We start from the raw sequence: 56,182 nt of genomic DNA, 5'->3' as shown, positions 1-56,182 counted from the left end.
CCATGACTGGCCTCCCCGATCAGCACGAACCGCGCCTCGCCGACAAGGCTGAACAACTCTTCGTCGGGGATCACGCCTCCGGGCGCCGGGCGCGCCTCCCGCCGGATCGCCGCAGTAGCGTCATCTCCCCGAGCGGCCGGCTGCGCGTCAGTGGTCGCGGTCGCCAACAGGTGGCGCACCTCGTCGTCGCTGGTCTGGTCGAAGTCCCAATACGCCGCGCCGACAGCCGTGAACCGCTTGGGGGTGATCGCGCAGACGACCTCGTCAGCGAGGCGCTGCAACTCCTCGCAGGTGTCCTGCGGCGCGACCGGCACCGCGACCACCACCCGGGCCGGCGACAGGGCGCGGATTCCCTGCAGCGCGGCCTGCATGGTGGCGCCGGTGGCCAGCCCGTCATCGACCACCACCGCGATCTTGCCGGCAATCTCCGCTGCCGGCCGCGCGCCCCGGTAGGCCTGCTCCCGTCGGGCCAACTCCTGCCGTTCCGCACGGGCGATCTCTTCGAGGTCCTCGGCACCGACCCGGTGGGCACGGATCACGTCGTCGTTGGTCACCACTACCCCGCCGCCGGCGATCGCCCCTAACGCCAGCTCTGGGAATCCGGGCGCACCGAGCTTGCGGACGACGAAAACGTCCAGGGGGGCCTGAAGTTCCCGGGCTACCTCGAACGCGACCGGAACGCCACCGCGCGGAAGGGCAAGTACCACCACTTCGGAATGCCCTCGGTAGTGGCTGAGCCGCCCGGCCAGTACCTGGCCGGCCTCGCGACGGTTCCGGAAGGACCCCATGCCATCGCAACTACCCGGTCAATCCGGCGCGGAAACGGCCGGGTACCGCCGTGGGACGGGATTTCACGTGACCGAAGTGCAGAAATGCCTCGCGGATTCGCCCCGCGTGTCAGAACACGGCGAGCAGGGTCACCAAATCGGCCCCCAGCAAGGCCCAGCCGCAGGCCCAGACCGCGATCCCGCGGCGGTGGGTGGTCGCGAAGAAGAACGCGAGAAATAGCGTCACCGCCGCGACACCGGCCGCTCCGTGATACAGCAGGCCGAACAGCGCGCCGTTCACCCGCAGCTCCGGACAGGCTGCGCTGTTGCACCGAGCGGTGCCGGCCACCCTGGACAGCGCGAAGGTCATCAATAACACCGCGGCCGGCGCGGTCAGCAGCGACAATGCCCAGTTGAGCCACGTCCAGTCGCGCGGTGGCGCTTCCAGCGGCAACTCACCCCGCGGAGCCGGGGTCACATCGGCGAAAATCGGCCGGGCCGCCCGCGCCCGGTGGTCCACAATGGTCATCCCGGCTCCCCCTGTCACCCCTGCCACGGGTGGCCGATTACCCGGCGACGGCGGGCGCAAAACCGCACACCTCGGCAGCGCGCCCGCGAAGTTGGCACCATGGCTGGGTGAGCCGAGATTCCGCTACCGCGCTGGCCCGGTTCTCGGCGCTGACCCGGGACTGGTTCACCGGCACCTTCACCGCGCCCACCACCGCCCAGGAGCAGGCCTGGTCGGCGATCGCCGACGGACACAACACGCTGGTCGTCGCGCCCACCGGGTCCGGCAAGACCCTGGCGGCATTCCTGTGGGCCATCGACCGGCTGACCGCAGCGCCGAGCGGGCCATCGGGCACCCGGGTGCTGTACGTCTCACCGCTCAAGGCCCTGGCGGTCGACGTCGAGCGCAACCTGCGCACCCCGCTGGCCGGTATCGGCCGCATCGCGGCGCATCGCGGCCTGCCCGCGCCGGCCATCACGGTCGGGGTCCGCTCCGGCGACACCTCCGCGGCGCGGCGCCGCGAACTGGTCGCCAAGCCCCCCGACATCTTGATCACCACCCCCGAGTCGCTGTTTTTGATGCTGACGTCGGCGGCGCGGGAAGCCCTGACCGGGGTGCAGACAGTGATCGTCGACGAAGTACACGCGGTGGCCGGGACCAAGCGCGGCAGCCACCTGGCGTTGTCGCTGGAGCGTCTCGATGCGATGTTGGCCCGCCCGGCCCAGCGGATCGGGCTCAGCGCCACCGTGCGTCCCGCCGAAGAGGTCGCCCGGTTCCTGTCCGGCCAGTCCCCGACCCGGATCGTGGCGCCGCCGGCGGCCAAGACGTTCGACCTGACGGTGCAGGTGCCGGTACCGGACATGGCCAGCCCCGCCGAGGGCACCATCTGGCCACAGGTGGAGGAGCGCATCGTCGATCTGATCGAGGCGCACCGCTCCTCGATCGTGTTCGCCAACTCGCGCCGGCTGGCCGAACGACTGACCGCGCGGCTCAACGAGATCCACGCCGAGCGCCGCGACGACCCGGCCGCACCGGTGGCGATCGCACGTGCGGCCGAGCCGGGCGCAGCGGGTCCCCACGCACTAGCACCGCTGGCGCGGGCCCACCACGGGTCGGTGTCCAAGGAGACCCGCGCCGTCGTCGAGGAAGACCTCAAAAGCGGGCGGCTGCGGGCGGTGGTCGCGACCTCGAGCCTGGAGTTGGGCATCGACATGGGCGCGGTCGATCTGGTCATCCAGATCGAGGCGCCACCGTCGGTGGCCAGCGGGCTGCAGCGGATCGGGCGGGCCGGGCACCACGTCGGCGAGATCTCCCGCGGTGTACTGATTCCCAAGCACCGCACCGACCTGATCGGTTGCGCGAACTCGGTCCAGCGGATGCTGGCCGGTCAGATCGAGACGTTGACGGTGCCGGCCAATCCGCTCGACATCCTGGCCCAGCACACGGTGGCCGCGGCCGCGCTGGAGCCACTGGACGCCGAGGCGTGGTTCGACACGGTGCGGCGCAGCGCCCCGTTCGCGACGTTGCCGCGCAGTGTGTTCGAGGCGACGCTGGACCTGCTCTCCGGTAAATACCCGTCGACCGAATTCGCCGAGCTGCGGCCCCGGCTGGTCTACGACCGCGACACCGGCACCTTGACCGGCCGGCCCGGCGCGCAGCGGCTGGCGGTCACCTCCGGTGGCGCCATCCCGGACCGGGGACTGTTCGCGGTGTACCTCGCCGGAACGCAGAAGCCGTCGCGGGTAGGCGAACTCGACGAGGAGATGGTCTACGAATCGCGGCCCGGCGATGTGATCTCGCTGGGCGCCACCAGCTGGCGCATCACCGAGATCACCCATGACCGGGTGCTGGTGGCCCCGGCGCCCGGCCAGCCTGCCCGGCTGCCGTTCTGGCACGGCGACGGAGTCGGACGCCCGGCCGAACTCGGCGCCGCCCTCGGGCAGTTCACCGGTGAGCTGGCCGGCCTCGACCGAACCGCTTTGGACAAACGCTGCGCCGATTTGGGTTTCGATGACTACGCCGCCGACAATCTGTGGCGGCTGCTCGACGACCAGCGCACCGCCACCGGGACCGTTCCCACCGACACCACGCTGCTGGTGGAGCGGTTCCGCGACGAGCTCGGCGACTGGCGGGTGGTGCTGCACTCCCCCTACGGGTTGCGGGTGCACGGACCGCTGGCACTGGCGGTGGGCCGCCGGCTGCAGGAACGCTACGGCATCGACGAGAAACCGACCGCCTCCGACGACGGCATTGTGGTGCGGCTGCCCGACACCCTGGAGACCGAGGCACCCGGCGCGGACCTGTTCGTCTTCGACGCCGACGAAATCGAGCCGATCGTCACCGCCGAGGTCGGCGGTTCGGCGTTGTTCGCCAGCCGGTTTCGGGAATGCGCGGCGCGGGCGCTGCTGTTGCCGCGCCGGCACCCGGGCCGCCGCACACCGTTGTGGCAGCAACGCCAGCGGGCCGCCCAATTGCTGGACGTGGCACGCCGGTATCCCGCGTTTCCGATCGTCTTGGAGACCGTGCGGGAATGCCTGCAAGACGTCTACGACGTGCCGGCCCTGACCGATCTGATGGCGCGGATCGCGCAGCGCCGGGTGCGGGTGGTCCAAGTCGAGACCGCCACCCCGTCGCCGTTCGCGGCGTCGTTGTTGTTCGGCTACGTCGGGGCGTTCATGTACGAGGGCGACAGCCCGCTGGCCGAGCGTCGCGCGGCGGCCCTGTCGCTGGATCCGACCCTGCTGGCGCAGTTGCTGGGTCGGGTGGAGCTGCGCGAGTTGCTCGACCCCGAGGTCATCGATGCCACCGCCCGCCAGTTGCAGCACCTGACCCCGGAGAAGGCCGCCCGCGACGCCGAAGCGGTGGCGGATCTGCTGCGGCTGCTGGGCCCGCTCACCGGCGAGGAGGTCAGCGCCCGGGCCGCGGGCGTGGATGTGGGCGGTTGGCTGGAGCATCTGCTGGCCACCCGGCGGGTGCTGACGGTGTCGTTCGCCGGGCGCAGCTGGTGGATTGCCATCGAGGACACCGGCCGGCTGCGCGACGGCATCGGGGTGGCGGTGCCGCCCGGGGTGCCGGCCGGGTTCACCGAGCCGGTCGCCGACCCGCTGGGTGAACTGCTGGGCCGCTTCGCCCGCACCCACGGACCGTTCACCACCGGGCAGGCCGCCGAGCGGTTCGGGCTGGGCGCCCGGGTGGCCGCCGATGCGCTGGGCCGGCTGGCCGCCGACGGCCGGGTGGTGCGCGGGGAGTTCGCCGACTTCCCGGACGCCACCGGTGAACAATGGTGCGACGCGGAGGTGTTGCGGATTCTGCGACGCCGGTCGCTGGCCGCGCTGCGCTCGGCGATCGAACCGGTGTCGCCGGCCGCCTACGCGCGTTTCCTGCCGGCCTGGCAGCAGCTGGGCGCCCGGGGCACCGCGTCCGGTCTGGACGGGCTGGCCGGGGTGATCGAGCAGCTGGCGGGTGTGCCGTTGCCGGCGTCGGCGGTCGAGCCGCTGGTACTGGGTTCGCGGGTGCGCGACTACGCCCCGGCCATGCTCGACGAGCTGCTGACCTCCGGGGAGGTGCTGTGGTCAGGCGCCGGTGCCCCGGCCGGCAACGCGCCCGCCGCCGACGGGTGGGTGGTGTTCCACACCGCGGATTCGGCGCCGCTGACGTTGACCCCTGGCGCACCGCTCGAGTTCGGCGACGCGCACCGGCAGATCCTGGATGCGCTCGACGGCGGCGGTGCGTTCTTCTTCCGCCAGCTTGGCGGTGGCGCGAGCGAGGTGGAGCTCAAAGCCGCACTGTGGGAGCTGATCTGGGCGGGCTGGGTCACCGGTGACACGTTCGCCCCGATGCGGGCGGTGCTGGCCGGCACCCGGCGCGCCACCCCGGCCCACCGCACGAAGCGCCCGCCGCGGCTGAGCCGCTACAGCGTCGCGCACGCCGCCACTCGTTCCGCCGACCCGGCCGTGGCCGGGCGGTGGTCGCGATTGCCTGCGCCGGAACAGGATTCCACGGTGCGCGCCCACCACACCGCCGAGCTGCTGCTGCACCGCTACGGGGTGCTGACCCGCGGCGCGGTGGCCGCCGAGGCGGTGCCCGGCGGGTTCGCCACCCTCTACAAGGTGCTGAGCGCATTCGAGGAAGCCGGGCGCTGCCAACGCGGTTACTTCATTGAATCGCTGGGCGCGGCACAGTTCGCCCTCGCCTCGACCGTGGACCGGCTGCGCGGCTACCTCGACGGGGTCGACCCGGCCGCACCGGCGTACCACGCGGTGGCGATGGCCGCCGCCGACCCGGCCAACCCGTATGGGGCGGCGTTGGGTTGGCCGGCGCATCCGGGCACCGCTCGTCCGGGCCGCAAGGCGGGCGCGCTGGTGGTGCTGGTCGACGGCGACCTGGTGTGGTTCGTCGAGCGCGGCGGCCGGTCGCTGCTGAACTTCGCCACTGGCGAAGACGCCGCCGAGGTGCAGCGGGCCGCCGCCGGTGCGCTGGCCGGGCTGATCGCCGAGCGCCGGGTCGACGGGATCCTGGTCGAGCGGGTGGACGGCACGGCGGTGCTGGAGATTCGCGACTCGCCGACGACGTCGGCGCTGGCCGAGGCCGGATTCTCCCGCACCCCGCGGGGATTGCGGCTGCGCTGATGCCCGAGGGCGACACCGTCTACCACACCGCCGCCGTGCTCGATGACGCCCTGACCGGAAAGACATTGACCCGCTGCGACATCCGGGTTCCCCGCTACGCCGGCGTCGACCTCACCGGGCAGCGGGTGGACGAGGTGATCAGCCGGGGCAAGCACCTGTTCATCCGGGTCGGGCAAGCCAGCATCCACTCGCATCTGAAGATGGAGGGCAGCTGGCGGGTCGCCCGCGCGCCGCTCGACCATCGGGTGCGAATCATCCTGGAGGCCGGACCCGTTCGCGCTCTCGGTATCGACCTGGGCGTGCTGGAGGTGCTCGAGCGTGACCGCGACGGCGAGGCTGTCGCGCACCTGGGTCCGGATCTGCTCGGCGCCGACTGGGATCCCGACACCGCCGTGGCCAACCTGATGGCCGACCCGCACCGTCCACTGGCGGCGGCCCTGCTGGATCAAACTGTGCTGGCCGGCATCGGCAACGTCTACTGCAACGAATTGTGCTTCGTCGTCGGCCGGTTGCCGACCGCCCCGGTTGCTGCGCTGGCCGATCCGGCCCGCCTGGTGGCGCGCGCCCATGAGATGTTGTGGGCGAATCGGCTGCGATGGTCGCGCTGCACCACCGGCGACACCCGGCCGGGCCGGCAGCTGTGGGTCTATGGCCGGGCCGGGAAGCCGTGCCGGCGCTGCGGGACCTGCGTGCAATGCGATAGCAGCGGCAGCCGCATCAGTTTCTGGTGCCCGTCATGTCAGCGGTGACGTCTGTCCCGGTGAGCGGCGATTGGCCGCCGGTGGTTTCGCTGCTCGGGGAAGCCGGGTACCCGCCTTGATGTCCGAAGCAATCGAGCTAAGGAACGGAAAATGGTGAACAACAGACACGCGCTGATCGGCGTGAGCGTGGCCGGGCTGGCAGCCGGCGGGATCGCCGCCGCCGTGGGCCTTTCGCCTATTGCGGGCGCAACGCAGCCCGGCGGCGCCACGCACGTTTCGGCCTTCGTGCCCCAAGCGCCGCCGCCGCCGGGACCTCCTGGGCCTCCTGGGCCCCCGGGGCCGCCGGGACCTCCCGGTAACGTCGGGCCTCCTGGCGGGCCGGGCGCCGTCGGACCTCCTGGGGCGCCGGGCGCCGTCGGGCCTCCGGGCGGACCGGGTGCCGTTGGGCCTCCGGGCGGACCGGGTGCACCGGGACCGATCGGGCCTCCGGGCGGACCGGGTGCACCGGGACCGATCGGGCCTCCGGGTGGACCGGTTGGGCCTCCGGGCGCTCCCGGCCCCGTCGGACCCGCCGGCCCGCCGGGACCTCCCGGGCACTGACCGGTAACCGAAGTCGGCCAGCCCTGCCGCTGGCCGGCTTTCGGCTGTCCTCGTCCTCGCTGGCTGGCCCGTCGAGCTGCCGGCCTCGGCAGCCGGCAGCGACATGATTGCGACATGATTCCGGCCGAATCCCTGCCCTTGATGACATCGACCACGGCTGGGATCGGGGAGAGCCGACGCGGTTCGGGTGGTTCCCGACGAACATGAACTCGCAGCGAGGTAGTCACCGCGCTGGCCGACGACACCCCGAACGGCAGCGATGCCGCCTTGCCCGAACCCGCCATAACGGGGGGGGGCGAGCATCCAGCGGGCTTCCGGGCGCCGCGGCGGCGCCCTGGTCGGTCCTGGTCAGTCTCGCCGAGTCGCTCGGCCTGTCGGGTTAACGCCTCAGCGACGTCGGCCGATCACGCGGCCGATCACGGCCACCCGCCGCAGCCCACACCGGGCAGGCAGCCACCGCCACCGCCGGGTCCGCCCCAGCCGGTGGGTCCGCCCGGGATCTGACCGCCGCCACCGCCGGGCCCGCCACCACCGGTCGGGCCGCCCGGGATCTGGCCGCCACCGCCGCCGGGGCCACCGCCACCGGTGGGGCCACCGGGAATCTCGCCGCCGCCACCACCGGGCCCGCCGCCACCGGTCGGGCCGCCGGGCTCGCCCGGGTGCTCCCCGGGAACGCCGGGGGCGGGCTCCATCGGCGTGGTCTCCGTCGTGGTGATGGTGGTCTCGGTTGTGGTGGTAGTGGTGCTGGTCGGGGCTTCTTCCTTGGTGCCGCTACAACCGGCTGCCACCAGCGCCGCTGCGCTGCCGAGCACCGCGATCGCCATCTTGCCGTGTGCCTTCATCAGAATCAGACTCCCCTCTGCTCTGTCGTGCCTTCCTGTACCCGGGACACTCACAGCGCAAACGCGCGCCCGCTGACGAAGCGGCGCAGCCGCCCGGTGAACGGGTCCTCGAACTCGAGCCGGTGGGCCAGCAGCTGCAGCGGGGTGGAGAAGTCGTCAGGAGCAACCTCGACGATCTGGGGGTACAGCGGATCACCGTCGATGGGCAGACCGAGTGAGGCCAGATGCACCCGCAACTGGTGGGTGCGCCCCGTGCGCGGGGTCAGCCGGTAGCTGCCGTTGCCGAGCGCTTCGACCAGCGTCTCGGCGTTGGGCTCGCCGGGTTCCTCGCGAGCCTGCAGCCAGCCGCGCCGTTTGACGATCCGGCTGCGCACCAGCCGGGGAAACGTGCCCACCGGCGGCGCCGACGAGCGCGCCAGGTACTGCTTCCGCACGACGCCGCGGGCGAACAGCGTCTGATACGGCCCGCGCAGCTCGCGGCGGGTGGTGAACAGCAGGACCCCGGCAGTGAGCCGGTCCAGCCGATGCGCCGGGCTCAGCTCGGGAAGCCCCAGCTCACGACGCAGCCGCACCAGCGCGGTCTGCGCCACGTGCCGCCCGCGGGGCATGGTCGCCAGAAAGTGCGGCTTGTCGACGACCACCAGGTCGTCGTCGCGGTGCAGCACCGGGATGTCGAAGGGCACCGGCACCTCGTCGGGCAACTCCCGGTACCAGAAGATGTGGGCTCCGGCCGGTAGCGCCGTCGTCTCGTCGACCACCGCCCCGTCGGCGGTCAACACCTCCCCGGCGGCCACTTTCGCTGCGGCGGCCGCCCCGAACCGGTCGCGCAGCTCGGCGGCGACCGGCCCGCCGCGGAGCCGCAGCCGGGCCGGGCCCAGTCCGTCACGCACCGGCAGCGGGGCGCGACGTCGACGGGAGGCCATAGCGCCAAGTATGGCCAGCTGAAAAAAGCACATCGGCCACAACCGTCGGGGGTTGTGGCCGATGCGCCCCTACTCGGGTGCCGACTACTCCGTTCAGCCCAGGCCGAGCATGCTGAAGATGCCCAGGTCGCCCAGGAAATCGGTCAGCGTGGTGGTGTCGGTCACCGGGTCACTGCCGGTCGGCAGCAGGCTCGTCAGCAGAGCGCCCAGCGTCTCGCCGCCCAGGGTCCCGGTGCCGTCCGGGTCACTCAGGGTCCCGCCGAGCGTGATGCCGCTGATGACCTCGTTCCAAGGGGCACTCGGGTCGATGCCCAGCAGGCTCGCGATAGTTGCGTCCCCCAGTCCGTTGTCGGTCAACAGGTCGTTCAGCGAGGTGGTGGCCCCGATTCCCAGCATCTCGTTCAGCACGGAGGCGAGCGTGTCGGACGGGGACAAGCCGAGGAACGGCAGATCCAGCAGGCCGGCGTACTGGCCCAGTCCGAAGAGGCCCAGCAGGTCACCGATGCTGGTATTGGCGCCGTCGCCGCCGATGAAGCCACCGAGCAAGGTGTCGATCGGTACGTCACCCAGGCCTACGCCGCCAACCTGCACATCGTTCAGCACCGCGGTGAGATCCGCCGAGAGCAGGCCACCGGTGATCGTGTCCAGCGACGTGCCATCGGGGTTCAGTGCGGCCAGGAGGGTGCTGAGATCCGAACTTGTGTTGATGGGGTTGGCTTCCGTGCCGAACAGACCCAGCACCTGCCCCATGTTGCCGTAGCCCAGGGTGTCCAGCAGGCTCTGCAGGCTCTGCTCGAAGGTCGGGAAGGGGTCGGCGGTCAGCACGTAATCGTGCTGCACCGACCCGGCAAGGCCGGCAGCAACCGTCGGAGCAACGGTCACGCCGCCGAATAGCGCCGCGCCGGCTAATGCGGTTCCGGCGGCGAGTGCGCCGGCTTTTGCCATGAAGCCGTGCGACTCCGTCGGCGCTGCAATGGAAAGAGTTGACATGTATCAGGCCCCCTTCAGGGATCGAACAAATTGGCGTCGCGATTTCCGCAACGAACGTTAACTTAAGTTGTCCTCAGTGTCGTGTCAACTATTTTTCCATTTCCTTTCGCTCGCGTCAGCAACCGGCATCGGCAGTAAATTACCAGCTCACCTGCCCCATTCGCGACGCTGCGCAACAGACATTCCAGCGGTAACATCGCTGCCGCAAACTCGTGGGCGATAACGGCTCACTCAGCATTCTCTAGGCATTCCGGACCTGCGGACAGCTGGCCCACACCAGCAATACCGTCCCAGCGTTAACTTGAGCCATTAACCGTCAAACGGTATGAAATTATCGGCCGAGAAATACCGGCCAATGCGGACTGAGGGGCGAAATGCGCACCCAAACCGCTAGCAAATGACAGCAAAGCAAGCGCGACTGCTTTACGGCGCTGCCCTGGATATAAACCGCACCCGGCCGAGTGGCCGGGTGCGGTTGAGCTGAGAGGGGTTTTCGGCTACCAGTTCAGCAGGCCGAAGGCCTCCAGGATGTCGGTGATCGGAGTGTCACCGGTGATCGTCAGGGTGCTGCTGTCGGGCAGGAAGCTGCTCAACAAGGCGCCGAGGGTCTGCTCCCCCCAGGTTTCGCCGGACGGGTCCAACAGCGTCCCGCCGAACGGCAGGTTGCTGAGGTACTGATCCCAGGTCTGGTTGGGGGTCAGGTGAAGTAGCAGGCCCAGGGTCGCGTTGTCCATGGTGGTGCTGTTGGTGTCGCTCACCGGGAGGGTGTGCAGGTATTCGCCCAGCGTGGTGGCGGTGTCCGGCACTGTCGTAGTAGAGCCGAGGCCCGAAAACGTGTGCTGGATGACGTCGACGGTCGGCTTTCCGAGGATTCCGCTCAACCAGTCGTTCAATGAGCTATTGAGGGTAAGACCGGGATGGCTGGTGATATTGCCGAGAGCGCCGCACGTCAAGGTGCAGTTCTCGACGTTCATGTTGTCCAAGCCCAGTCCGTCGATCAGGCTCCCGTACTGACTCAGCATCGACCCCAGTCCCACCGCGTTGGCCAGGTCGGTCAGCGAATGCGCGCCGGCGCCCGCGCCGAGAAAGGCATCGAGCACCCCGCCGGTGCCGCCGAGGTCGAGGTCGCCGATCGGCACGCCACCCACCAGCCACGCGCTGCCGTGACCGAGCAGCGAGTCGACCGTCGAACTGTAGAGCGGCTCGGTCAACGAGATCCCGAACAGATTGGTGACCCCGTTCAAGGTGAGGCCGTCGGGGTTCAACGAGGCCAGGAAGGACGAGACCGGCGAGTCCACGGTGAAGGCACCGAAGCCTCCCAGCACCTCGTTGAGGTCGCCCATGCCGATGGCGTCGAGCAGGCTCTGCAGGCTCTCGGCGAAGGTCGGGAAAGCCACCAGTTCCACGTTGCGCTGCGCGGCGGCCGGCGGCGCACCGGGGGACTCCGGCCCAACCGCCACGACGCCGAGAAGACCGGCGCCGGCAAGAACGGTGGCGGCGGCAAGCCGGCCGGCTTTCAACGCCAGCGCGTGCGGGCGCGCCCCGACAAGATCCGACATGGACCACACCTTCCCCGGTACCCGGATCCCCCATGTGATCCAGCTGATGGGCAGAAAGTAGTGGCCCTAGAAGTAACTGTCAAACATATGTTAACGCCGATTTCAGACCATCTGCACGGTTCTCTCGGGGACGTCGTTCGCAGCGTAATGAAGCTCAGTTCATGGAAGCGGAATCGGCTCCAGAATCTCGGTCCTGGCTTCGGGTGCCCTCGCGCGCAACGCATCCGCGGAGGCGTCGTCGGGCTGTTCCTGCGACAAGATCTCGGCCTCCACCCGGGCGGTGTAGTTGGCCACTTCGGCGTCGACGGCGGCGTCGTCCCAGCCGAGCACCGGGGCCATCACCTCGGCCACTTCGCGGGCGCAGTTCACTCCGCGGTGGGCGTACTCGATGGAGATCCGGGTCCGGCGGGCCAGCACGTCCTCCAGGTGTAGGGCGCCCTCGGCGGCGACGGCGTAGGCCACCTCCACCTTCAGATAAGTAGGCGCCTCGGTGATCGGGTCCAGCAGCTCCGGCCGGCCGTCGGCCAGCGCCAGCACGTCGTGGATCAGCGAGCCGTAGCGGTCCAGCAGGTGGCGCACCCGGTAGGGGTGCAGGTCCTGTTCGGCGCCCACGTGCTCGGCCTGGTTGACCAGAGCGAAGTAGCCGTCGGCGCCCAGCAGCGGCACCTTCTCGGTGATCGTCGGCGCCACCCGGGTCGGGATGTACTCGGCGGCGGCGTCGATCGCGTCGGCGGCCATCACCCGGTAGGTGGTGTACTTGCCGCCGGCGATGGCGACCAGGCCCGGCGCCGGCACGGCCACCGCGTGCTCGCGGGACAGTTTGGAGGTGTCGTCGTTCTCCCCGGCCAGCAGCGGCCGCAGCCCGGCGTAGACGCCCTCGATGTCGGCGTGCGACAGCGGCGTGGCCAGCGCGGTGTTGACGGTGGTCAGCAGATAGTCGATATCGGCCTTGGTGGCCGCCGGGTGGGCCAGATCTAGGTTCCAGTCGGTGTCGGTGGTGCCGATGATCCAGTGGGTGCCCCACGGGATGACGAACAGCACCGACTTCTCGGTGCGCAGGATGATCGCCGCCTCGCTGACGATCCGGTCTCGCGGCACCACGATGTGTACGCCCTTGGAGGCCCGCACGTGAAACCGGCCGCGCTGCCGCGACAGCGCCTGAATCTCATCGGTCCACACTCCGGTCGCATTGACCACGACATGCCCGTGCACCTCGGTGGTGGCGCCGTCCTCGGAGTCGCGCACGGTCACCCCGGTCACCCGGTCACCTTCGCGTCTCAGCGCCACCACCTGGGTGGAGCTGCGGATGACCGCCCCATAGTGCGCGGCGGTCCGCGCGACGGTCAGGGTGTGCCGAGCGTCGTCGACGACGGTGTCGTAGTAGCGGATGCCGCCGATCAGCGCGCTGCGCCGCAGCCCCGGGCACAGCCGCAGCGCGCCGGCACGCGTCAGGTGCCGTTGCGCGGGAACGGATTTCGCCCCACCTAACTGGTCGTAGAGGAAGATCCCGCTGGCCACATACGGTCGCTCCCACCACCGCCGGGTCAACGGGTACAGAAACGGCAAGGGTTTGACCAGGTGCGGTGCCAACGTGGTCAGCGACAGCTCGCGTTCGTGCAGCGCCTCGCGCACCAGGCCGAACTCCAACTGTTCGAGGTAGCGCAGCCCGCCGTGGAACATCTTCGAGCTTCGGCTCGACGTGCCGGCAGCGAAGTCGCGGGCCTCGACCAGGGCTACTTTGAGGCCGCGAGTGGCGGCGTCGAGCGCACACCCGGTGCCTACCACGCCCCCGCCGATAACCACCACGTCGAACTGCTCGCTGCCCAGGCGGTCCCAGGCTTGTGCTCGTTGGTCAGGTCCCAGCGTGCTCACGACTGCCAGGCTACGTGGCGGCTGCCCGGCGCCCGGCGTCGAGCGTGAAACTGGCGTCACTCTCGACGCCGAACGTGAGCGCGACTACCCGCGGGCCACGCTGGTGCGTCGAGCGTGTCCGCACTGCGAGCTCCGACGAGAAATTTCGCGCTCAGTGCACGCTGGGCTCGGCGGGCGACGCGAAGACGCGACCGGCTCAGTCCAGGTCGTCGTGCGTCATCAACCGGCGCGCGGCCTCGGTGAGCGACCCTGAGAGCGACGGATACACCGCCAGCGTCTGCGCCAGGTCGGCCACGGTGATCCGGTTCTGCACGGCCAGCGCGATCGGCAGGATCAGCTCGGAGGCGATCGGGGCCACCACCACCCCGCCGATCACCGTGCCGGTGGCCGGCCGGCAGAACAGTTTCAGGAAGCCGTGCCGCATCCGGCTCATCTTGGCCCGGGCGTTGGTCTGCAACGGCAGCATGACGGTGCGGGCGGGCACGGTGCCGTCGTCGATCTGGGACTGCGGCACCCCGACCGCGGCGATCTCGGGCCGGGTGAACACCGCCGCGGCCACCGTGCGCAGCCGGATCGGCGCCACCGCGTCGCCCAGCGCGTGATACATCGCGATGCGGCCCTGCATGGCCGCCACCGAGGCCAGCGGCAGCAGCCCGGTGCAGTCCCCGGCGGCGTAGATCCCCGGAACCGACGTCCGCGAGACGCGGTCGACCTGCAGATAGTTACCGGGCCCGAGCTTGATACCGACCCGCTCCAGGCCCAGACCGGCGGTATTGGGCACCGACCCGACCGTCATCAGCGCGTGGCTGCCGGTCACGGTGCGGCCATCGGTCATGGTGACCAGCACGCCGTCGTGCGTGCGGGTCACCGACGCGGCCCGGGCGTTTTTGACCAGGGTGACGCCGCGCTCGGCGAACGAGCGCTCCAGCACCCGGGCGGCGTCGGGGTCCTCGTGCGGCAGCACCCGATCGCGGCTGGCCACCACCGTCACCGGCACGCCGAGTTCGGTGTAGGCGTTGACGAACTCCGCGCCGGTCACCCCCGACCCCACCACCACCAGGTGCTCGGGCAGCGTGCGCAGGTCATAGAGCTGACGCCAGGTCAGGATCCGTTCGTCGTCCGGTTCGGCGTTCGACAGGGTGCGCGGGCTGGCGCCGGTGGCGATAAGCACCACGTCGGCGTCGAGCAGGCGCTGTCCCCCGCCGTGCTCGGTGACCAGGACCCGGTGGCGCGCCAGGCCGGTTTCGGGGTCGATGAGCTCCCCGCGGCCGGCGATGACCTCGACACCGGTGTTGATCAGTTGGGTGCGGATGTCGGCGGACTGCGCGGCGGCCAGCGACTTGACCCGCTCGTGGATCTTCTCCAGCTCGATCTCGGCGTCGGTGAAGTGGATGTCGAAGCCCAGGTGCGGGGCCCGGCGCAGCTCGGTGCGGACCCCCGACGAGGCGATGAACGTTTTGGACGGCACACAGTCCCACAACACGCAGGCACCGCCGATGCCGTCGGCGTCGACCACGGTGACCGACACCGCCTCCGGCCCCTTGGCCGCTGCCACCAGTGCCGCTTCGTAGCCGGCCGGTCCGCCGCCGATGATCACGATGCGCGTGGAGGCAGAAGTCACAGCGACCAACTTATCCGGGGCCCGGCGTTTAAGCTTTCTGCCGTGCCGCTCTACGCCGCCTATGGGTCAAACATGCATCCCGAGCAGATGCTGCAGCGTGCACCGCACTCCCCGATGACCGGCACCGGCTGGATCCACGGCTGGCGGCTGACGTTCGCCGGCGAGGACATCGGCTGGGAGGGCGCGCTGGCGACCGTGGTCGAGGACCCGGGCTCGAGCGTGTTCGTCGTCCTCTACGACGTGACCCCCGAGGACGAGAAGAACATGGACCGCTGGGAGGGTTCGGACTTCGGGATCCACAAGAAGATCCGCTGTCGGGTGGACCGGGTGGACGGGATCACGTCGGATCCGGCCGACAACGCCCCCGAGCCGGTGCTGGCCTGGCTGTACGTGGTGGACGCCTGGGAGGGCGGTCTGCCGTCGGCGCGCTATCTGGGGGTGGTGGCCGAGGCCGCCCAGATCGCTGGTGCGCCCGAGGAGTACGTGCGCAAACTGCAGACCCGCCCGGCCCGCAACATCGGCCCGGGGAGTTAGTGTCCTCTCCGCGAGCGGGCGTGTCTGCGGGCAAACGCGCACGCTCGCAAAGCGGTGAGGTGCGCCAGCTCGCGCCGCTGAGGCTAAAGCAGCGCGGCCTGGTCGACGATGCCGGCCATCACCTGCACCCCGATGCCCAGCGCCCGCTCGTCGAGATCGAACGTCGGCTGGTGCAGGTCGCGTTGCGGCCCGACCCCCGGCCACACCCCGAGCCGGGCCATCGCGCCGGGCACCTCTTCGAGGTACCAGGAGAAGTCCTCGCCGCCGCCGGACTGCCGGGTCTCGGCCAGCACGTCGGGCCCGACGGCCTCGATCGCGTGGGTGAGCATCCGGGTCGACACCGCCTCGTTGACCACCGGCGGTACCCCGCGGTGGTAGTACAGCGTGTGCTCGATGTTCAGCGGGGCCAGCAATGAGGTCACCGCGTCCTCGATGATGCCCTGCATCGCCACCCAGGTGTCGCGGCTGGCGGTGCGCACCGTGCCGGCCAGCCGCCCGGCCTGCGGGATCGCGTTGGCGGCCGCCCCGGAGTTGACCGCCCCCCACACCAGCACCGTGCTGTTGCGCGGGTCGATGCGCCGGGACAGCACGCCGGGCAGCCCGGTGATCAGCACGCCCAGCCCATAGACCAGATCCGCGGTCAGGTGCGGCCGGGAAGTGTGCCCGCCGGGGCCGCCGACGGTGATCTCGATGGTGTCGGCCGCCGAGGTGATCGGACCCGGGATGGTGGCCACCCGGCCGACCTGCAGCCGCGGATCGCAGTGCAGCGCGAAGATCCGGCTGACCCCGGACAGCACCCCGGCCGCGATCGCGTCGATCGCCCCGCCGGGCATCAGCTCCTCGGCAGCCTGGAACACCAGCCGCACCCCGACCGGCAGCTCCGGCGCCGAAGCCAGCGCCAGCGCCGCTCCCAGCAGGATCGCGGTGTGCGCGTCGTGACCGCAGGCGTGGGTCACCCCCGGCACCAGCGAGGCGTACGGCGCCCCGGTCTGCTCGGTCATCGGCAGCGCGTCGATGTCGGCCCGCAACGCGATGCGCGGGCCGTCTTCGGGGCCGAAGTCGCAGATCAGCCCGGTTCCGCTGGGCAGCACCTTGGGGTTGAGGCCGGCACCGGCCAGGCGTTCGGCGATGAACTGGGTGGTGGCGAACTCCTGGCGGCTCAGCTCCGGGTGGCGGTGCAGATGCCGCCGCCAGGCGATCAGCTCATCGGCGTTGACGGCCAACCACGCCTGCGCGGCCTGCGACGCGGAAGCTGAGGGCATTCACGCAGTATCCCACCGTGGCGCGCGGCTAAGCTCAGGGGCTGTGACGGTTCCGCTCGCGACCCAGGCCGCGGCGGTGGTGGCCCGGCGCACCGGGGTCGACACCCACGACGTGGCGATCGTCCTCGGTTCCGGGTGGGCGCCGGCGGTGACGGCCCTGGGCACGCCCACCGCGGCGATGCCGATGGCCGACCTGCCCGGGTTCAGTGCGCCGACCGCGGCGGGCCACCTCGGCGAGCTGGTGTCGATACCGATCGGCACCCATCGGGTGCTGGTGCTGGTCGGCCGGATCCACGCCTACGAGGGCCACCCGCTGGTCGACGTGGTGCGACCGGTGCGTACCGCAGTGGCGGCCGGTGTGAACACGGTGGTGTTGACCAACGCGGCCGGCGGCCTGCGTGAGCACTTCGAGGTCGGCCAGCCGGTGCTGATCAGCGACCACCTGAACATGACCGGACGTTCACCGCTTGAGGGCGCGCACTTCGTCGACATGGTCGACGCCTACACCCCGGCGCTGCGCGCACTGGCCCGCCAGGTGGACCCGACATTGGCCGAGGGCGTCTACGCCGGGATGTCCGGCCCGCAGTACGAGACCCCGGCGGAGATCCGGATGCTGCGCACCCTGGGCGCCGACCTGGTGGGCATGTCGACCGTGCACGAGGCGATCGCCGCCCGGGCGGCCGGGGCTCAGGTGCTGGGGCTGTCGCTGGTGACGAACCTGGCGGCCGGGCTCACCGGCGAGCCGCTCAGCCACGCCGAGGTGCTGGCCGCCGGCCGGGAGTCGGCGGCCCGGATGGGTGAGCTGCTCGCCGAGGTCGTAGCCCGGCTGTGAATCCGCGCGACTGGATCGCCCACGACCCGGACCCGGCGACCGCCGCGGAGGTGGCCGGTTGGGACGACGACGAACGGGCCGCCCGGTTCGCGGCGCCGCTGCGTTTCGGCACCGCCGGACTGCGGGGGCCGGTCCGGGGCGGGCCCGACGCGATGAACCTCGCCGTGGTGCTGCGCGCCAGTTGGGCGGTGGCCCAGGTCCTCACCGCACGCGGGCGCGCCGGTGCGACCGTGGTGGTCGGCCGCGACGCCCGCCACGGCTCGCAAGCGTTTGCCGCGGCGACAGCCGAAGTCCTTGCCGCCGCAGGGTTTTCGGTGCTTCGGCTAGCCGATCCGCAGCCGACGCCGGTGGTGGCGTTCGCGGTGCGACAGACCGGCGCGGCGGCCGGTATCCAGATCACCGCCTCGCACAACCCGGCCGGAGACAACGGCTACAAGGTGTACTTCGACGGCGGTGTGCAGATCATCCCCCCGGTCGACACCGAGATCGAGGCCGCGATGGCCGCCGCTCCCCCAGCCGATGCGATCCCCCGCCGCACCGCCCCGCCGGCCGGCGGCGACCTGCTGCAGCGCTACATCGCACGGGCGGCCGCGGTGCGGCGCCACCACGGCGGGATCCGGGTGGCGCTGACGCCGCTGCACGGGGTGGGCGGTGCGCTGGCGGTCGACGTGCTGCGCGCCGCGGGGTTCAGCGACATCCACACCGTGGCAAGCCAATTCGACCCGGATCCGGACTTCCCGACGGTGACGTTTCCCAACCCGGAGGAGCCGGGCGCCGCCGACGCGCTGCTGGAGCTGGCCGCCGATGTCAACGCTGACATCGCGATCGCACTGGATCCTGACGCCGACCGGTGCGCAGTCGGTATCGGCGGACCGGACGGCTGGCGGATGCTGACCGGCAACGAAACCGGCTGGCTACTCGGCGATTACCTGCTTTCCCGGCTGCCGGCCCGCCGTGCCTCGGCTGCGGTGGTTGCCAGCAGCGTGGTGTCGTCGCGGATGCTGGCGGGCATCGCTGGGCGCTACGGGGCACGCCACGTCGAGACGCTGACCGGGTTCAAATGGCTCGCCCGCGCCGATAGCGGCTTGCCCGGCGCCTTGGTCTACGCCTACGAGGAGGCGATCGGCTACTGCGTCGACCCGGATGCGGTGCGCGACAAAGACGGCATCACCGCCGCCGTGCTGGCGTGCGACCTGGTGTCGGCGCTGCGCGACCGTGGCGGCTCGGTTGCCGGGGCGCTCGATGGGTTGGCGCGCCGGCACGGCGTGCACGTCACCGACGCGGTAACCCGCCGAGTGGCCGACGTCGCCGAGGCCACCGCGGTGATGTCCCGGCTGCGCGCTGCTCCCCCCGGTGCACTGGCCGGATTCACTGTCACCGCAACCGATCTGCTGCACCGCGCCGGGCCGACCACCGACGCACTGGAGTTCACCGGGCAGCGTGACGAGACCTCGGTGCGCGTGGTGGTACGGCCCTCGGGCACCGAGCCCAAGCTCAAGTGTTACCTGGAAGTGACGCTGGAGCCATCGAATGATCCGGCCGCCGACCGCGTCGCGGCGCAGCGAATCTGCGCGGCCGTTGCCGAGGAGGTCCGGGACTGGTAGGGCCCGACGGGCCCAACCACCGCCAGGCCCGGGGGCTGTGGCAGTTGCCCGCCTCTGAGCGACAGCGAGCCGTCGGGTCGACTGATGCCTCCTGCGCAGAAACAGTTGTCGCTGGAAGGCGGGCAACACCTACTGTGTCCAACGCGGGCCGAATTGCCGGTCGCCGGCGTCGCCGAGCCCCGGCACGATGAAGGCGTCGGCATTGAGCCCGTCGTCGACCGCCGCGGTGAACAGCCGCGCGGCCGGAGCGGCGACCTTAAGTGCCGCAACGCCTTCCGGGGCGGCCACCACGCACAGCACGGTGATGTCGGTCGCGCCGCGATCGACCAGCAGTCCGACGGTGTGCACCAGCGAGCCGCCGGTGGCCAGCATCGGATCCAGCACCATGACCGGTCGGGCGCCCAGATCCGTCGGCAGCGAGGCCAGATACGGCACCGGCAAGTGGCTGGCCTCATCACGTACCACCCCGACGAACCCGACCTCGGCTTCGGGGATCAGGGCGTGGACGGCGTCGACCATGCCCAGCCCGGCGCGCAACACCGGTACCAGCAGCGGCGGCCGCATCAGCCGAACCCCGACGGTGTCGGCCAGCGGGGTGCGCACACGGACCTGCTCACAGGGGGCATCGCGGGTGGCCTCGTAGGCCAGCATCCGGGTCAGGGCGCGCAGCGCCGACCGGAACGCCGCGTTGTCGCTGCCCTTGTCACGCAGAGTCGTCAGCCGCGCCGCGGCCAGCGGGTGGTCGACGACGCACACATCCACGGGCTCACACCATACGGCGTCAGGCGTCGAGGTAGTTGAGGATGCTGAAGCCCAGCCCGACCAGGTCCAGCAGCGGCTGGGCGGAGATCAGCGGCGCCCCGTTAAAGATGGCGTCGGGCCCCAGCACGTCGAGCAGGTTCCACTGGGCGGCCAGGTCGTGCCACCCGGTGAGCAGCGCCTGGTCCAGCTCGATCGTGAGGTGATAGCCCGTCAGTAGCGAGTCGACGACTCCCTGCGACAGCGGAGCCTGCCCGGCGAAGTCCAGCAGGTTATTGAAGGTGTTGGTCAGGCTCTGCACACCGGCGTACTGCATTCCGGCCAGCATCTGCAGCGGGTCCATGCGCAGCAGGAACCCGGCGACCCCGGTGTCCTCGGACAGGTGCCCGGTCGCGGTGACCGCCCAGGAGCCGGCCGCGCCGATCGGGTCCACCCCGTCGACGGTGATGCCGGCGTCCGGGGCGCCGGGGTTGCCGTAGGACCAGTCGATGGCGACCTTCAGCAGGGGCGCGAGCGCGTCACCGACCAGCTTGCCGACATCACCGAGCCCGTAAAGGGGCCCGAGGATCGGCAACTGCGCGGTGGGCAGCATGTAGAAGTCGTTCGACCCGATCGAACCGAGGTCGATCGCGTTGCCGAGGTTGTCGTTGAAGTAAGCGCCGTGCACCGCCGGGATTCCCATCAGCGCGTTGGCCACGGCCAGCAGGTTGGTGGGGTCCAGCGGGAAGTTGGACCAGCCGTCGTATTCGGTGCTGTAGATGCTGGCCGAGAAGTCGGTCGGGCCCGCGCCGATGCCCACCGGGATGCCCAGGAACGGGATGTGCTGCATGCTCCCGTCCAGGCCGTCGGCGAAGTGCAGCCGGCTCAGAATGCCGCCGATCGGGCTGTTCGGGTCACCGATCAGCACGAAGTGCAGGTTGTCCGGGTCGTATGAACCGCCTGGCACGTCGGCGAGCAGCTTCTGCATCGCCAGCGTGGAGACCACCGCGCTCTGCGAGTAGCCGAAGACCGTGACGAGATCGCCGGCCTCCAGTTGGGGGCGGATCGCGGCGTCCAGGTTGGCCGCGCCCTGCGCGAGTGAGTCCGCGAAGTTCAACTGCGGGACCGGCAGCGGCTGGCAGACGATCGGGCAGAACTGCTCGGGGGTGACCAGGCCCTCGAAGTTGTAGCCGGCGAACGTCGACTGCCCGGCGAACCAGGGGTCCGCGGGCTGCAGGTAGAACTGCCGCACCAAGTCCATGTAATTGCCCACCGTCGGGTCGGACTGGCCGGTGCCGGTCATGATCCAGCCCTCACCGGCCAGCAGCACGATGTCGGCGACCAACTTCTCCAGCCGGTAGGCCAGCGCCGGTGACAACAGCGACGACAGGGCCAGCACGAGGGCGCAGAGCGCGGCCAGCAGAGTGGCGCCCGCCGCGTGCAGTCGCTGAGCCTTCATCACAGACCTCCCGGTGGCCGCGGTTTGTATCGCCAGACGATTCATATCGATCTATAAGGCGAATTTCAGGCTTCACCTTAGGGAGAAAACGCGCGTTGTCAAATGCGCGCTGCGAGCGGGTCCCGGGACCGGCTTGCTAGGCGCCGAAGACGTTGAAGATGTCGAAGCCCACCCCGACCAGGGCCAGCAGCCCGTCACCGGGGACGCCCACCCCGCTCAGCACCGCGTCGGGGCCCAGCACATCGCCCAGGTCCATCGAGTCGGCCAGGCTGCTCCAGCCGTCGAGCACGAACTTGTCGATCGAATTGACCAAGTCATAGCCGGTGATGACCTGCAGAAAGTCGGTGATACCGGTGATGGTGGCGATGTCCGAGGCCGACAGGGTGCCGCCGTTGGCCGCGGCAGCGACATCCGCCCACGGGCCGACGAGGCTTTGGATCAGCGCGTTCTGGGTGCCGGCCAGCATCTGCAGCGGGTCCATCTTCATGAACAGGCCCATCACGCCGGAACCGTCATAGAGCTCGCCGGTCGGCGTCATCGCCCACGGCCCGCCGGCCACCCCGAACGCCTGCTGATAGGCGCTGCCGTTGATGAACTCGCCGGCCGGAATCTTGTAGAGCCCGTTGACGTCCGGGTCGCCGGCGTTGCCGTAGCCCCAGTTGATGAACAACCGCGCCCAAGGCGAGAAGAAATCACCGAAGAACTGCCCGGCGGTCCCGCCGTTGAACATGAACTGCAGGATCGGCAGGTTCTGCGGGATCATGTAGAAGTTGGCGTCGCCGATGGTGCCGACGCTGATCGCACTGGCCAGCTGCTCGGCGCTGTAGAGCGGGTAGTACGGGTGCACGGTCAGAATGCCGATCAGCGCGTTGATCACGGCCAGGAGATTGGTCGGGTCCTGCGGGAAGTTGGCCCAGCCGTCGTATTCGCCGGTGTAGATGTCGGTCGAGATGTGGTCGGTGGGCGTGGGCGCCAGGCTCACCGGGATGTTCACGAACGGCACGTGCTGGTCGTCGGGGAACTGGAAGCGGTCCAGGATGCCGCCGATCGCGTTGTTGGGGTCACCGATCAGCACGAAGTGCAGGTTGCCCAGCTGATCCAGGGTCGGGTAGCCCGCCGCCCCGGCGTTGGCGATCAGGTCGTTCATCTCGATGGTGCTGATGGTGGCGCTCTGGGAGTAACCGAACACGGTGACGTTGTCGCCCGCCAGCAGCTGCGGAAGGATCGAGGAATTCAGCGCGGCCACACCGGCATTCAGCGAGTCGCCGAAGTTCAGCGACGGCTGACCCGGGATGCACACGAACGGGCAGAACTGCTCGGGGGTGGTCAGGCCCTCGAAGTTATAGCCGGGGAAGGACGGCTGGCCGTTGAAGAGCGGCGATGACGGTTGCAGGTAGTTCGCGAGGATCTGGCTGATGTAGGAGCCGACGGTGGGATCGGGTACGCCGGTGCCGCTCATGATCCAGCCTTCGTCGGCCAGTAACGCGAGCTCGTCAAGGACCAGAGGGGCCTCGACCGCCGCGGTCGCACTCACCACGATGGCGCCGGCAGTGGCTACCAGTACCGAACCCACTGAACGCAGCCGTGAGTGTGTCATTGCGGATCTTCCCTTAGCCTGGGCGCCCGCGGCTGTCCAGGGCCGACGGTATCGCGTCCATAATGCACGCGGTAACCCTGGCCGGCGCGGGTATCGACAATTTTCAATCCAGCCGTTTCGCGACGAAATACGCCCGAGGTTCGCTGTCAACCGTCGCAGTGTTGCGCTGCCGCTGTTTGCACCCCAAAGCGGCCCTTGACGGCCAAGTGGCGGATGTCGCACTCAACCCCACCCCGGAGAAGTCGCGCTCGGACTTGACTGATTAGTCAGTCAGGCGCAGACTTCACTGTGTTCGGCTCATCGCGCCGAATGACCTGAGAGGAGAAACCCGCATGAACAAGATCCGCTGGATGGACTGGACTAATCTGGCGCTCGGCCTTTACCTGCTCTGCGTTCCCCTGTTCACGGCGAACAGCGGGAATGGATCGACCATTTGGGTGGCGGAAGTCGGCGGCGCCACGATCCTGCTGCTGGCGATCTGGGCGCTCGCCGCGCCGAGCCAGTCCACGGCAGAGTGGGCCCAATCAATCGTCGGCGTGTGCGTGCTGGTGTCGCCGTTCGCGTTCTCCTACGCTGAGTTGTCCGGTGCCGCATGGAATGCGTACACGGTCGGCGCTGCGGTCGCTGCGCTTGCCCTCACCGGACTGCCGGCGGTGAAACGAAATCGCTCGTCGGCCCGGACGCCCGAACGCGTCCGCAGCTGACACCACTGGTCTGGGGCCGACACCAGCATCCGGTGTCGGCCTCAAGGCGGGTCCGACAAGGAAGGTAGGCCCGGGAACGTGAGTGCCGACAATGGGGACGCTCCAGCGACGTCAGTAGCCAGCGGACCCTCCGCGGCAAAACCGGCCACCGCGGAAGCGCCGGCGCGGACGCGGATTCTCGATGCCGCCGTAGATCTTTTCGCCGAGTTCGGCTTCGATCGAACCTCGACCGCGCGCATCGCCAAACATGCCGGGGTGCCCAGCGGCCTGATTTTCTACCATTTCTCCACGAAGATCGAGCTGTTGTTGACCGTGGTGCGCGAACGGGCACCGCTGGTGGAGTTCTCGGAGTCGGACCTCGATGATCTGCCTACCGGCGACCTGCAAGGCGTGATCACAGCGATCTGGGGTCGCCTGCTTGACCGGCTCAAGGAGCACAGCGCGGTACGGAACATCATCTTCCGCGAACTCGCATCGCACCCGCTGGTGCGGCAACGGGTGCGCGAAATGCAAGATGGCGGTACGTCGGTTATCGCACGACGGTTGGCTGCGGTCGCTGGCATCGGCGGTGATCCGCCGCCCGAATTCGACACCGCTGCCCGGCTATTGGTGAGCACCGCCATCCTCGGTTCGGTGGTCCGCAATGATGTCCAGGACGCCCAGACCGCCGACCCGTTGGCGTTAGCGCGGCTGATCACACCCGGTCTCCTTGCGGCGGCTTCCGCCGGCGATGACCCCGCACAATCAACGCGATCGAGACGCCGCGGCAAGAAGTGATGCCGTCTGCCGGACGTGCGCCTACGCCTTGCGGTTCACGGCGATTCCCGCGAGCAGCCTTTCGGTCAAAGTGAGGCGCTGCACGCGGGATCCGACACGGCGTCGAAGAATCCGCGGCAGCCCGGTACGAAGCTCTGCCAGCTGTTGTCGCCGCGCGCTGACCGCGATCCTCGACCGCCACGGGGCTGACGCCGTGGCGCTGTACCTGGGTACCCGCTAGCGCACGACATCGCCACGACGCTGTACAGCAGTGCGGCGATGCGCGCGGTGGGTTCCCGCACCCCGACGGTGTGGGCAGTGTAGAGCCGACCGTGGTCTGATCAGTCGGGACGAACCCGAATCCGCGCCAGTGTCCGGTAGGCGCGCCAAGCCTTGGCCATCCCGTACTCGGCCACCAGAAGCAGTACGGCGTTGATCTGCCCCGGCCCTGCGCCGGCCGCCTCAGCCAGTTCCACGTGCAGAGCAAAGGATTCGTCGAGGGTCTGATTCAGTACGTCGGTAGCCAGACAGCTCAATGCGCGTTCCCGCTGCGATAGCTCGGGATCATCGCTCCAGCGCTGCCGAAACTGCTCGGCAACGAAGGCGGCGAAGTCCGGGTTCAGGGCGGTGAGCTCGTCGACGACCTCAGCGGGAAGCTGTCGGCTCTCGGCCATCCGTGGGGTGTCGGCCGTCGCGCCCGGGTCGACGAGCCGCTGCAGTGCGACCGCCGCCGTCGGATAGCCGACGTACGGGGCCAGGTGCCGGATCGCAGCGATACAGTCGACCGCGGTGACCCCATTGGCACCCGCCATCTGAACGTGGGTTGCCAGGGCGAATCCTAGGTTGGCCGTGCATAAGTCGGCGGCGAGAAAGACGAATGCCTTCTCGCGCATGGTCAGCTGCGGCAGCGACCAGGCGTGCCGGCCGACCTCGATGGCCATCCGAGCGAAAGCCGGATCGAGGCCCTCTACTTGGTCCTGATGGGCCAGCTTCACCGCGCCGCCTCCTCACGGAGCAGGAACCTGCGGCGGCGCTGGCACTGGACCGATAGGATCAGGCCGGGGATAAACACCGTCAGCACCGCCGGGCCCGCCGGTTTGCCCATCCGGCGCCGCTGATATGCACACATCCTCAACCGCCTTCCGTCCACCGTGCTTCGGGTAGCACCTACGTCAATAACTTTCGTCGACAGCCGGATCCGGTGTGAGATCGAGGAAATCGGCGACATGCAGGGCGCGCAATATCCGGCGTTCGAACCGCCTGACGCCCGAGCGGGTCGGGTCGTGGACCAGCCGAGGTGCCGTGAGCGTCAGTCTGCGTCCGCGGGTTCGCAATTGGCAGCCGCCGGCCGCCACGACGTTTTTCACCCAATCGGAGTCGGGCCCATAGGTCAGCGCGATCCGGACTCCGGTGGCGGTGGTGAAGACGTTGACGGGAGTCTCGTAGATTCGCCCGGAGCGGCGGCCCCGGTGCTGGACCACGCCGAACCCCGGCGCCCGGGGAGCGATCCGACGGGCGATCCGGTTCAGCCCCACCCGATTCCAGCGGGCGATCACTTTCGGGAATGGCATGGCGTTCCTCCTGTGCCCGGACGGTTTCAGCTGCGGTGCGGTTGGTCGACGGGCGTCCACGCGGTGACCCGCGGAATCCAGCGCGGCACATGGCGGCGGTAGGCGTCATAGTCGGCGCCGAACCGCCGGGCCAGGTGCGGCTCTTCGAAAACTGGAACGGCGATCACGACCAGCGTGCAGAACAACGCGAACCAGGCGAGCAACCAGGGGGATGCGGCGATGGCGGCGGTACCCAGTTGGATGCTGAACACCGCGGTCATCATCGGGTTGCGGACACGCCGGTAGGGCCCGCGCACCACCAGGTGGATCGGTGTTCCGACGGCCAGTGCTCCCTCACCGACCCGGTCGAACAACAGCACGGTCCACACCAGAAACCACAGCCCGAAAGCGACCAGCACGCCGCCAGTGACGATCAGCATCAGGCCGGTGCCGGTCCCCGGATCTGGAGCGTCGATGCCGGCGAACGCCACGATCAGCGCCGGGATGAACACCGTCATCGTTGCGGGGGCGATTAGTACGGAGATCAGGTGGTTCACCCACAATCGCCGCTTTGCCATCTACGCACCCCTTTCTTCAACGACTGTTCAAGAAACGACGGTACGCTGCGGCGCTCCGATACGTCAACAGGCGTTGAAGTAAGCTGTCCGATATGGCGGACTCCGGCCGCGCCGGCCGGTGGCGCACCGGCCAGCAGAACAAGCAGCGCATCATCGAGGCCGCGCGTGAGCACTTCATGCGCGATGGCTACGAACAAGCCACCGTGCGCCGGATCGCCGCCGACGCCCGGGTAGATGTCGCGATGGTGTACTACTTCTTCGGCAACAAAGAAGGCCTGTTCAGCGCGTCTGTGCTCGACGTGCCCGAGCATCCCCTGCATCAGTTGGCCACCCTGCTTGACGAGGGGCCAGAAGAGATCGGCCCGCGACTGGTGCGGCATTTCCTCGAACGCTGGGACGAAGGCTCCCTGTTCGACCCGCTGCTGACCCTGTGGCGTTCGGCAGCCATCCAACCGTTGGCGCGCAAGCTGTTACACGACACCCTGGCCGGCCCGGTCGCAGAACGAGTGCATGCCGAGTTCGGAGTGGACAAAGCGGTCCTGCGCGTCGAACTGGTCACTGTGCACCTGTTGGGCCTGGCCTTCGCGCGTTACCAACTCAAGATCGAACCACTCGCCTCCGCAGCGGCCGAGGAGCTGGTCGCGTGGATCGGCCCCACCGTGCAGCGCTATCTCACCGGGCCTCCCCCGGAATCCACCGGCTGACACTCGCCGGTTGCGCGGGCCCCGCCCACGGCCTATCGTACCGAACCGTACCGTTCGGTTCGATGGGCGAGAGGCGGGGCGCGTGCCGCAGCAGAACAGAAACGACAGCAAGGTTCAACAGATCCGGCGGGCCGCCCAAACGCTGTTCCTACGGCACGGGTTCGCCAGCGTGAGCACCGCCGCCCTGGCCCAGGAGGCCGGCGTCTCCAAAGAGACGCTGTATTCCCGCTACCCCAGCAAGGAGGCCGTGCTCGCCGACGTCCTGGAGCACCTGATTATCGCCGGCGAGGGCACGATCAGCGCGCCGTCGCCGGAGCTGACCACACGCGCCGATCTCGACCGGGCGCTGCGGACCCTGGCCGGGGAGCTGGGCGCCGAGCTGATACAGCGCGACTACATCGAGCTGGCGCGCATAGTGATCGCCGAGACGCCCAGGCTGCCCCGAGTGGGCGAGATCTTTCGACAAGCCGTGGCAGAACGAGCGTTTCGGCATACCTCAGAATTACTGGTCGCCGGCCAGGACGCCGGTCTGGTCCGTGATGTCGACACCATGGCCGCCGCGCGCATGTTCGTGGGCCCGCTCGTACTGCACGCGCTGACCAAGGTGCTGCTGGTGGCACCGAGCGCAGCCCAAGAGCCGCCTGAACCGCTAGACGTCGGGACGCACGTCGACCTGTTCCTCGCCGCGGTCGCCACACCCGCCCCGAAGGAGCAGCGATGAACCCCGACGTATTGATCGTCGGTGCCGGGCCCACCGGGCTGACACTGGCCGTGGAATTGGCCCGCCGCGGCGTCGGCGTGCGCATCGTCGACGCGGCGGCCTCCCCCACCACCGAGACCCGCGCCCTCGGCGTTCAGCCCCGCACCCTGGAACTCTTCGAGCGACTGGGACTGGCCGAGGCGGCGAGGACCGGCGGCGTGTGTGTCACCGACTTTCAGGTGTTCAGCGAAGGGAGACGGATGCTGCACCTGGACCTGCGGGGCTTGCCCAGCGCCTATCCGTACCTGCTGATGCTGCCGCAGCCGAAAGTCGAGTCACTACTGGCGGCCAGGCTCGCCGAGTGCGGTGTCGTGGTGGAACGCCGGGTCGAAGTCACCACGCTGAGGCAGCGGCCCGACGCGGTCGAGGTCGACCTGCGCCACGCTGACGGTGTGGCCGAGCGGGCTGCGGTGCGGTGGCTAGTGGGCTGCGACGGCGCGCACAGCACCGTCCGTCACCGGCTCGGCGTGCCGTTTCTCGGTGCCGCCTTGGAGGAGAACTTCGCCGTGGCCGACGTCCGCATGGACTGGCCGCTGCCGCACGACGTGTTCTTCTCCTTTCTCGACCGCGGAAATTTCGTCGCCTACTTCCCGATGCCGGGCGGCCTGCACCGGCTCACGATCGCTTATCGGCCTGGCGAAGCCCCGCCCGGGCACGTGACGTTCGACGAGCTACAGACCGCGGTCGCCCGCTGCGCACCACCGGCATCGCGTGTCGGCGACATCACCTACGCCGGTCGATTTCAGATCAATCAGCGCAGGGTGGCCCGACATCGTGTGGGACGGGTGTTCTTGGCCGGCGACGCCGCCCATGTGCACTCGGTGGTCGGCGGGCAGGGCATGAACACCGGCATCCAAGATGCGTTCAACCTGGGGTGGAAGTTGGCGGCCGTCATTGCCGGTCGAGCGCACCACAATCTGCTGGACAGCTATGCCACCGAGCGTGCACCGGTCGCGCATCGGCTCGTCGCCGGGACCCGGCGGGCAACACGGGTCACCTTGCTGCGCAATCCGATTGCATGCGCGGCACGGCGTCACATCGCTCCGCACGTGACGTCGCAGCCCACCGTGCAGCGCATCCTTTGCCGGGCGCTGACCCAGCTCGACGTGTCTTACCGCGACGGAACCGGCGGCACCAACGATTCCCGTCTTGCGGTCGGTGATCGCTTTCCGCAGGTCCATGCGTTGCATCCGACGAAGTACACGCTGCAGGTACGCGGAGTCGAACCGCCGGGCCTTCGCCGGGTCCTCGACGGCTACCTGGATCTGATCGACGTCCAGCACCTGACCGACTCCCCCGGCTCGGGATTGCTCCTGGTCCGCCCCGACGGCTACATCGCCGTGCTGGACGGCAGTCTCGCCGACCTCGACGCCTATCTGCACAGTTGTGGTGACCGGACACTGAGTTGAAAGCGATCGAATGCGAGCCGGCGGCGGTGCCCGCGACACCATCGGTGTCACGATCCTGCTTCCATGACGGACACATCGAGGCGACCTGACCGGGCAACCCTGACTCCGACGCCGTTATCCTTTGCCGCATGGCAGCTGACCTCGTACCGATCCGTCTTGCGGTGACCGCCGGTGACCGCTACACCCTGTGGGCGCCGCGCTGGCGTGACGCCGGTGACGAGTGGGAGGCGTTCCTGGGCAAGGACGAAGACCTGTACGGGTTCACCACCGCGGCCGACCTGGTGGCGTTCGTGCGCACCAATACCGACAACGACCTGGCGGATCACCCCGCCTGGCAGCGGCTGGTCGAGGCCAACGCCCACAAGCTCAACCCGGCCGCCAACCGCCACTACGACCTGATCGCGGTCGAAGAACTGCTGGCCGACAAGCCGACCAAGAAGTCCGTGCGCGCGGTCGCCGACGCGATGGAGATCGTCTCGTCGATCGGGTCGGTGTGCGACCTGACCACAGTGACGAAGTTCTTCAACGGCAACCCGAGCCTGGGCACGCTGGCCGGCGGCGTCGACAACTTCACCGGCCGGGCCGGCCGCAAGCGGTGGAACGCGATCGCCGAGATCGTCGGCCGCAGCTGGGGTAACGTGCTGGCCGCGGTCGAAGACATCATCAGCACGCCGGACGTCGACGCCGCGGCGTCATCGAAGGCGGCCGACGAGCTGGCCGAAGAGCCCCCGGTCGAGCTGGAGGAGACGGCCCCCGAGGACACCGGCGACACCGCAGACGCCGACTTGGACGAGACGGCCGCCGTGATCACCGAGCAGGCCACCGGCGACCGGGTGGTGCTCGGCGGCGACGCGGATTTCTGGACCAAGGTCGGTATCGACCCGATCCGGATCATCACCGACAACGGGACGTTCTTCACGCTGCGCTGCTACCTCGGCGAGCAGCCGGTGTTCCTGGGCCGCAACGGCCGGATCAGCGTGTTCGGCTCCGAGCGCGGCCTGGCCCGCTACTTGGCCGACGAGCACGATCACGACCTGTCGGACCTGAGCACCTATGACGACATCCGCACCGCCGCCACCGATGGCTCGCTGGCGATCGAGATCACCGACGACAACGTCTACGTGCTCTCGGGCATGGTCGACGACCTGACCGACGGCCCGGATGCGGTTGACCGCGAGCAACTCGAGCTGGCCGTGGAGTTCCTGCAGGATGTCGGCATCTACGCCGAGGACGGCATCGTCAGCGAAACCCTCAAACCGGACCGCGCCCTGGGCCGGCTGGTCAGCTATGTGCTCGACCCGGAATCGGTGGCCGCTCCGCAGCGCCCGTTCGCTCCTGCGGTCAAGGAATGGGAACAACTCGAGCAGTTCGTGCAGTCCCGGCTGCGTCGCGAGTAGCGCTCGAGCGGGCATTTTCACCGCGCACCGCGGGCGCGCCCACGTCGAAGCGGCCCGCAGGTCAGATATGCGGATATTGCAGGAATTCGCTGATAATTGCCGCATTCGTTTGCTCATTTTCATTGCCGAGTGGTCGTATCCCCGATAGCATCTGGCCCGATAACCCTCTGGCCGGGCCGTGTCTTTGCGGGGCCCTTCCAAATTCGAAAGGACTACACATGCGCAAGGCAACACAACGAGCCGCAGCTGTATCCGCCGCGGTTTTGGGTATCGCATTGATCGGCACGGGTTGCAGTAACGACAACGCCAAAGAGAAGACCGGCGACGCGTTGAGTTCGGCCAGTTCGGTTGCCTCCTCGGCCAGCTCGGTGATCTCGTCGGCGATGAGCACCCCCGCCGAGGAGAGCGGCGCCGCCAGCTCCACCGAGATGACCGGCGCGGACGGCAAGGAGTACACCGTCTCCGGCCCGATCCTGGCCAAGCTGGACTCCCTGGACGCCGCCGCCAAGCAGGACCTGGGCGAGCCCACCGGCGCCGAGCAAAAGAACCCCGACGGCGGCATCTTCCAGCAGTTCGACGGCGGCGTGATCGTGCACACCACCCGGTCGTATGTGGTGTGGGGCAAGATCCGCGACAAGTGGAACGAGCTGGGCGGCTCGCAGGGCAAGCTCGGTTACCCGACCAGCGATGAGACCACCAACGCCGACGGCTCCAAGCAGACCACCTTCGAGCACGGCATCATCACCTGGAAGCAGGGCGACCCGGAGGCCACTGTCACCGAGCACTGATCTCGCGCGAACCTTTTGACGACGGCCGGGCAATCGCACTCGCGATTGTCCGGCTTTCGTCGTTTCAGCCGACCAGCACCGCGAATCGCGGCTTGATCACTTCCTCGATGATCTCCACCCGCTGGTCGAACGGGATGAATGCCGACTTCATCGCATTCACCGTGAACCGCTGCAGATCGGTCCAGCCGTAGCCGAACGTGTCGGCCAGCACCAGCATCTCCTTGCTCATGGTGGTGTCGCTCATCAACCGGTTGTCGGTATTGACCGTCACCCGCAATCGGGCGCGCGCCAGCAGGTCGAACGGGTGCTCGGCGATGCTGCCGACGGCGCCGGTCTGCACATTGGAGCTCGGACACAATTCCAACGGAATCCGCTTGTCCCGCAGGATCGCCGCCAGCCGGCCCAACCGCACCGCTCCGTCCTCGCCGACGGTGATGTCGTCGGTGATGCGCACCCCGTGGCCGAGCCGGTCGGCGCCGCAGAACGCGATCGCCTCGTGGATCGACGGCAGCCCGAAGGCTTCACCGGCGTGAATCGTGAAGCGGGCGTTGTGGTCTCGCATGTACTCGAACGCATCCAGGTGCCGGCTGGGCGGATGGCCGGCCTCGGCGCCGGCGATGTCGAAGCCGACCACGCCCTTGTCGCGGAACCGGATGGCCAGCTCGGCGATCTCCCGGGACAGCGCGGCATGCCGCATCGCGGTGACCAGGCAGCGCACCGTGATCTCCCGGCCGGCGGCCGCGGCTTGGCGCTCCCCGTCGGCGAACCCGGCCAGCACCGCATCGGTTACCTCGTCGAACGACAGCCCGCCCTCGATGTGCAATTCGGGCGCGAACCGGACTTCGGCGTAGACGACGTTGTCGGCGGCCAGGTCCTCCACGCATTCGCGGGCCACCCGGTGCAGCGCGTCGGGAGTCTGCATCACCGCCACGGTGTGGCTGAACGGCTCCAGATAGCGCTCCAGCGAACCACTGTGCGAGCGGGTGCGAAACCAGGTCGCCAGCTCGTCGGGGTCGGTGCTGGGCAGCCCGTCGTAGCCGACCTGCCCGGCGATGTCGACGACGGTGGCCGGGCGAAGCCCCCCGTCCAGGTGGTCGTGCAGCAGCGCCTTGGGTGCCTGCCGGATCATCTCCAGGTTCAGCGGTGTGGTCATGGGATGGCTCCGATGATCAGTGGCCGCGGGGCCGTCGGGGTGTTCGGGACATCTGGGACGACGCGGTAGCCGCCGTCCAGCTCGGCACGCGCTGGCCCGAACCGTTCGGGGGTGTCGGTGTAGAGCGTGAACAGCGGCTCGCCGGCGCACACGGGCTCGCCCGGCCGACGGTGGATCCGCACCCCGGCCCCGGCCTGCACCCGCTGCCCCGGGCGGGAACGGCCCGCTCCCAGCCGCCATGCCGTCATACCCACCGCCATCGCGTCGATTTCCCCCATTGTGCCGCCCGCCGATGCCGTGATGGTCTCCGAACATGCCGCGACCGGCAGCGGAACGCTCAGATCACCGCCCTGGGCGGTGACCATCGCGACGAAGGCGTCCATCGCGGTGCCGTCGGCCAGCGTGACCGCTGGGTCCTTGTCGCTGATCCCCGCCAGCGCAAGCATCTCGGCGGCCAGCCGCACTGTCAGCGCCACCACGTCGTCGGGGCCGCCACCGGCCAGCACGTCGAGGGCCTCGGCGACCTCGAGGGCATTGCCGACGGTGGCCCCGAGCGGGCGGTTCATGTCGGTGAGCAGGGCGCGGGTGGGCACCCCGTGCGCGGCGCCGAGTTCGACCATCAGCTCGGCCAGCTCGGTGGCCTGCGGGACGGATTTCATGAAGGCACCCGAGCCGACCTTGACGTCCAAGACCAGCGCCCCGGCACCTTCGGCCAGCTTCTTGCTCATCACCGAGCTGGCGATCAGCGGCAGCGACTCCACGGTGGCGGTGATGTCGCGCAGCGCGTAGAGCTTGGCGTCGGCGGGCGCCAGGGCGCCGGCGGCGAAGATCGCCGCCCCGACATCGGTGAGCTGCGCCCGCAGCCGCGCCGTCGACAGCGTGGGATCGAAGCCCGCGATCGCCTCGAGCTTGTCCAGGGTGCCGCCGGTGTGGCCCAGGCCGCGCCCGGAGGCCTGCGGCACCGCCGCCCCGCAGGCGGCGACCACCGCGACCAGCGGCAGGGTGATCTTGTCGCCCACCCCGCCGGTGGAGTGTTTGTCGACGGTGGGACGGCCCAGATCGCAGAAGTCCATCCGCTCCCCCGAGGCGATCATCGCCGCGGTCCAGCGCGCGGTTTCGCCGGCGTCCATGCCGCGCAGGAAGATCGCCATCAGCAGCGCCGCCATCTGCTCCTCGGCGATCGTGCCGGCGGTGTAGGCGCCGATCAGCCAGTCGATCGCGGCGTCGGTCAGGCGGTGGCCGTCGCGTTTGGTGGCGATCAGCGTCGGCGCGTCGAAGGTCACCCCCATGCGTCGGGTCCGAAGGCGTCCGGCAGCAGGTCGGCCAGTCGCCGCGCACCGGCCGGGTGGTCGATGAGCAGCTGCGGTCCGCCGTGTTCGAGCAGCACCTGGCGGCACCGGCCGCAGGGCATCAGCAACTTGCCGGCAACGTCGGTGCACGACAGTGCCGCCAGCCGACCGCCCCCGGCGGTGTGCAGCGCAGCGACCACCCCGCACTCGGCGCACAGGCCCAGGCCATATGAGACATTTTCCACATTGCAGCCGGTGAACAGCCGTCCGTCGACAGTCAACGCCGCCGCCCCGACTCGCAGCCCCGAATACGGCGCGTAGGCGTTCGCAGCGACCGAAATTGCGTTGCGCCGCAACAGGTCCCAGTCGACTACGCCCGACACCTCAGCTGCGCCCATATCGTTGCCAGTACATCGCGCCGTCCCGTCCATCCGCAGCTATTTGTCGAATTTCACCCTAACTTCGGCCATTCCTACTCATCAGTAACTTTGACGTGGTCGTTTCCACCCTGTGGATGGGTTTAGAGTCCAAGCCGAGGTTATTGACAGCGATGGCGTTGCGTAGCTACCGCGAGCGTGGCCAAACCGGTGGCTACAGATATTTGGAGGCGCTGATGACGGCGACATCCGCCGATGCGGTGACGCCCGGGACGCAGGCTTCTGCCCGGCGTCCCCGGCGGCAGAGTCTGTATAAAGGCGATCCCGGAATGTGGGCGTTCGCCCTGCACCGGATCACCGGTGCGACCATCTTCTTCTTCCTGTTCGTCCACGTGATCGACACCGCGCTGGTGCGGGTCAGTCCGCAGGCCTACACCGAGGTCATCTCGACCTACAAGACGCCGATCGTCGGCCTGATGGAGCTGGGCCTGGTGGCCGCGGTGCTGTTCCACGGTCTCAACGGCATCCGGCTGATCCTGATCGACTTCTGGTGGCAGGGCTGCCGCTGGCAGCGCCAGATGCTGGTGGCGGTCTGCGCGGTCTGGCTGGTGGTGATGGTTCCGGTGGTGGTCCGGATCGGTATGCACATGGCGGAGCGATTCTTATGAGCACACCTGACCTGCAGTTGAGTCGTGGCGCGCTGGCCCCGGTCCGCGGCCCCGACCGCGACCGCCCGGCCGGCCTGGGCGACCCGCGCTCGCCGCAGCGGCACTCCGGGATGCCCAACTTCGAGAAGTACACCTGGCTGTTCATGCGGTTCTCCGGCGCCGTGCTGATCTTCCTGGTGCTGGGCCACCTGTTCATCATGCTGATGTGGCAGGACGGGGTGTACCGGATCGACTTCAACTACGTGGCGGAGCGCTGGCACTCGCCGTACTGGCAGATCTGGGACCTGGCCCTGCTGTGGCTGGCCGAACTGCACGGCGCCAACGGCCTGCGCACGATCATCGGCGACTACACCCGCAGTGACCGCAGCCGGTTCTGGCTGATGACCCTGCTGGCGTTCTCGGTGATCTTCACGCTGGGCCTGGGCAGCTACGTGCTGCTGAGCTTCGACCCCAACATCTCTTGACGGCAGATCTCCTACGAACAGGTGATATCGCGGTGATTCAGGAACATCGATACGACGTGGTGATCGTCGGCGCCGGCGGCGCCGGGATGCGCGCGGCGGTGGAAGCCGCGCCCCGCGCTCGTACGGCAGTGCTGACCAAGCTGTACCCCACGCGCAGCCACACCGGCGCGGCGCAGGGCGGCATGTGCGCCGCGCTGGCCAACGTCGAGGACGACAACTGGGAGTGGCACGCCTTCGACACCGTCAAGGGCGGCGACTACCTGGCCGACCAGGACGCGGTGGAGATCATGGCCAAGGAGGCCATCGACGCGGTGCTGGACCTGGAGAACATGGGCATGCCGTTCTCCCGCACCCCCGAGGGCCGCATCGACCAGCGCCGGTTCGGCGGGCACACCCGCGACCACGGCAAGGCCCCGGTGCGCCGCTCGTGCTACGCCGCCGACCGCACCGGCCACATGATCCTGCAGACGCTGTACCAGAACTGCGTCAAGCACGGTGTGGAGTTCTTCAACGAGTTCTACGTGCTGGACCTGGTGCTCACCGAGACCCCGTCGGGTCCGGTGGCCACCGGCGTGGTGGCCTACGAGCTGGCCACCGGCGAGATCCACGTCTTCCACGCCAAGGCGATCGTGCTGGCCACCGGCGGGTCGGGCCGGATGTACAAGACCACCTCCAACGCGCACACCCTGACCGGCGACGGCATGGGCGTCGTCTTCCGCAAGGGCCTACCGCTGGAGGACATGGAGTTCCACCAGTTCCACCCGACGGGTCTGGCCGGGCTGGGCATTCTCATCTCCGAGGCGGTGCGCGGTGAGGGCGGCCGGCTGCTCAACGCCGACGGTGAGCGGTTCATGGAGCGCTACGCCCCCACCATCGTCGACCTGGCCCCCCGCGACATCGTGGCCCGCTCGATGGTGCTCGAGGTGCTCGAGGGCCGCGGCGCCGGGCCGAACAAGGACTACGTCTACATCGACGTGCGCCACCTCGGCGAAGAGGTGCTCGAGGAGAAGCTGCCCGACATCACTGAGTTCGCCCGCACCTACCTGGGCGTCGACCCGGTCAAGGAGCTGGTACCGGTCTACCCGACCTGCCACTACGTGATGGGCGGCATCCCGACCACGGTGACCGGGCAGGTGCTGCGCGACAACACCGCCACGGTGCCGGGCCTGTATGCCGCCGGCGAGTGCGCCTGTGTGTCGGTGCACGGCGCCAACCGGCTCGGCACCAACTCGCTGCTGGACATCAACGTGTTCGGCCGCCGCGCCGGCGTCGCCGCCGCCGAGTACGCCAACAGCCACGACTTCACCGAGATGCCGGAGAACCCGGCCGACATGGTGGTCAACTGGGTGGCCGACATCCTGTCCGAGCACGGCAACGAGCGCGTCGCCGATATCCGTGGCGCCCTGCAGCAGTCGATGGACAACAACGCCGCGGTGTTCCGCACCGAGAAGACGCTCAAGCAGGCGCTCAGCGACATCCATGCGCTCAAGGAGCGGTACGCCCGGATCACGGTGCACGACAAGGGCAAGCGCTTCAACTCCGATCTGCTGGAGGCCATCGAACTGGGCTTCCTGCTGGAGCTGGCCGAGGTCACCGTCGTCGGTGCCTTGAACCGGCAGGAATCCCGCGGTGGGCATGCCCGCGAGGACTACCCCAACCGCGACGACGTCAACTTCATGCGCCACACCATGGCCTACAAGCAGGGTCCCGACCTGATCGCCGACATCCGGCTGGACTGGAAGCCGGTGGTGCAGACCCGCTACGAACCGAAGGAACGGAAGTACTGATGTCCTCCTCAGCTGACTCCGGCTGCTGCTCATCAGAGTCCGGTTGCTGCTCGCCGGGTCCGTCCAGCGCCGCACCGGCGGCCCTGGTCGACGGCCCGCCCGCCGGCGACCCGCCGCTGCCCCCGGTTCCCGAGGGCGCCCGGATGGTCACCCTCAAGATCGCCCGGTACAACCCGGAGAACCCCGACCAGTACGCCGCCACCGACGGCTGGCAGAGCTTCCGGGTGCCGGCGCTGCCCACCGACCGGTTGCTCAACCTGCTGATCTACGTCAAGAGCTACCTGGACGGCACGCTGACCTTCCGCCGGTCCTGCGCGCACGGCGTGTGCGGCTCCGACGGGGTGCGGGTCAACGGCAACAACAAGCTGGCCTGCAAGATGCTGATGCGCGACATCCTGCCGAAGAACCCGGCCAAGGAGCTGACGCTGACCATCGAGCCGATGCGCGGCCTGCCGGTGGAAAAAGACCTCGTGGTCAACATGGAACCGTTCATGGACGCCTACAAGGCGATCAAGCCGTACCTGATCACCAGCGGCAACCCGCCCACCCGGGAGTGGATCCAAAGCCAGCACGACCGGCACCGCTACGACGACACCACCAAGTGCATTCTGTGCGCCATCTGCACCACCAGCTGCCCGGTGTACTGGAGCGAGGGGGCGTATTTCGGCCCGGCGGCGATCGTCAACGCCCACCGGTTCATCTTCGACTCGCGTGACGAGGGTGCCGCCGAGCGCCTGGATATCCTCAACGAGGTCGACGGGGTGTGGCGCTGCCGCACCACGTTCAACTGCACCGATGCCTGCCCGCGCGGCATCGAGATCACCAAGGCGATCCAGGAGGTCAAGCGGGCCTTGATGTTTGCCCGCTGATCTGCTCCTCATCTGCGCCGAGCGTGAAGCTAGCTTCACGCTCGGCGTCGAGCGTTGCGCTGCCTTCACGTTCGCGCCGGCGGAGGTCCGTGATAGGACACTGTGATGCACTGGTACACCGGTAACCCCGTCTACGACACCGTCCTGAGTTTCGCGTTCGGTTTCGCCGCGTTCGTGATCATCGGCGGCTTCTTCGGCCAGAGCTCCTACGGGCGGTTCTCCTCGGCCAAGCTCGGCTTCAACCTCAACCCGAAGTTCGGCTGGTGGCTGATGGAGATCCCGGCGACGGTGGTGTTCGCCGCCGCCTACCTCAGTGGGCCGGCCCGCTTCGAGCCGACTTCCCTTGTGCTGGCCGGGATCTGGGCGCTGCATTACGCCAACCGCGGCTGGTTCTTCCCACTGGCAATCCGCCAGATGCCCGGTAAGCGCAGCACCTTCAACGTGTCGGTGGTGGTGATGGGCATGCTCGTCACCACCATGCACGGCTACCTCAACGGCGCCCTGTTCAGCCACGACTACCTGGGGCGCTACGGCACCGGCTGGTTGACCGACCCGCGCTTTGTGGTGGGCCTGGTGATCTACCTGTGCGGGTTCGCGCTGATCGTCAACTCCGAGTCGATCGTGCGCAACCTGCGCGACAAGAACAACGCCAGCCAGGCCGAGTACAAGATCCCGTTCGGCGGCGGCTTCCGCTTCGTCACCAGCCCGGCCTATCTGGGCGAGCTGATCGCCTGGACGGGTTTCGCCGTGCTGACCTGGGCGCTGCCCGGTGTGGTCATCCTGTTGATCACCGCGGGCAACCTGGTTCCCCGGGCGCTGCAGACCCACCGCTGGTACCGGGACAAGTTCGCCGACTACCCCACCGACCGCAAGGCCCTGGTGCCCTTCGTGCTCTGAGACTCGTCTGCCGCGCCGATCGTGAAGCCACCGTCACGTTCGACCGCGAGCGTGAAGCCACCGTCACGCTCGACCGGGGGTGCGGTCACATACCGCCGGGCTGTCTCGTCTAAGGGGTATGACTACTCAACCTCGCATCGAACCCCTGGCCCCGAAACGCACCAACCTGCTGACCCGCGCCATGTACCGCTACGCCAAGCGCCGCTTCGGTGAGGTCCCCGAGCCCTTCACCGTCATCGCGCATCACCCACGGCTGTTGGTGGCCGCCGCCGCCCACGAGGGGCTGCTGCAGTCCGGCTCACGCAAGCTGCCCGCCGCGGTGCGCGACCTGGCGGTGTTCTGGACCGCCCGCACCATCGGTTGCTCGTGGTGTGTGGACTTCGGTTCCATGCTGCAACGCCTGGAAGGCATGGACATCGACCGGCTCAAGGAGATCGACGATTACGCGACCTCCCCGCGCTACACCGACGACGAACGGGCCGCCATCGCCTACGCCGACGCGATCACCAGCGACCCGCACCGCGTCACCGATGAGCAGGTCGCCGATCTGCGGCAACGGTTCGGCGACGACGGCGTCATCGAGCTGACGTATCAGATCGGAGTCGAGAACATGCGGGCCCGGATGTACGCGGCGCTGGGCATCACCGAACAGGGCTTCAGCTCCGGGGACGCCTGCCGGGTGCCGTGGGCTCAGTAAGGCCTCGAAGCTGTTGTTCGAGACGACCTCACGGCAACTACAGTCTCGAGCGACACCGGCGGTGGCTAGGACCGCAGCGGAGTAGCGGTGAACTTGTCCGGGTTGGCGATGTCCCAGACGGCGTAGACCAGACCGTCGCGCACCGTCATCGCGGTGACGCGCGGCAGCAGCTCGGCGAACCCCTCGACCGCGGGTGCCCCGGGCGTGTAGGTGCCGAGTTCGCCGTTGACCAACGCCAACTGGTTCGCCGTCATCAGGGTCGGCCCGTACCGGCGCGCCAGGCCGAACAAGAACCGCGCCACCTTCTCCGGTCCGCGGATGACCCGGACCGCGGTCGGCGCCCGGCGGTTGGAGTCGCCGGTGAACGTCACGTCGGGGTGCAGCAGCGCCACCACCGCGTCCAGGTCACCGGCGGCCATCGCGGCCATCAGCGACCCGACCGTCTCGTTGTGCCGCGGATCGGGTTGCGGCGGCGGGTCGGCGGCCACGGCGCGCCGGGCCCGCGACGCCAGCTGCCGCGCGGCGGCCGCACTGGTGTTGAGCACCTCGGCGACCTCGGAGAACGGCACCGAGAACCCGTCGTGCAGCACGAACGCCACCCGCTGATCCGGATTCAGCCGCTCCAGCACCACCATCGCGGCGAACCGGGCGTCCTCGCCGGCCACCACCGCCGCCAACGGATCGGATTCGTCGGCGGCGGTCACCACCGGCTCCGGAAGCCATTCGCCGGCATAGGTTTCCCGCCGCCGCGGCGCCGAGCGCAACCGGTCCAGGCCGAGCCGGCTCACCACCGTCGTCAACCAGGCTCGCGAGTCGGCGATCTGCTCGCGCTCGGCGGCATTGAAGCGCAGCCAGGCGTCCTGCACGATGTCCTCGGCGTCGGCGAACATGCCGGTGAGCCGGTAGGCCACCGCCAGCAGATGCGGCCGCAACGCCTCGAACTCCTCGACCGCCGCCGTCATTGCACCAGCCTAAGCGTGGGGGGCGCTCACTGCGCCCGGCCGGCGCCGGGCCACAAGCCGACCAGCGCGATCACGCAGACCGCCAGCATCGCCGCGCTCAAGCTGTACAGACCGGCGTCGACGAGATTCTCCTGCCAGACGGTGCCATGGCGGCCGGCGCCTGCGATCGGAGTCGTCCGCCCGGTGCCGAAGATCGCCGCGGCCAGCGTGGTGGCCCAGTTGGCGTAGGCGCCGTAGAGCGCCAACCAGAACAGCGCGGTCAGCCAGCGGGCGGAGAGCCGCAGTCGGCCCCACAGCAGGCCGAGCACCAAGAGGAACAGCCCGTTCATCACGGCTTCCAGGTGCGAGGACAACCCCATCCGGGGATTGCTCATCGCCCCGGTCGCCAATCCGGTGAGCAAACCCAGCAGGAACAGCAGCACGCCGAACCACAGCAGGGCGCGACCCTTGTCAGCACCTGTCATCAGCCCTCCTCGGATCCGAACACGACATTATTCCGTCGGGCGCATTGCCGAACGGATTGGCGCAGGCGGCCCTAATGTCGTCGACATGAGCCCCAAGCCGCGCATCGCCCCGGTCCGCTGGCGGCCGCCGCCGTCGCGGCCGCTGCCCCCGCCCGACCCGACACCGGCGCTGACGCTCGTCGAAATTCCCGGTACCGCCCCCGAGGACGTCGTCGTCGACGCCGACGGCACCATCTGGACCGGCGTCGAGGACGGGCGCATCATCGCCGTCGGCCCGGACGGCGCGGCGCCAAAGGTGGTGACGCACACCGGCGGGCGCCCCTTGGGGCTGGCGTTCACCCACGATCACCGGTTGCTGATCTGCGACAGCCACCGCGGTCTACTGCGCTACGACCCGAAAACCGGGCAGCTGGAAACCCTGGTCAGCCACGTGGCCGGCCGGCCGCTGATGTTCTGCTCGAATGCGGTCGAATCCTCCGACGGCACAATCTATTTCACGGAGTCCACGGACCGGTTCCGCTACGAGCACTACAAGGCCTCGGTGATTGAAGCCCGGGCCAGTGGGTCCCTGCTGCAGCTCACCCCGGACGGTAAGGCAACGGTGCTGGCGTCGGGGCTGCACTTCGCCAACGGCGTCACGCTGACCGCCGACGAATCGGCGGTGGTGTTCGCCGAGAGCACCGGCTGCCGGTTGTCCAAGTACTGGCTGACCGGCCCGCGCCGCGGTTCGATCACCGCGCTGGTCAGCGAGCTGCCCGGCCATCCGGACAACATCTCCACCGGCCGAGACGGCCGGATCTGGGTGGCGATGGTCTCCGACCGCAACGCCCTGTCGGAGTGGCTGACCCCGCGTGCGCCGGTGCTGCGCACGCTGATGTGGCGACTGCTGCCGTATCGCTGGCTGCCGGACCCGGCGTCGGTGGTGTGGGTCATCGGGTTCGACGCCGACGACGGCCGGGTGCTCAGCCAGTTCCGAAGCACCGACCCGGGGTTCGGCCTGGTGACCGGAGTGGTTGAAGCCGGCGACCGGCTCTGGCTGGGCCGCATCGCCGGGTCCGGCCTGGCGTACTTCGACCTCCGCCGAGCGTGAAGCTGGCTGCACGTTCGGCGCCGAGCGTGAAGCTGCCTTCACGCTCGGCAGGGAGACCAGGCCCCCCGCTGTAACTTGCGCCCCACCTGTCACAGCGTGGCTCCCGGGATTCGGGCCGCCGTTCCCCTACCCTGCACACACGATGACTTTTGTGCGCTCGGTATCAGCCCTGGTGACGGTGGGTTTTCTCGCCACCGCCGCCCCCCTGGCGGCGGCCGACCCCGGTCTCAACGTCGGGTCCGTCGGCTGCCCGTACCAGGTCAGCACCCCGCCCGCGGTAGACGCCTCCGAGGTGCCGCTGGCCGGTGACCCGCCGCTGCCGCTGCCGGTGCCGACCAGCCCCGTCGGCGGGGAGGCCCTAGCGGGCTGCGGGATCATCACCGCGCCCGGCACCCCGCCGGTGCCCGGCGACATCTCCGCGGAGGCCTGGCTGGTGGCCGATCTGGACAGCGGCGCCGTGATCGCCGCCCGCGACCCGCACGGCCGGCACCGGCCGGCCAGCGTGATCAAGGTGCTGACCGCGATGGCGGCGCTCAACGAGTTGGACCTGAACAAGGTCGTACCCGGCACCCAGGAGGACGCCAACGCCGAAGGCACCCGGGTCGGCGTCGGCCCCGGCGGCAACTTCACCGTCAACCAGTTGCTGCACGGGCTGCTGATGGGATCGGGCAACGACGCCGCCCACGCCCTCGCCATGCAACTTGGCGGATGGGACGCGGCACTGCACAAGATCAACACCCTGGCCGCCAAGCTGGGCGGCCGTGACACCCGCGCCGCCACCCCGTCCGGGCTGGACGGGCCAGGCATGAGCACCTCGGCCTACGACATCGGGCTGTTCTACCGCTATGCCTGGAACAACCCGATGTTCGCCGCCATCGTCGCCACCCGGACCTTCGACTTCCCCGGCTATGGCGACGTGCCCGGCTACCAGCTGGAGAACGACAACCAGCTGCTCTACAACTACCCCGGTGCCCTGGGCGGCAAGACCGGCTACACCGATGACGCCGGGCAGACGTTCGTCGGCGCGGCAACCCGCGACGGCCGGCGGCTGGTCGCGGTGCTGCTGCGCGGCACCCGGCAGCCGATCCCCCCCTGGCAGCAGGCCGCGCACCTGCTCGACTACGGCTTCGCCACCCCGCCCGGCACCCGGGTCGGGACCCTGATCGAGCCCGACCCGGCGCTGGTGGCGCCCCGCGCCGACGCGGCCGGCCCCGACCCCCAGGCGCTGGCACTGGCACCGGCCGACGACACGGTGCCCGTGCGGGTCGGGGTGGCCATCTTCGGCACGATCATCGTGTTCGCGCTCATCATGGGTGCCCGGGCGGTGAATCGCCGGCCCGGCAGGAGCCCGTCATGGTGAAGGCCGGCGACGCCCGCGCCCGCTAGCCCGGCCCATCCCCTACGGTGAGCTAGATGGGCCGAATCGGGGAACTGCGCCGATCCTCGCCGCTGGCGCTGCTGGTCGGCGTAGCCGCCGCCAGCCTCGGCGTCATCTACGGCTATGACCTGTCCAATATCGCCGGCGCCCTGCTGTTCATCGAGGACGACTTCGGGCTGACCGCCACCCAGCAGGAGATGGTGGCCACCGCCACGGTGATCGGCGAGATCGCCGGTGCCGCGGCGGGCGGCTGGCTGGCCAACACGATCGGGCGCAAGAGCTCGATGGTCGCGGTCGGTCTGAGCTATGCGGTCTTCGCGCTGCTGGGAGCGGCGGCGACGTCGGTGCCGATGCTGACGGTGGCTCGGCTGCTGCTCGGCATCACCATCGGGGTGTCGGTGGTGGTGGTGCCGGTGTTCGTAGCCGAGTCGGCGCCGGCTGCCGCGCGCGGCGCGCTGCTGGTCACCTACGGGGTGGCCACCGTAATCGGGATCATCGCCGGCTACCTGTGCGCCTACTGGCTGGCCGGCACCGGCAGCTGGCGGGCGATGCTGGGGCTGGCCGCGGTGCCCGCCGTACTGGTGACGCTGCTGCTCGTCCGTATCCCCGACACCGCCCGCTGGTATCTGCTCAAGGGCCGCGTCGACGACGCGCACCGCACGCTGCAACGGATCGAACCGACCGCCGACGCGCAGCGCGAGCTCGCCGAGATCGGCCGCACGCTGGCCGAGGAGCAGGCCGGCGGGGTCGGCGTGCTACGCGAGATGCTGCGCCCGCCCTACCTGCGGGCGACGCTGTTCGTGGTGACGTTGGGCTTTTTCATCCAGATCACCGGGATCAACGCGATCGTCTACTACAGTCCCCGGCTGTTCGCGATGATGGGTTTCGAAGGCGATTTCGCGCTGCTGATTCTGCCGGCACTGGTGCAGGTCGCGGCCCTGGCGGCGATGTTCATCTCGCTGGCGTTGATCGACCGGGTGGGCCGGCGTCCCATCCTGCTGTCGGGTATCACCGCGATGGTCGCCGCCAATGCGCTGCTGATCGCGGTGTTCGCCGCGGGTTCGGTATTCGGTGACGCGCTGGCGGCGGTCAAGTTCGGCGGGGTGCTGTTGTTCACCGTCGGCTACACCTTCGGGTTCGGCTCGCTGGTCTGGGTCTACGCCGGGGAGAGCCTGCCGGCCCGGCTGCGCTCGATGGGATCCTCGGCGATGCTGACCTCGAACCTGACGGCCAACGCGATCGTCGCCGGGGTGTTTTTGACCATGCTCACCTCGCTGGGTGGCGCCGGCACCTTCGCAGTGTTCGGGGTGCTGGCACTGCTCAGTCTGGCCTTCGTGTACCGCTACGCCCCGGAGACCAAAGGCCGCCAACTCGAAGACATCCGGCACTTCTGGGAGAACGGCGGCCGCTGGCCCGCCGACGAAGCGGCTCCCGCTGAGATCGGCGCGTCGGCGTGTCGGTGATCAGCGCCGGCACCGTCGTACTCGACGGCCGGGTGCACCGTCCGGGCTGGCTCTCGGTCGACGACGGGCGCATCACCGCCTGCGGATCCGGTCTGGTTCGCGCCGACGACGATCTGCCGGATTGCGTTGTGGTGCCGGGTTTCATCGATATGCACTGCCACGGCGGCGACGGCGTCTCCTACCCCGAAGCCCCCGACCGTGCCGCTGTCCTGCACGCCGGACACGGCACCACCGGCGGGCTGGCCAGCCTGGTGACCGCCGCCCCCGAGGCGCTGCTGGCCCAGGTGCGCACCCTGGCCGAGGCGACCCGGCGCGGTGTGGTGGACGGCATCCACCTGGAGGGGCCCTGGCTGAGCGGGCGGCATTGCGGTGCGCACGATCCGTCGTGGCTGCGCGACCCCGACACCGGCGAGATCGAGGCGCTGCTGGACACCGCCGACGGCACGATCCGGATGGTCACCCTGGCACCCGAAAGCCCCGGCGCGCTCCCGGCGATCCGGCGGTTTGTCGACGCGGGAGTCGTTGTGGCACTGGGCCATACCGATGCCTCCTACGAGCAGACGCAGGCCGCGATCGACGCCGGAGCGACGGTGGGAACCCACCTATTCAACGCGATGCGCGCGTTGCATCACCGCGAGCCCGGGCCGGTGCCGGCGCTGCTGGCCGACCCGCGGGTGACTGTGGAGCTGATCGCCGACGGGGTGCATCTGCACCCGGGCGTGATCCGGCATGTGGTGGCGGTCGCCGGCCCCGACCGGGTCGCCCTGGTCACCGACGCGATGGCCGCCGCCGGGGCCGGCGACGGCCCATTCACCCTGGGCGGGCTCGGCGTCGACGTCACCGACGGGGTGGCCCGGCTGCGCGGTACGGCCACCATCGCCGGCAGCACCGCCACCATGGACCGGCTGTTCGCGACAGCGGTGGGCCTGCTCGGCGGCGACGACGCGGCGCTGGCCGCGGCGGTGCGCATGACGGCGACCACCCCGGCTCGGGCGCTCGGCCTGCGCGGCGTCGGGGTTTTGGCCCCGGGGTCCGCGGCTAACCTGGTGGTGATGAATGCCGACCTGCAGGTGCTGCGGGTCATGCGCCGCGGAACGTGGCTGATGTGAAGGAGAACCATGAGCGAGCCCACCATCACCGATGTCCCCGAGCAGCACCGCTACGAGATCAGCGTCGACGGGGTGCGAGCCGGGCTGGCCGCCTACCACGACAGCGGCGACCGGCGCGATTTCCACCACACCGAGATCGACAAGGCGTTCGGCGGTCAGGGCCTGGCCACCAAGCTGATCGCCTTCGCGCTCGCCGACACCAAAGCTGCGGGCAAGCAGATTGTGCCGAGCTGCTCGTTCGTGGAGGCCTACGTGGCCAAACACCCCGAGTACGCCGCTCAATAAGGTGAATTGACGCAGCTCACCGCGGTGGTAGCGTTGATCGCCACCGCAGTGAGGGGGCAGTCATGTACGTCGACCGGGGCAAATTGCGTTACGGCGCCGCGGATTCCGGTGCCGCCGGTGAACACGCCCAGGCCGGTGGCGAGCACCTGGCGGGCGTCTCACCGACGGCCGGGATGTTCGGGGACTTCCCGGATGCGCGCGGGATGCACGAAACACTCAGCGCGGCCCACCAGCACCACAACACGGTGCTGAACCGCCACCGCGAGGTGCTCGAGGGTGTGGCGGCAACGGCGAACTACGCCGAAAAACGATTCGGCGCAATGGATGAACACCACGCCCAGGTGTTGCGCGCGGTGCGGCCCGACTAGCCGGTGGCCTGCGCGATCGCCCAGGCGGCATTGACCAGCCCGATATGGCTGAAGGCCTGCGGAAAGTTGCCCAACATCTGCCCCGTGGCGGCGTCCACCTCTTCGGCGAGCAGCCCGACGTCGTTCATGTAGCCGATAGCGGTTTCGAAAACGTCCTGCGCGCGGTCGATTCGGCCACAGACCGCCAACGCCTGCGCCAACCAGAAGGTGCACAGCACGAAGGCGCCCTCCTGGCCGGTGAGCCCGTCGGGATTTGCGCCGGTGACGGTGCGGTAGCGATAGATCAGTCCGCGTGAATCGCTGAGATGCTCGATGACGGCATCGATCGTCGCCAGGACTCTCCGGTCGTCGGGAGGCAGGAACCCCGCCAACGGGATCACCAGGTTCGACGCATCGAGGGTGTCGTCGCCGAAGGACTGGCTGAACGCGTTGGCCAGGTCACTCCAGCCTCGGCGAAGGATCTCGGTGCGGATCTGCTCGGCCGTCGCCTGCCACTCGCCGACCTTGTCCGCGGCGCCGAGCATGTCGGCCATGCGCACCGCCCGGTCCAGCGCCACCCAGCACATCAGCTTGGAATACAGGAAATGCCGCGGCTCGCCGCGCACCTCCCAGATGCCGTGGTCGGGTTCGGTCCAGCGTCGCGCCGCGGCGTCGGCGCAGTCGATGAGGAATTCCCGCCCGGCTACCGCGCCCGGGTGCTCAGGGTCGAGTTGATCGACGAGTCGGTAAGCCGCACTGAGCAACTCGCCGTAGACGTCGAGCTGGCGTTGACGCCAGGCGCCGTTGCCCACCCGTACCGGCCGGCTGTCGCGCCACCCGGTCAGGTGGGCAAGGGTGCGCTCGGTGAGGTCGTGCTCGCCGCCGACGCCGAACATGATCTGCAGGTGCTCGCCGCCGCGCAGGGCACCGGCCGAGCTGGCCGCCAGGTAGTCGAAGAACTGGTGCGCTTCGTCGGGGCAGGCGGCCACCCATAACGCCTCCATGGTGAAGCTGGCGTCACGAACCCAGGCGTAGCGGTAGTCCCAGTTGCGTTCGCCACCGATCTCCTCGGGCAGGGACGTGGTCGGGGCGGCCACTACGGCCCAGGTGGGCTGGTAGGTCAGCGCTTGGAGCACCCGCCCGCTGTGGTGCACCAGGTCTCGCCACGGACCCTGATAGCTCTGGTGCAGCTTCGACCAGCACCGCCAGGCCTCCGCGGTCACCGCGAGGGCCTCCTCGAGGTCGGCTTCGGCCAGCGGGGCCGGAAACGCCTCGGAGGTGCTGCGGTGCATCAGGCCCAGGCACAGCTGCCGACCTTCGCGCAGTATCGCGCGGCCGGTGGCACGGTCGCCGGTGATCTCCAGGGGCACCGGGCAGGTCAAGGCGACGATGTCGGCGCCGCCACGGGCGATGACGCCGCCGGCGACGGCCGAAAGCCGCGGTGTGACTACGGCGTACTCCGGGCGCGGCGCAAAGTCGATGCCCACCTCGACCTCGCCGGTCAGGCAGTGCAGTGAGCGCACCAGCAGGCGTGGTGCTGCGGCTCCCAGCTGGTGCGGGTCATCGGAGGCGCCGGTCGCCAGCGCATCGCGCAGCACCAGTGTTCCGGCCGCGGTGGTGAACGTGGTCTGGAGCACCATCGTGCCGTCGAGGTAGCGACGCGTCACTTCGCTCCGCGGGTCGGTGGGGTGCACCGCGAAATGGCCGCCGCGCGCATCGAGCAGCCTGGCGAAGACCGCCGGGGAGTCGAAGCGCGGGACGCACATCCAGTCGACCGATCCTGCGCGACTGACCAGTGCCGCCGTATGCCGATCCGACAACAGCGCATAGTCGGCGATTGGTGTGGCGCTCACCTCCGGGGCCGCTCAGCCACGCGACTTCGCCCGCCAACGGTCCGGGTCGGCTTCAAGGGCCGCGCGATCCCAGTTGCCGCGTACCGCCGCTGCTTCGTAGCTGTCTTGCAGGAAGTCCAACAGCAGCCGGTCTGGGTCGGGCGCTTGCCGCACCACCTCGTAGGGCAGCACGTATTCACCCAGCTGCTTGCTGTAGTACGCCGCTGCGGGCCGGACCGAATGCTCGGCGAAGCCATCGGGTTCGGGGTAGGCGTAGGCGTAGAAGCCGCCTTCCGCCCCGCCCCCGGGCCAGAATCCGCAGCTGCTGAGCTCGTGCGAATAACCCTCCACCATCACCCAGTCACCGCAGTTGGGGGCGCCTCCGGGGTGGGTCGGCGCCGTTCGCCCGGAGAAGCGTGTGCAGGCAAGATCCATTGCGCCCCAGAAGAAGTGGACGGGGCTGACCTTGCCGACGAAGCGGGAACGAAACCGGCCCAGCACCCGGTGCGCCTGCACCAGTTGCCGCCAGAACAGCTGGGCGGCCTGCGGATCGTAGGAGGCGTGCTCGACATCCTCGGCGAACGGCACGGCCGGCTCGACCTCGTTGGGGTGGGACTGGATTGCCGTGTGCAGGCCCGACTCGTCCAGCGTGGACATGACGGCGCGGTGGAAGTCCGCCACCGATTGTTCCCGCAGCGGAATCGCCCGGGTCGCACCGGAGCCGGTGCGGATCCCCAGTTGGTGGTCGATGAAGTCGAACTCGATGCCGAAAATCTCGCTGCCGTACGGGATCGCCGACGTGGTGAGCCCCCGGGGCGTGACGTACAGGGTGACCTGCCACCAGTGGTTCAACAATGGCGCGTGCGCCAGGCGGACCTTGCCGACGATCTGGGTCCACATGTGCAGGGTGTCCCGCGTCGGGGCCCAGTCCTCGACCCGAAGGCGGGGCCAGGCTGATTCGCGCGCCATGAGCCGTTCTCCTCCCCCGAGCCGTTCGGGCCTGTCGAAGTCGGATCTCGGCCCACCGTAACCCCTCCTACCCGTTTGGGGAACCGGTCACACCGGCACGTCCGGCCGGCCGCTGGGTGGGCCCGTTGTCCGATGCCGTCGCCGCCCAGGCGGTCGCGAACAGGATCAGCCGCACCGTGACGTAGGCGAACACCAGCAGGCCCAGCACCGGGCCGAACACCGCTCCGGCCGGGCCGTTGATCACCGACTGCAGATACACCGAGCCGGCCTGTTTGAACAATTCGTAGCCGACCGCGGCGATCGCGCCGGCCCGCGCCGCGCTGGCCAGGCTGACCGACTCGCGCGGCAGCCGGGCGATCATCCAGGTGAACAGCAGCCAGGACACTGCCACCGCCATCCCCACCGACGCGACCCGCAACACCGCACCCAGCAGGTCGAAGTCGGGAATGCCCAGCCAGCGCAGGATCTTGCGCATCAGCTTGGGGTCGGCCAGGGCGGTGAGCGCCACCGTGACGAGCATGGCCCCGAAGGCCCACACCATGGCGACCAAATCCGACAGTTTAGCCGAGACGAAACCCTGCTTCTCCGAACGTGTTTCCCACATCTCGGAGAGCGCCTCGCGCAGGTTGGCCATCCAGGTCAGGCCCACCCAGGTAGCCGTCGCCAAACCGATCACCCCTACCGAGGCGCGCGAGGAGATCGCGGTGTCCATCAAGGTGACCACCTCGTTGCCGAACTCGCCGGGAATCAGGTGCTTGATCCGGCGTTCGATCCCGTCGAGCACCTCGGGTCGCCGCGACAACAGGAAACCGCCGACGGAGAAGCCGACCATCGCCAGCGGAAACAACGCGAAGATGGTGTAGTAGCTCATCCCGGCAGCGAAGAAGTTGCCCTGCCGGTCGTCGTAGCGTTCCTGGGCCCGCACCGCGTGGTCGAACCAGCCGTAACGCGCCCGCAGCCGGTCGATGATTCCCGGCTTGGAGTCCTGGCTCACGGCTTTGCTCATGCCGGGGGCGGAAGGAATCCCACCCGGTCGTACACCCGCTCGAGGGTCGCGGTAGCCACCGCGCGGGCCCGCTCTGCGCCGGCGGCCAACACCGCCTGTAGTTCGCCCGGATCGGCCAGCAGGTCATCCACCCGTGCCTTGATCGGCGTGACGAATTCGGCGACGGCCTCGGCGGTTTCCTTCTTCAGGTCGCCGTAGCCGCGGCCGGCGTAGCCGTCCACCAGTTTCTCCACGCTCTCGCCGGTGACCGCCGACTGGATGGTCAGCAGGTTCGACACCCCGGGTTTGGTCTCCGGGTCGTAGCGGACCTCACGTTCGGAGTCGGTGACCGCCGAGCGAATCTTCTTGGCGCTTTTCGCCGGGTCGTCGAGCAGGCTGATCAGACCGGCGTCGGTGGCCGCCGACTTGCTCATTTTGGCGGTCGGTTCCTGCAGGTCGTAGATCTTGGCGGTGGCCTTCGGGATCATCACCTCAGGCACCACGAAGGTGTCCGGGAACCGCGCGTTAAAGCGCTGTGCGACATCACGCGCCAGCTCCAGGTGCTGACGCTGATCCTCGCCGACCGGCACCAGATCGGCGTTGTAGGCCAGCACGTCGGCCGCCTGCAGCACCGGGTAGGTGAAAAGGCCCACGGTGGTGGAGTCGGCGCCCTGCTTTTGCGACTTGTCTTTGAATTGCGTCATCCGCGAGGCCTGGCCGAAACCGGTGAAACAGCCCAGCACCCAGGCGAGTTCGGCGTGGGCGGGCACATGACTTTGCACGAAGATGGTGCTGCGCGCCGGGTCGATCCCGAGCGCCAGGTACTGCGCGGCTGTCACCAGTGTGCGCCGGCGCAGCGTGGCGGGGTCCTGCGGCACGGTGATCGCGTGCAGGTCGACGACGCAGAAGAACGCCTCGTTGCCGTCCTGCAGGCCGGTCCACTGAGCGACCGCACCGAGGGCATTGCCGAGGTGAAGCGAGTCGGAGGTGGGTTGGACGCCGGAGAAGACCACGGGACGGGACGGGTTAGTGCTCATGATCGCTCGATCCTGTCACGCCGCGGTCTGACCGACCGCACCTGGTAACAGAGCAGGCGCTCTGTTACTGTGTCGGCCATGCCCCGCCCCCGCGTGCACGACCCCGATCGGGTGCTGGACGCCGTCGAATCGCTGGCGGCGCGGTCCGGTCCCGCCGCGGTGACGATCCGCGCGGTCGGTGAGGCAACCGGCGCCTCCAACGGCGCCGTCTACCACGGGTTCGGGTCGCGGGCCGGATTGCTGGCCGCCGCCTGGCTGCGGGCCGCGCGGCGCTTCCTGGCGCTACAGGACGACCTCGTGAGCGCCGCCTCAGGACCTACCGGCGCGGTGATCGCGGCCGCCGACGCGCCGGTGGCCTTCGCCGAACGGCATCCGGACGCCGCCCGGCTGTTGCAGGCGCTCCGGCACGATGCCCTGCTGGCCGAAGACCTGCCCGAGGAGGGCGCCGCGCAGCTGCGCGGCGTCGCCGCTGAGCTGGTCGCGCTGCTGATCCGGCTGGCGGCCGCCCTGTGGGACCGCCGCGACGCCGCCGCCGTCGACACCGTCACCGTCTGCGTGGTCGACCTGCCCACCGCGATTGTGCTCAGCCGGAACCGGCTGGGCAGCCCCGCCGCTCGCGCCCAGCTGCACGCCGCGGTGCGCGCCGTGCTCGCCGTCGGACCAGAGAAAGGAACACCCCGTGAAGCTGACCTATGACGACAAGATCGCCGTGCTCGAGCTCGGTGACGATGAAAACCGGTTCTCCCCAAGCTTTCTCGATGAGATCGAGCAGGTGCTGGACGACGTGGTGGCCGCCGGCAAGCAGGGCGAGGCGCACGGGCTGGTCACCACCGCGGCCGGCAAGTTCTACTCCAACGGCCTGGACCTGGACTGGCTGATGGCCAACGGCGACCGCACCGACTGGTATGTCGGCCGGGTGCAGGCGCTTTTGGCCAGGGTGCTGACGCTGCCGATCCCGACCGCCGCGGCGGTGGTCGGGCATGCGTTCGGGGCCGGAGCAATGCTGGCGATCGCCCACGACTTCCGGGTGATGCGCGCCGACCGCGGCTTCTTCTGCTTCCCCGAGGTCGACATCCGGATTCCGTTCACCCCCGGGATGGCCGCGCTGATCCAGGCCAAACTGACCCCGCAGGCTCAGGTGGCGTCGATGACCACCGGCCGCCGCTTCGGCGGGCAAGACGCCGCGGCCGCCGGGATCGTGGACGGCACCGCCGGCGAGGGCGCGGTCAGTGCCGGCGCTCTCGACCTGCTGCGCCCGCTGGCCGGTAAGGACACCGGCACCCTGGGCGCGATCAAGGCCACCATGTTCGGGCCTGCGGTCGCCGCGCTCACGGCGGGATGACGCGGCGCGTTACTGCGCTTCCAGCCGGGCGCGAACCACGGCAAGCCGTTGCCGAAGCTCGGTTTCGTCGATCACGCCGCGGGCAACGAGCGAATGCGCCAGCGCCAGGAGCTGATTTTCCGGGTAAGGCACGCTCCGGTACCGGGTCGCCGACAACACGTCCTCCTCGTCACGGCGAGCCTGGAACGAAAAGTCCCGGCCCCCGGATTGGCACGAGGCGGCGTCGAGCGCATCGCAGAGCCCGTCGAGGCTGGTCTTCCACGGCGGCAGCGGGTTTTCCACCCCGTACTTGGCCGCCATGACCGGCCACGACTGGTTGCTTGCGGCGATCTCCGCGAGAACTGCGATTTGCTCGTCCACCAAACCGTCCGGCGCGGAACCGTCCACGATCGGGTTCACGATGCCGCGCCGCTGCTGTTGATCGGGTTGTTGGCCGGCCGGGTCCGGGTGATGACGTTGGCGGTCACCCCGGGTTTGGGTAGGGCGACCCCGATCAAGCAATCCCGGGTGATGATCTCGACCAGTTGGTCTTCGGTCCAGCCTTCGGTGCCCTCCGGCCGCATCGGCATCACCATGAACCGGTGTTTCTGGTTGGAGTCCTCGACGCGCACCTCGACGCCCTCGGGCAGCTCGAGGCCGAACTCGGAGAGCACCTGGCGCGGCCACCGCACAATGCGGCGCCGGTAATTGGGGGTCCGGTACCACTCGGGCGAGTTACCGAGGATCGGCCGTGGGTAGCAGGAGCACAAGGCGCAGCAGATGACGTGGTGGACCGTCGGCGTGTCCTCGAGAATCTTGAAAGCGACGAAGTCGCTGGGAGTGCCGAACCCGGTGGGTTCGAGCCAGTCGACACCGACCTGCTTGCACGCGGCGATCGGGTCGTTCAAGGCCAGCGCTTTGAACTCCGGGTCCAGCCAGGCCTTGGCGACCAGGCGAGCGGCGGGGGTCGGACCGATCTGTTCGGCGTATTCGGTCAGATGGCGATGCTGCTCGGCGGTGAACAGGCCCTTTTCGATACACAGCTCGCGCAGGGCGATCTCAAGAACTTCGAAGTCGGTGATCTCGTCGACCATCGGCTTGACGGTGCGGGCGTGATCGTGATCGTGCTCGGACATGGGCTGCACCTTCGGTGAAATGTGATGGCTAGGCCGGCTCCAACCAACGTTCGGGAATTTCGGTCTGCAAAGTGTCGGTGGCCGGCCCGGTATAGCAATCCCACAATTCGGATTGCTTGAACCGCACGATGTAGAACCATTCCGGCTTCGCGTCCTCGCGATCCCAGGTCTCATCCTCCGGGGCGGGACTCTCGTAGGCCACTTCGGCGATCGTGCCGCAAGCCCCCCGCACGTACTCCGGTGTGCGGGTGTAGAACATCGCGGGCAGGTTGCGGACCCGCACCCGGTCACCGAGCGCGAACCGTGCCGGATCGGCGAGGCCGGCGAACTTCTGCGGATCGCCGATCCCCACCGCCTCGATATGGTGTTTGTTGCGCACGACGTTCGAGCCGTCCCCCTGGAATTTCGGCTGGGCATCCAGGTGGGTCCCCGGCGGCTGGCCGGCGTATCGTTCTTGCACTTCGGCCAGCCGATCGGTCAGCTCGCCCCAGCTGATGTGCTTCTTTGCGATCAGCACCCGGCCTACCGACCACAGCCAGCGGGCGTAGTAGGGCAGGCCGAGATAGATCGGCCGTCCCACGTCGACGTTGCCGATGCGCCGGCGTTCCTCGGAGACCCAGATCCCGCGCCAGCCAAGGACTTCGCACAGCACATAGGTCATCAACTCCCAGTGCTCTTCTTCCTTGTTCTCGTAAGCCTCCGGCGGGGCCGGCTCGCCCCCGATGTCGTGGCACGTCTTCTGATAGGCCCAGTAGTGATCGGGCCGGACCTCATCCGGCATCGGCCATTCCGGATCCCCCGGGAAGGTCGGGGTCAGCCTGGAAATCAGCGCCAGCCGTTCTTCACGTTCGGAAGCTGTGGTCATAGGCGGTCCTCGGTAATGGGTCGCCGCCCGCATTGACTGTCGGCCCGCGGCCTCGTTGTCACGCTAAGCCCAGATCATATTCCGCACAACCCGTGATGATCGGAAAATTTTCTATCGGCAGTCGCCCCAATGTGATTGCCGATGCGCAAGTGGAAATGCCAGCGACCGAAGTCGACGGTGGCGTAGCCGTCCGCCACCGACATCCGCTCGGGCGCATTCGGCGCAACCACTTCCCAAGCGGCGCCGTGGAGGATGGTGCCGAACCAGATCTCCGGCTTCGACGACGGCTGGTTCGGCGATAACGGCCTGAGTCATGTCGAGCCACCTCTGCTGTCCGGTCGACAGCGCATTGCAGCCACACCGGCCAGCTTGAGTCGCCACGCCGCGTTACCCGGTCGGCGGCCTGTTTGGCGCTGCTGGAGCGTACTGCTGAACCGGCGGGAATCAGCGGTTTTCTCGGTCAGCGGGGCCGCGGCCGTCGTCGAGGACGAACAGGAAGCGTCCCGGCAACCGGGCCAGCCGCGAGTCGGCGCAGAGCAGCGCGTCGAGCCGCTCCGCCACCGGGCGTAGGTCGACGCGCCCGCCGGCATGTCCGGTCTGCGGGGAGACCAGGATGTTGCGGATCAGCTCGTGGCTGCGTGACGGTAGCAGCCCGGTGGCTTCGATGGCGGCCACGACAGCCGGATCGAGGCGCCCGTCGCGCCCGGGCAGGCCCCGCAGTTGCAGGTTGGCCCGGGTGGTCAGGTGAACGGAGCCGTCGGAGAACTCGGCGCTGGCGTCGAGCAGTCGCGCCAGCGAGGCCGCCGAAAGCCGGCCACCGACCAGCCGCAGCCGCGCCAGCAGCCCGTCCTCAGCCGGCCACGGGCGCAGCACGCCCGGGCACCGGTCGGCACGGGTGCGGTGGTTGGCGCTGGGAAGGGCTGACACTGCGGGCTACATGACCTCTCGGGCTCGCCGAAACCTTACCGCCCCCGCCCACCGCGGCCTCGTTGTCACGCTAAGCCCAGATCATATTCCGCACAACCCGTGATGATCGGAAAATTTTCTATCGGCAG

56 protein-coding genes (1 of these 56 cut by a window edge) are annotated in these 56,182 nt (G+C 69.1%); 26 read left to right on the top strand and 30 right to left on the bottom strand.

All coding sequences use genetic code 11. The features are described from left to right. Window positions 1-788, bottom strand: the start of a protein-coding gene (locus A5694_RS17140; RefSeq protein ID WP_064923332.1) for an erythromycin esterase family protein. It extends 1,189 nt beyond the left edge of the window; the window shows 788 of its 1,977 coding nt (coding positions 1-788); it begins with the start codon at window positions 786-788; the stop codon falls past the left edge of the window. A 109-nt stretch (window positions 789-897) separates the two neighbouring features. Further along, window positions 898-1,296: a hypothetical protein gene (locus tag A5694_RS17135; RefSeq protein ID WP_064923330.1), complete on the bottom strand. Its 399-nt coding sequence runs from the start codon at window positions 1,294-1,296 to the stop codon at window positions 898-900. Window positions 1,297-1,403: 107 nt separating this feature from the next. Here A5694_RS17135 and A5694_RS17130 point away from each other — a divergent pair, with 107 nt between their 5' ends. Together A5694_RS17130 and nei2 are read left to right on the top strand one after the other, a co-directional pair. Continuing rightward, the gene (locus A5694_RS17130; protein ID WP_064923328.1) at window positions 1,404-5,903 is read left to right on the top strand and encodes an ATP-dependent helicase; all 4,500 of its coding nucleotides are present in this window, start codon (window positions 1,404-1,406) and stop codon (window positions 5,901-5,903) included. Beyond that, window positions 5,903-6,652 carry an endonuclease VIII Nei2 gene (nei2, locus tag A5694_RS17125; protein ID WP_064923326.1) on the top strand — a complete coding sequence of 250 codons (750 nt, stop codon included), beginning with the start codon at window positions 5,903-5,905 and terminating at the stop codon, window positions 6,650-6,652. The genes A5694_RS17130 and nei2 overlap by 1 nt, the downstream gene beginning before the upstream one ends. Before the next feature lie 968 nt (window positions 6,653-7,620). Here the strand turns inward: nei2 and A5694_RS24150 are convergent. The 6 genes from A5694_RS24150 to A5694_RS17090 all read right to left on the bottom strand — a co-directional run bounded on the left by A5694_RS24150 (window position 7,621) and on the right by A5694_RS17090 (window position 15,011). Beyond that, window positions 7,621-8,046, bottom strand: coding sequence for a hypothetical protein (locus A5694_RS24150; protein WP_064923322.1), 426 nt, complete (start codon window positions 8,044-8,046; stop codon window positions 7,621-7,623). A 50-nt stretch (window positions 8,047-8,096) separates the two neighbouring features. Further along, entirely contained in the window at window positions 8,097-8,969 is an 873-nt protein-coding gene (locus A5694_RS17110) for a pseudouridine synthase (RefSeq protein WP_082952720.1), read from the bottom strand. 93 nt (window positions 8,970-9,062) lie between these two features. Next, a complete protein-coding gene (locus A5694_RS17105; RefSeq protein ID WP_064923317.1) occupies window positions 9,063-9,914 on the bottom strand; it encodes a hypothetical protein in 852 nt (283 codons plus the stop codon). Between the two features lie 542 nt (window positions 9,915-10,456). Then, window positions 10,457-11,518, bottom strand: a complete 1,062-nt coding sequence (locus A5694_RS17100; protein ID WP_064923315.1) for a hypothetical protein — start codon at window positions 11,516-11,518, stop codon at window positions 10,457-10,459. Window positions 11,519-11,677: 159 nt separating this feature from the next. Then, entirely contained in the window at window positions 11,678-13,399 is a 1,722-nt protein-coding gene (gene glpD / locus A5694_RS17095; RefSeq protein WP_185746547.1) for a glycerol-3-phosphate dehydrogenase, read from the bottom strand. 187 nt (window positions 13,400-13,586) lie between these two features. Continuing rightward, window positions 13,587-15,011 carry an NAD(P)H-quinone dehydrogenase gene (locus A5694_RS17090; protein WP_064923311.1) on the bottom strand — a complete coding sequence of 475 codons (1,425 nt, stop codon included), beginning with the start codon at window positions 15,009-15,011 and terminating at the stop codon, window positions 13,587-13,589. 42 nt (window positions 15,012-15,053) lie between these two features. Here A5694_RS17090 and A5694_RS17085 point away from each other — a divergent pair, with 42 nt between their 5' ends. Next, entirely contained in the window at window positions 15,054-15,545 is a 492-nt protein-coding gene (locus A5694_RS17085; RefSeq protein WP_064923309.1) for a gamma-glutamylcyclotransferase, read from the top strand. Between the two features lie 83 nt (window positions 15,546-15,628). Here the strand turns inward: A5694_RS17085 and A5694_RS17080 are convergent, their stop codons facing one another. Then, complete coding sequence (locus A5694_RS17080) at window positions 15,629-16,807, bottom strand: amidohydrolase (protein WP_064923307.1); 1,179 nt, start codon at window positions 16,805-16,807, stop codon at window positions 15,629-15,631. 43 nt (window positions 16,808-16,850) lie between these two features. On the opposite strand from A5694_RS17080, the gene A5694_RS17075 reads away from it, so the two are divergent. Beyond that, entirely contained in the window at window positions 16,851-17,639 is a 789-nt protein-coding gene (locus tag A5694_RS17075; protein WP_064923305.1) for a purine-nucleoside phosphorylase, read from the top strand. Beyond that, complete coding sequence (locus tag A5694_RS17070; RefSeq protein WP_064923304.1) at window positions 17,636-19,243, top strand: phospho-sugar mutase; 1,608 nt, start codon at window positions 17,636-17,638, stop codon at window positions 19,241-19,243. Before A5694_RS17075 ends, A5694_RS17070 begins: the two co-directional genes overlap by 4 nt. A 129-nt stretch (window positions 19,244-19,372) precedes the next feature. Here A5694_RS17070 and upp read toward each other — a convergent pair whose 3' ends face one another. The 3 genes from upp to A5694_RS17055 form a co-directional block, all read right to left on the bottom strand. Continuing rightward, window positions 19,373-20,005, bottom strand: a complete 633-nt coding sequence (gene upp, locus A5694_RS17065; RefSeq protein ID WP_064923301.1) for a uracil phosphoribosyltransferase — start codon at window positions 20,003-20,005, stop codon at window positions 19,373-19,375. Window positions 20,006-20,024: 19 nt separating this feature from the next. Then, entirely contained in the window at window positions 20,025-21,440 is a 1,416-nt protein-coding gene (locus tag A5694_RS17060) for a PE-PPE domain-containing protein (protein WP_064923393.1), read from the bottom strand. A 136-nt stretch (window positions 21,441-21,576) separates the two neighbouring features. Further along, on the bottom strand, window positions 21,577-23,037 hold the full coding sequence (locus A5694_RS17055) for a PE-PPE domain-containing protein (protein ID WP_064923299.1): 1,461 nt from the start codon (window positions 23,035-23,037) through the stop codon (window positions 21,577-21,579). 332 nt (window positions 23,038-23,369) lie between these two features. Here A5694_RS17055 and A5694_RS17050 point away from each other — a divergent pair, with 332 nt between their 5' ends. Together A5694_RS17050 and A5694_RS17045 are read left to right on the top strand one after the other, a co-directional pair. After that, window positions 23,370-23,741, top strand: coding sequence for an SPW repeat domain-containing protein (locus A5694_RS17050; protein ID WP_064923297.1), 372 nt, complete (start codon window positions 23,370-23,372; stop codon window positions 23,739-23,741). A gap of 78 nt (window positions 23,742-23,819) precedes the next feature. Next, window positions 23,820-24,518 carry a TetR/AcrR family transcriptional regulator gene (locus A5694_RS17045; protein WP_064923295.1) on the top strand — a complete coding sequence of 233 codons (699 nt, stop codon included), beginning with the start codon at window positions 23,820-23,822 and terminating at the stop codon, window positions 24,516-24,518. Window positions 24,519-24,838: 320 nt separating this feature from the next. On the opposite strand, the gene A5694_RS17040 is transcribed toward A5694_RS17045, so the two are convergent. From A5694_RS17040 to A5694_RS17030, 3 genes are all read right to left on the bottom strand, one after another. After that, complete coding sequence (locus A5694_RS17040; protein WP_082952718.1) at window positions 24,839-25,438, bottom strand: carboxymuconolactone decarboxylase family protein; 600 nt, start codon at window positions 25,436-25,438, stop codon at window positions 24,839-24,841. Between the two features lie 231 nt (window positions 25,439-25,669). Beyond that, window positions 25,670-26,068 carry a nitroreductase family deazaflavin-dependent oxidoreductase gene (locus A5694_RS17035; protein ID WP_064923291.1) on the bottom strand — a complete coding sequence of 133 codons (399 nt, stop codon included), beginning with the start codon at window positions 26,066-26,068 and terminating at the stop codon, window positions 25,670-25,672. A gap of 26 nt (window positions 26,069-26,094) precedes the next feature. Then, on the bottom strand, window positions 26,095-26,625 hold the full coding sequence (locus A5694_RS17030; RefSeq protein ID WP_064923289.1) for a methyltransferase family protein: 531 nt from the start codon (window positions 26,623-26,625) through the stop codon (window positions 26,095-26,097). A gap of 92 nt (window positions 26,626-26,717) precedes the next feature. Here A5694_RS17030 and A5694_RS17025 point away from each other — a divergent pair, with 92 nt between their 5' ends. From A5694_RS17025 to satS, 4 genes are all read left to right on the top strand, one after another. Beyond that, window positions 26,718-27,329 carry a TetR family transcriptional regulator gene (locus A5694_RS17025; protein ID WP_064923287.1) on the top strand — a complete coding sequence of 204 codons (612 nt, stop codon included), beginning with the start codon at window positions 26,718-26,720 and terminating at the stop codon, window positions 27,327-27,329. Between the two features lie 82 nt (window positions 27,330-27,411). Continuing rightward, window positions 27,412-28,050: a TetR/AcrR family transcriptional regulator gene (locus tag A5694_RS17020; RefSeq protein WP_064923285.1), complete on the top strand. Its 639-nt coding sequence runs from the start codon at window positions 27,412-27,414 to the stop codon at window positions 28,048-28,050. Then, window positions 28,047-29,498 carry an FAD-dependent monooxygenase gene (locus A5694_RS17015; protein WP_064923283.1) on the top strand — a complete coding sequence of 484 codons (1,452 nt, stop codon included), beginning with the start codon at window positions 28,047-28,049 and terminating at the stop codon, window positions 29,496-29,498. The genes A5694_RS17020 and A5694_RS17015 overlap by 4 nt, the downstream gene beginning before the upstream one ends. Window positions 29,499-29,626: 128 nt before the next feature. Next, complete coding sequence (gene satS / locus A5694_RS17010) at window positions 29,627-30,895, top strand: protein export chaperone SatS (protein WP_064923281.1); 1,269 nt, start codon at window positions 29,627-29,629, stop codon at window positions 30,893-30,895. 61 nt (window positions 30,896-30,956) lie between these two features. On the opposite strand, the gene A5694_RS24725 is transcribed toward satS, so the two are convergent. After that, window positions 30,957-31,286: a hypothetical protein gene (locus A5694_RS24725; protein WP_125224299.1), complete on the bottom strand. Its 330-nt coding sequence runs from the start codon at window positions 31,284-31,286 to the stop codon at window positions 30,957-30,959. Here A5694_RS24725 and A5694_RS24320 point away from each other — a divergent pair. Continuing rightward, a complete protein-coding gene (locus A5694_RS24320) occupies window positions 31,279-31,683 on the top strand; it encodes an LGFP repeat-containing protein (protein WP_234786392.1) in 405 nt (134 codons plus the stop codon). The genes A5694_RS24725 and A5694_RS24320 overlap by 8 nt on opposite strands. 64 nt (window positions 31,684-31,747) lie before the next feature. Here A5694_RS24320 and A5694_RS17000 read toward each other — a convergent pair whose 3' ends face one another. Genes A5694_RS17000 through A5694_RS16990 form a run of 3 tightly spaced genes read right to left on the bottom strand, consistent with a single transcriptional unit; the run spans window position 31,748 to window position 34,523 of the window. Then, window positions 31,748-32,836, bottom strand: coding sequence for an adenosine deaminase (locus tag A5694_RS17000; RefSeq protein ID WP_064923279.1), 1,089 nt, complete (start codon window positions 32,834-32,836; stop codon window positions 31,748-31,750). Beyond that, on the bottom strand, window positions 32,833-34,125 hold the full coding sequence (locus A5694_RS16995; RefSeq protein WP_064923277.1) for a thymidine phosphorylase: 1,293 nt from the start codon (window positions 34,123-34,125) through the stop codon (window positions 32,833-32,835). The genes A5694_RS17000 and A5694_RS16995 overlap by 4 nt, the downstream gene beginning before the upstream one ends. Further along, window positions 34,116-34,523 (bottom strand): cytidine deaminase, encoded by a 408-nt coding sequence (locus tag A5694_RS16990; RefSeq protein ID WP_185746536.1) that lies wholly within the window; start codon window positions 34,521-34,523, stop codon window positions 34,116-34,118. The genes A5694_RS16995 and A5694_RS16990 overlap by 10 nt, the downstream gene beginning before the upstream one ends. A gap of 215 nt (window positions 34,524-34,738) precedes the next feature. On the opposite strand from A5694_RS16990, the gene sdhC reads away from it, so the two are divergent. The 6 genes from sdhC (at window position 34,739) to A5694_RS16960 (ending at window position 39,884) form a co-directional block, all read left to right on the top strand. Then, on the top strand, window positions 34,739-35,170 hold the full coding sequence (gene sdhC, locus A5694_RS16985) for a succinate dehydrogenase, cytochrome b556 subunit (protein ID WP_082952724.1): 432 nt from the start codon (window positions 34,739-34,741) through the stop codon (window positions 35,168-35,170). Further along, window positions 35,167-35,634, top strand: coding sequence for a succinate dehydrogenase hydrophobic membrane anchor subunit (locus A5694_RS16980; RefSeq protein ID WP_064923273.1), 468 nt, complete (start codon window positions 35,167-35,169; stop codon window positions 35,632-35,634). Before sdhC ends, A5694_RS16980 begins: the two co-directional genes overlap by 4 nt. A 32-nt stretch (window positions 35,635-35,666) precedes the next feature. After that, a complete protein-coding gene (gene sdhA / locus A5694_RS16975; protein ID WP_064923271.1) occupies window positions 35,667-37,421 on the top strand; it encodes a succinate dehydrogenase flavoprotein subunit in 1,755 nt (584 codons plus the stop codon). After that, window positions 37,421-38,290 carry a succinate dehydrogenase iron-sulfur subunit gene (locus A5694_RS16970; protein ID WP_234787937.1) on the top strand — a complete coding sequence of 290 codons (870 nt, stop codon included), beginning with the start codon at window positions 37,421-37,423 and terminating at the stop codon, window positions 38,288-38,290. The genes sdhA and A5694_RS16970 overlap by 1 nt, the downstream gene beginning before the upstream one ends. Before the next feature lie 105 nt (window positions 38,291-38,395). Beyond that, window positions 38,396-39,187: a 3-oxo-5-alpha-steroid 4-dehydrogenase gene (locus A5694_RS16965; protein WP_064923269.1), complete on the top strand. Its 792-nt coding sequence runs from the start codon at window positions 38,396-38,398 to the stop codon at window positions 39,185-39,187. 118 nt (window positions 39,188-39,305) lie between these two features. Next, window positions 39,306-39,884, top strand: coding sequence for a carboxymuconolactone decarboxylase family protein (locus tag A5694_RS16960; RefSeq protein ID WP_064923267.1), 579 nt, complete (start codon window positions 39,306-39,308; stop codon window positions 39,882-39,884). 65 nt (window positions 39,885-39,949) lie between these two features. Here A5694_RS16960 and A5694_RS16955 read toward each other — a convergent pair whose 3' ends face one another. Beyond that, window positions 39,950-40,846, bottom strand: coding sequence for a sigma-70 family RNA polymerase sigma factor (locus A5694_RS16955; protein WP_064923265.1), 897 nt, complete (start codon window positions 40,844-40,846; stop codon window positions 39,950-39,952). 26 nt (window positions 40,847-40,872) lie between these two features. Continuing rightward, complete coding sequence (locus tag A5694_RS16950) at window positions 40,873-41,310, bottom strand: hypothetical protein (RefSeq protein ID WP_064923263.1); 438 nt, start codon at window positions 41,308-41,310, stop codon at window positions 40,873-40,875. A gap of 85 nt (window positions 41,311-41,395) precedes the next feature. Between A5694_RS16950 and A5694_RS16945 the strand changes: the two genes are divergently transcribed. The 6 genes from A5694_RS16945 (at window position 41,396) to A5694_RS16920 (ending at window position 47,003) form a co-directional block, all read left to right on the top strand. Continuing rightward, entirely contained in the window at window positions 41,396-42,400 is a 1,005-nt protein-coding gene (locus tag A5694_RS16945) for an SMP-30/gluconolactonase/LRE family protein (protein ID WP_064923261.1), read from the top strand. 142 nt (window positions 42,401-42,542) lie between these two features. Then, the gene (locus A5694_RS16940; RefSeq protein ID WP_064923259.1) at window positions 42,543-43,760 is read left to right on the top strand and encodes a D-alanyl-D-alanine carboxypeptidase family protein; all 1,218 of its coding nucleotides are present in this window, start codon (window positions 42,543-42,545) and stop codon (window positions 43,758-43,760) included. 71 nt (window positions 43,761-43,831) lie between these two features. Continuing rightward, window positions 43,832-45,241 (top strand): sugar porter family MFS transporter, encoded by a 1,410-nt coding sequence (locus A5694_RS16935; RefSeq protein ID WP_428844285.1) that lies wholly within the window; start codon window positions 43,832-43,834, stop codon window positions 45,239-45,241. Beyond that, on the top strand, window positions 45,232-46,350 hold the full coding sequence (gene nagA / locus A5694_RS16930; RefSeq protein ID WP_064923255.1) for an N-acetylglucosamine-6-phosphate deacetylase: 1,119 nt from the start codon (window positions 45,232-45,234) through the stop codon (window positions 46,348-46,350). Before A5694_RS16935 ends, nagA begins: the two co-directional genes overlap by 10 nt. A gap of 9 nt (window positions 46,351-46,359) precedes the next feature. Further along, the gene (locus A5694_RS16925; protein WP_064923253.1) at window positions 46,360-46,635 is read left to right on the top strand and encodes a GNAT family N-acetyltransferase; all 276 of its coding nucleotides are present in this window, start codon (window positions 46,360-46,362) and stop codon (window positions 46,633-46,635) included. A gap of 62 nt (window positions 46,636-46,697) precedes the next feature. Beyond that, window positions 46,698-47,003 (top strand): DUF2563 family protein, encoded by a 306-nt coding sequence (locus tag A5694_RS16920; RefSeq protein WP_064923251.1) that lies wholly within the window; start codon window positions 46,698-46,700, stop codon window positions 47,001-47,003. Here A5694_RS16920 and A5694_RS16915 read toward each other — a convergent pair. The 4 genes from A5694_RS16915 to trpS all read right to left on the bottom strand — a co-directional run bounded on the left by A5694_RS16915 (window position 47,000) and on the right by trpS (window position 51,805). Next, window positions 47,000-48,835, bottom strand: a complete 1,836-nt coding sequence (locus A5694_RS16915; RefSeq protein ID WP_064923249.1) for a glycoside hydrolase family 15 protein — start codon at window positions 48,833-48,835, stop codon at window positions 47,000-47,002. The two genes, A5694_RS16920 and A5694_RS16915, sit on opposite strands and share 4 nt — an antisense overlap. A 12-nt stretch (window positions 48,836-48,847) precedes the next feature. After that, window positions 48,848-49,783, bottom strand: a complete 936-nt coding sequence (locus A5694_RS16910; RefSeq protein WP_064923247.1) for a DUF5996 family protein — start codon at window positions 49,781-49,783, stop codon at window positions 48,848-48,850. Window positions 49,784-49,850: 67 nt separating this feature from the next. Continuing rightward, window positions 49,851-50,789 carry an inner membrane protein YhjD gene (gene yhjD / locus A5694_RS16905; protein WP_064923245.1) on the bottom strand — a complete coding sequence of 313 codons (939 nt, stop codon included), beginning with the start codon at window positions 50,787-50,789 and terminating at the stop codon, window positions 49,851-49,853. Beyond that, window positions 50,786-51,805, bottom strand: coding sequence for a tryptophan--tRNA ligase (trpS, locus tag A5694_RS16900; RefSeq protein ID WP_064923243.1), 1,020 nt, complete (start codon window positions 51,803-51,805; stop codon window positions 50,786-50,788). Before trpS ends, yhjD begins: the two co-directional genes overlap by 4 nt. A 78-nt stretch (window positions 51,806-51,883) precedes the next feature. On the opposite strand from trpS, the gene A5694_RS16895 reads away from it, so the two are divergent. After that, entirely contained in the window at window positions 51,884-52,501 is a 618-nt protein-coding gene (locus A5694_RS16895; protein WP_064923385.1) for a TetR family transcriptional regulator, read from the top strand. Continuing rightward, complete coding sequence (locus tag A5694_RS16890; RefSeq protein WP_064923242.1) at window positions 52,485-53,147, top strand: enoyl-CoA hydratase-related protein; 663 nt, start codon at window positions 52,485-52,487, stop codon at window positions 53,145-53,147. The genes A5694_RS16895 and A5694_RS16890 overlap by 17 nt, the downstream gene beginning before the upstream one ends. A 9-nt stretch (window positions 53,148-53,156) precedes the next feature. Here A5694_RS16890 and A5694_RS16885 read toward each other — a convergent pair whose 3' ends face one another. The 5 genes from A5694_RS16885 to A5694_RS16870 all read right to left on the bottom strand — a co-directional run bounded on the left by A5694_RS16885 (window position 53,157) and on the right by A5694_RS16870 (window position 56,054). Continuing rightward, window positions 53,157-53,447, bottom strand: a complete 291-nt coding sequence (locus A5694_RS16885; RefSeq protein WP_109535726.1) for an SH3-like domain-containing protein — start codon at window positions 53,445-53,447, stop codon at window positions 53,157-53,159. A 95-nt stretch (window positions 53,448-53,542) separates the two neighbouring features. Beyond that, window positions 53,543-54,262, bottom strand: a complete 720-nt coding sequence (gene scnC, locus A5694_RS16880; protein ID WP_064923240.1) for a thiocyanate hydrolase subunit gamma — start codon at window positions 54,260-54,262, stop codon at window positions 53,543-53,545. 28 nt (window positions 54,263-54,290) lie between these two features. Then, on the bottom strand, window positions 54,291-55,127 hold the full coding sequence (locus A5694_RS16875; protein WP_064923238.1) for an SH3-like domain-containing protein: 837 nt from the start codon (window positions 55,125-55,127) through the stop codon (window positions 54,291-54,293). Between the two features lie 74 nt (window positions 55,128-55,201). Then, window positions 55,202-55,396 carry a DUF7676 family protein gene (locus tag A5694_RS25330; protein ID WP_428844276.1) on the bottom strand — a complete coding sequence of 65 codons (195 nt, stop codon included), beginning with the start codon at window positions 55,394-55,396 and terminating at the stop codon, window positions 55,202-55,204. A gap of 175 nt (window positions 55,397-55,571) precedes the next feature. Next, window positions 55,572-56,054 carry a hypothetical protein gene (locus A5694_RS16870; RefSeq protein ID WP_234787924.1) on the bottom strand — a complete coding sequence of 161 codons (483 nt, stop codon included), beginning with the start codon at window positions 56,052-56,054 and terminating at the stop codon, window positions 55,572-55,574. Between the last annotated feature and the right edge of the window lie 128 nt (window positions 56,055-56,182).

Source organism: Mycolicibacter sinensis, assembly GCF_001667945.1.
Taxonomy (GTDB): domain Bacteria; phylum Actinomycetota; class Actinomycetes; order Mycobacteriales; family Mycobacteriaceae; genus Mycobacterium; species Mycobacterium sinense_B.
The sequence above is the reverse complement of the archived record's forward strand: the minus strand, read 5'-3'. Positions and strand labels throughout refer to the sequence as shown.

Excerpts from the sequence above, each read along its gene's own strand:
- A5694_RS17135 (WP_064923330.1), bottom strand. The coding sequence starts at position 1,296 with ATGACCATTGTGGACCACCGGGCGCGGGCGGCCCGGCCGATTTTCGCC.
- A5694_RS16925 (WP_064923253.1), top strand. The coding sequence starts at position 46,360 with ATGAGCGAGCCCACCATCACCGATGTCCCCGAGCAGCACCGCTACGAG.
- A5694_RS16965 (WP_064923269.1), top strand. The coding sequence starts at position 38,396 with ATGCACTGGTACACCGGTAACCCCGTCTACGACACCGTCCTGAGTTTC.
- A5694_RS16920 (WP_064923251.1), top strand. The coding sequence starts at position 46,698 with ATGTACGTCGACCGGGGCAAATTGCGTTACGGCGCCGCGGATTCCGGT.
- nei2 (WP_064923326.1), top strand. The coding sequence starts at position 5,903 with ATGCCCGAGGGCGACACCGTCTACCACACCGCCGCCGTGCTCGATGAC.
- A5694_RS16940 (WP_064923259.1), top strand. The coding sequence starts at position 42,543 with ATGACTTTTGTGCGCTCGGTATCAGCCCTGGTGACGGTGGGTTTTCTC.
- A5694_RS16955 (WP_064923265.1), bottom strand. The coding sequence starts at position 40,846 with ATGACGGCGGCGGTCGAGGAGTTCGAGGCGTTGCGGCCGCATCTGCTG.
- A5694_RS17055 (WP_064923299.1), bottom strand. The coding sequence starts at position 23,037 with ATGACACACTCACGGCTGCGTTCAGTGGGTTCGGTACTGGTAGCCACT.
- A5694_RS17025 (WP_064923287.1), top strand. The coding sequence starts at position 26,718 with ATGGCGGACTCCGGCCGCGCCGGCCGGTGGCGCACCGGCCAGCAGAAC.
- scnC (WP_064923240.1), bottom strand. The coding sequence starts at position 54,262 with ATGTCCGAGCACGATCACGATCACGCCCGCACCGTCAAGCCGATGGTC.
- A5694_RS17015 (WP_064923283.1), top strand. The coding sequence starts at position 28,047 with ATGAACCCCGACGTATTGATCGTCGGTGCCGGGCCCACCGGGCTGACA.
- A5694_RS24320 (WP_234786392.1), top strand. The coding sequence starts at position 31,279 with ATGAGCACCCCCGCCGAGGAGAGCGGCGCCGCCAGCTCCACCGAGATG.
- A5694_RS16910 (WP_064923247.1), bottom strand. The coding sequence starts at position 49,783 with ATGGCGCGCGAATCAGCCTGGCCCCGCCTTCGGGTCGAGGACTGGGCC.
- A5694_RS17100 (WP_064923315.1), bottom strand. The coding sequence starts at position 11,518 with ATGTCGGATCTTGTCGGGGCGCGCCCGCACGCGCTGGCGTTGAAAGCC.
- satS (WP_064923281.1), top strand. The coding sequence starts at position 29,627 with ATGGCAGCTGACCTCGTACCGATCCGTCTTGCGGTGACCGCCGGTGAC.
- A5694_RS16885 (WP_109535726.1), bottom strand. The coding sequence starts at position 53,447 with ATGGCGGCCAAGTACGGGGTGGAAAACCCGCTGCCGCCGTGGAAGACC.
- A5694_RS24150 (WP_064923322.1), bottom strand. The coding sequence starts at position 8,046 with ATGAAGGCACACGGCAAGATGGCGATCGCGGTGCTCGGCAGCGCAGCG.
- A5694_RS17050 (WP_064923297.1), top strand. The coding sequence starts at position 23,370 with ATGAACAAGATCCGCTGGATGGACTGGACTAATCTGGCGCTCGGCCTT.
- A5694_RS16995 (WP_064923277.1), bottom strand. The coding sequence starts at position 34,125 with ATGGGGGTGACCTTCGACGCGCCGACGCTGATCGCCACCAAACGCGAC.
- A5694_RS16895 (WP_064923385.1), top strand. The coding sequence starts at position 51,884 with ATGCCCCGCCCCCGCGTGCACGACCCCGATCGGGTGCTGGACGCCGTC.
- A5694_RS16950 (WP_064923263.1), bottom strand. The coding sequence starts at position 41,310 with ATGACAGGTGCTGACAAGGGTCGCGCCCTGCTGTGGTTCGGCGTGCTG.
- A5694_RS16990 (WP_185746536.1), bottom strand. The coding sequence starts at position 34,523 with ATGGGCGCAGCTGAGGTGTCGGGCGTAGTCGACTGGGACCTGTTGCGG.
- A5694_RS17040 (WP_082952718.1), bottom strand. The coding sequence starts at position 25,438 with ATGGCCATCGAGGTCGGCCGGCACGCCTGGTCGCTGCCGCAGCTGACC.
- A5694_RS16945 (WP_064923261.1), top strand. The coding sequence starts at position 41,396 with ATGAGCCCCAAGCCGCGCATCGCCCCGGTCCGCTGGCGGCCGCCGCCG.
- yhjD (WP_064923245.1), bottom strand. The coding sequence starts at position 50,789 with ATGAGCAAAGCCGTGAGCCAGGACTCCAAGCCGGGAATCATCGACCGG.
- A5694_RS17000 (WP_064923279.1), bottom strand. The coding sequence starts at position 32,836 with ATGACCACACCGCTGAACCTGGAGATGATCCGGCAGGCACCCAAGGCG.
- A5694_RS17035 (WP_064923291.1), bottom strand. The coding sequence starts at position 26,068 with ATGCCATTCCCGAAAGTGATCGCCCGCTGGAATCGGGTGGGGCTGAAC.
- A5694_RS17030 (WP_064923289.1), bottom strand. The coding sequence starts at position 26,625 with ATGGCAAAGCGGCGATTGTGGGTGAACCACCTGATCTCCGTACTAATC.
- sdhC (WP_082952724.1), top strand. The coding sequence starts at position 34,739 with ATGACGGCGACATCCGCCGATGCGGTGACGCCCGGGACGCAGGCTTCT.
- A5694_RS16980 (WP_064923273.1), top strand. The coding sequence starts at position 35,167 with ATGAGCACACCTGACCTGCAGTTGAGTCGTGGCGCGCTGGCCCCGGTC.
- A5694_RS17080 (WP_064923307.1), bottom strand. The coding sequence starts at position 16,807 with ATGCCCTCAGCTTCCGCGTCGCAGGCCGCGCAGGCGTGGTTGGCCGTC.
- A5694_RS17110 (WP_082952720.1), bottom strand. The coding sequence starts at position 8,969 with ATGGCCTCCCGTCGACGTCGCGCCCCGCTGCCGGTGCGTGACGGACTG.
- A5694_RS17060 (WP_064923393.1), bottom strand. The coding sequence starts at position 21,440 with ATGAAGGCTCAGCGACTGCACGCGGCGGGCGCCACTCTGCTGGCCGCG.
- A5694_RS16875 (WP_064923238.1), bottom strand. The coding sequence starts at position 55,127 with ATGACCACAGCTTCCGAACGTGAAGAACGGCTGGCGCTGATTTCCAGG.
- trpS (WP_064923243.1), bottom strand. The coding sequence starts at position 51,805 with ATGAGCACTAACCCGTCCCGTCCCGTGGTCTTCTCCGGCGTCCAACCC.
- A5694_RS16960 (WP_064923267.1), top strand. The coding sequence starts at position 39,306 with ATGACTACTCAACCTCGCATCGAACCCCTGGCCCCGAAACGCACCAAC.
- A5694_RS17105 (WP_064923317.1), bottom strand. The coding sequence starts at position 9,914 with ATGGCAAAAGCCGGCGCACTCGCCGCCGGAACCGCATTAGCCGGCGCG.
- A5694_RS16970 (WP_234787937.1), top strand. The coding sequence starts at position 37,421 with ATGTCCTCCTCAGCTGACTCCGGCTGCTGCTCATCAGAGTCCGGTTGC.